We start from the raw sequence: 57,671 nt of genomic DNA, 5'->3' as shown, positions 1-57,671 counted from the left end.
CGCTTCCAAGTTTTGGATGAAAACATCGATAAATTAAGAGATTACTTGAAGCTGAAATCTATAAACGAATTGAAAGTAATGTTGCTGTTTAAGCAAACCGTTCCTGTTTCGTACGATAACGCTGACAGTGATATACCAGTTACAGTTAGCTTCTTTGACGAACTAAGTGTCTAATTCAACGATCAAAAAATTGAAATACCGTAGAGAGCGGATTAAAGGGCAATAAATGAGCTATTCCAACACGAGTGAAGAAAGTGAAACTCTATCCCAAATAAGTAATGGTGGTTTTCTGCTGTATTTAGTTCCACCATACATTTTTGTTTGTACTTTAGGAGCTATCTGGCTACTCATTGATGGGTGGGTATCTAACTTTTCCAGCATTTCAACCTTATGGGCTATCGACAAAGATCATGCTTTGCCAAGCGTAGCTGTTTCATTACTTTTTACACAAGTTGGAGCAGTCCTTGGAGGTGCTCTTTTAGCTATTGTGTCTTTCCACAGATATCAGGCAATCGAAAAAGCCTTTGATAAAGACCACCTTTGGGGATTTATGTTTTCTCCTCTACTAGCTTTGATAATAGGGACTCTAGCATTCGCCATTATTCAAAGTGGCTTAGTAGTGTTATCCGGGGGGCTTGATACAAAAGACCATTACACTGCCACTTTAGGGTATTTATCTATTGGTGGTATTGCTGGTTATAACTGGGATGTGTTCATTAAAAAGTTAAAAGATTTATCTAAAAATATAATTACGGAGGAAAAGCCAATTTAGTTAAAGAGGAGTACTGTAAGTCCTAATGATTCTAGGCGGCCTTAAAAAACTAAGGCTTCAAGATACTTTTTCTAATCCAATTTTGGCACGTTAGAATCTATATCCTAATGTGTTTTCGTCCAGAAATAAGCCAGTGACTCTTCTACTCAACTCAGTTACTAGAATATCCGAGCAAACAAAAAGGGGCTACGTGAGCCCCTTTCTTAATTGGATGAAAAGCCGTTAACCTAAGCTTTCCGTTACTACTGGTTTGGTATTGCGTTTGGCAATCCAGTAAGCAACGCCGCCCCAAAGTACTGTAAGCACCCAAAGAGCAGTCCAGTGTTTTGCGACTTGCTGCCACGTTGCGCCCATTTGGTTGAGTGATAAAAAGCCTTTGATTGCCCAAGTGCTTGGGCTCAAATCGGCAAACCAAAGTAGCGGGGCAGGGATCGACTCAACTGGCCAAATAAAGCCTGCCAAGAAGATTAATGGCATTGAGCTAACCAGTACGACCAATGTCACCAGCTCGCGTCTTGGTAGCAAGTATCCGAGCCACAAACCTAAACCACAACAACCAAGTAAGAATGGCAATAACAAGGTGAGTAGCTCACCTGCGTTGGCGACATGGTTGACGTTCAAGCGTTCAAAACTGAAGCCAAAGTAGTAGGCGCTAAGTAGGTAGTAGATAGCGACGAAGACTAATGTTCTGGCAAATAGTAGAGCGCCAGTTGGAACTTGTGACCAATAACCGCGACCATGACGTTGTGTACCCGTTTGCAAACCGACTGCCATGATCAATGTTTGTTGAAGGATCAGAACAAACACCGCTGGCACCACGTATTCAATGTAGCCCATCGTTGGGTTGAAGGTAGGCTTCATGTTCAGCTTAATCGCAGAGTAATCGTGGCTCGCCATGCTTAGTGGCACGCCATCGATCACCATCTTGCTTACTTTAACTTGAGCACCAAGCGTACCGCCTGCTGTTGCCAAGCCTTCTACCACGGTGCCGTAGACCAAGAAGTAAGAGGCATCAGCCGCATAAGCCAGAGTAGGGCTGCTGCCAAGCATCAAATCTTTGTAGAAGTGTTCTGGAATCACCAAGAAACCGGTGATTTCACGATTTAAGAACGCTTGTTTCGCGTCAGCAATGGTGTGTAGGCGTGTCACAACTTTAACTTGTGGCGTCGCATCGACCATACGCTCAAGCTTCAAGCTGGTTTGGCTTCCATCGAGATTCACGATCGCTATCGGCTGTTCTCTTGGCGTTTGTTGCGCGTACGGAAGTGGGTATAAGAACGAGTAAAACACTACGCCACCAAAGACAGTCAGTACCACGACAGGATTGGTCATCACTGAGCGTAACTCGGTTTTAATCAATTGCCATAAGTTCATATTGCCCCCTGCTTACCATCAGCACCAGTTGCGCTATTGAGTAAGGCGGTATTACGATGTTTTGCCATCAAAGCCGCCGTCATCAATAACGGAATAACGTACCCAGCCATCGGCCATAGGGAGCCGATAGATTGCGCTACACTAGCGCCGTAATTTGCTTGATCCACTTGTACTTCAATGTAATGAGTGATCGGTAGTAGACTTCGCCATGCTTGCGCCAATGTGTTCATGTCTGAAACTGGGAAGGTGATGCCCATGAATGCAAAGCTCGGTGCGGTAAATGCGCCAGCAAAGCTCATCGCGCGTGCTGGGTCCATGGATAGGAAGAAGAACAATGCCCCCATGATGATGCATGCAATGGTCGTTACGAATTGCGCGAATAACATTGCCAGATAACTGCCTTCCATCGGCCAATCTAGCACCACATAGAACCAAACTAAGAACAGCGCGCCTTGTGCCATAAATACAGGAATGTACTGGCTCAGAATTTTGCTTAGTCGAGTGAAAGGACGTTCGCCTAAGAACGCGAAGCTGTTATGGCCATTACCATATAAACGGAAATGCGCCGCGAGGATCAAAATGGTGCTGACCACGACACAGATTTGCCAGATAGCTGGAACAATCGCGGTTACCAAGAACTGAGCGTAGTTAGTGTTACGGTTAAACAGAGCAGTAATCTGGGTGGAAATCGGCACGGCTTGCCCAATGGCGGCTAACGTTGTGGTATTGCCTTTCGCTAGATTACCCATGGCTTCAAGCTGAGCATCAAAATACCCTTGAGATTGCGCGACCGCGGAGTTAATCAACTTCGCAACCAAAATGTATTGGCTGTTGAAAAAGACGGAGAGCTGCGGTTGTCGATGCAAAAGAATGTCTTGGTCAAATTGAGGGGGAATCACTGCATAGGCATAGATATCACCTTCAATCATCGCATTTTTGGCCTCTGTTGAACTGACGTAGTGGTAATCAACAGAAAGGGTGGATGAGGCATCAAGAGATTGAATCATCTTGCGTGACAACTGTGAGTGCTGTAAATCGACCACGCCAATAGGAAGATCTCTGGCAATGCCTGCAGAGAATACCCCCCAAATACTGATTGCCAATAAGATCGGCACCCAAGTAAGGCAAGACAGCAACCACTTATCGCGCCTTAGGACCTGTCGTTGTGAGATTTGAATCGTCATAGTACTAAACCAACGCGATTACAGGTCAACCACGACGCTCATGCCCATTCGAAGCTCAGGCTCTGGCTGGGTAGGGCGAGCTTCGACTTCAAATGTACGAAGATCAAAACCTTTTGATGCATCTGTGGCGCGCCATGTCGCGAAGTCACCCATAACGGCAACATGCGTTACTTTAAACTCAACGTCTTTATCAAGGGCAGGCAGATAAGCTTCGAACGTAGTACCTTTGGTAAAGTGTTTGAGCAAATCTTCACGTACGTTAAGGGTTGCCCATGAGTCTTGCGTATCGATAACCGTCACAACCGGGAAGCCTTGAGGAGACAGCTCACCACTTTGCAGTAGTACTTGAGAGACTTCACCATCAAACCAGCTGAAGATTTGTGTGTCTTTCGCGTAGGCTTCTACTTCGGCAACAGCACCAGCTGCCATACGAGCTTTTTCTGCTGCGGCGACTTTAGTTTCGCTACGCGCACCTTCTTTTGCCATGTTGTACATTTGGAACGCTGCGCTCTCGGTGTACTTAGAAGCTTGCCACTGAGTCAGCGCCTCATCGCGTTTTTGTTCTGCGACAACGCCATCTTTGTAGAGGTTATTTACGCGCTGGTAAGTTTTTTCCATCAAATTAGCAGCCGCTTGTGCTTTCAACCACTGGTCTTTTGCTGCTTGAATTTGTTGCTCACGCGCGCCTTTTTCTGCTTCTAACGCCAACGCGCCAGCGGCTTTTTCACCGGCTTTTGCTTGTTCTAGCTTTGCTTCGATTTCAGGGCTGTGAAGGGTAAAGATTAACTGACCTTTTGTTACGTCGTCGCCTTTGCGTACCATAACTTCATCAATACGTCCTGGCACTTTAGAAGAGATGCTGTATTGCTGCGCTTCAATCAACCCTTGTAAACGTGCTGGTTCCGGTTGATACGCTTGGTAGAACTGATAACCAACCCAAGAAGCGACACCCAAAGCGCAAATTGATAGTAGAGTGGGTTTTAGAGATTTTGCTGCCATGACTTATTTTGCCTCTTTGGATGTTGATGCTGGAACGTAAGCAGTATGTTGGTATTGAGCGAAGCTGTTCATTTCGCTACTTAGTGCTAATAGTTTGGTCAAAGAAATTAGATAGCGGAAACGCGCCGCAGATTGCTGTGTTTCTACGCTGGCGACATACAGTTGCGCGTCGACCACATCCAAAGATGACGATAAGCCCTGAGTGAAGGCTTTTTCGCGTAAGCGTAGGTTCTCGTCTGCAAGGGCGATACTGGATTCTAAACCTTGGACCTCATCAATGGCTTGCTGCGCCTCTAGGTAGGTTTTCTGTACCAGAAGCGACAAATCTTGCTTGGCTTGTGACTTTAGTGCATCCACTTGCGTGACCATACTTTGCGCTGCTTTTACTTTTTCGCTGCGACCAGTGGATTCGATAAGCGGAATATTCACTCCGACACCAACTAACCAATCGGGCTTAATTTGACTGGCAAGTGAGTCGTCTTCATACAGGTTGTAATCACCGTACAAATAGACTTCTGGATAGTATTTGCCTTTCTCGGCTTTTATCAGGCTCGATGCTTGTTTGTGTTTCGCATTTAATAAATCCAAGCCAGGGTAGGTCAATAGAGTTTGATCGACAAAAGCATTCAATGGAGGAAGGTTGTCATTGATGAAGAGTGATTCTGATGGTTCTACCGAATCATTCTGCGCCAAGATTTTGCCAAGAGCAGCTTGGGCAATACTTAAATCGCTGGCCGCTTTACGAGTTTCTACTTTCGCTTTGTCTAGTGATGCTTCTGCTTGAAGGCGTTCAACTCTTGCAATCTGGCCTTGCTCTTCCATCTTAATTGCAAAATCACGGTGTTTGGTTAAGCCTTTTTCGACGGCTTGGCGAGTCGCCAGCACTTCTTTCGCTAATACAACCGAGAAGTAGTATTTAGAGAGATCTTCAAAACGCGCCTGTTGCTCCATCGCGAGTTGGCTTTTTGCTTCGTCTGTTTTACCTTCTGCTGCTGATTGAGCAGCATTAATGCGACCACCGGTAAAGATTGGCCAGATAGCACGAATCGAAGAGGAGAAGATGTCACGCTCAGTGATCGTTGAAGTAGTATTCGCAAGTGCACTAAAGATAGGTTGAAAGACTGGTGGCACGCTGATTTGTTGCCCAGTACTGTCGAATAACTGCTGACCCGAGACCGTTACGTCAGTGTCTAAGCGCGTGTAATTCGCTCCGATGCTGACTTGTGGAAGATTAAGGTTGTCTGTCGCACTTTGTTGGTATTCGTAACTTTCAACGTTCGCACGCTGTGCTTTTAGTGAATAGTTGTTTTCTAACAACAATTTCCATGCGTCATCAAATGTGATGGGAGCCGATTGACAGGCAAGAGAAATTGAGCTGCTGAGAAGGCCCAAGATCCAGAACTTTCCGGTTTGTTTCATAGTAGCTGCTTTTCTTTAGAGTATTAGCTCTAATATAAAGTATTCATTCGAAAGTGTTAAGTGATTGGCGAAAAGAATTGTTGGAGAAATGTTGCGCTCAACTGAGTGTAGACCACTTGAGCGCAGCTGTGTTGTTTTTTATTTCATGGAAGGGCAGTGAAACTCTGCTCTCCACTCAAGTTGGCGAGAACCTCGCATTGTATTCAGCAGGTCTTTACCACTCATCTGTGGGAACGATAGCAGCACCTTAAGATCTGGGGAGCTGGCATCACTCTTTTCGTAAGCTCTGACGTGAGTAAACGTTGAATACATATTCTCTGACAGCATAGCCTTATTCAGGCAAATTCCAAATGTATCGCGTTCCATGTTTAGGTGTTCCTTCTAACTATAAAAGCGCCTCTGTTTATAGTTATTGCAGTGGCAGATGGTGTCTAAGTGATTGTCTTAACGTCAGTATTTGTATTTTTATCAATGTGTCTTCAAATTTTCTGACGCAAGTGTTGAGCGTTAAATAGACTTCCAGTTGGCTGCTTTCTTTTGCCGAAGCTCTCTCTGGCTTCTTGACTAAAAATTATACGATGGAAAGTCTCAAAACGCCTCAAAAACCGATAAATTTGATGTGATCGTGTTCAAGATTTAGATGGCAATTTATGTATGGTGTTGAATAAATAACAACATTATTTGGCTGGCGATTTTATTGCTTTTTTATATTTCGTTTCGCTTATCAATGATGGATCGCGTACGTGACATAAGCATGAACCTGATGATTTTAAAGCGTCAAATGTTGTCACTGTTGCAGCGTTGTTAACTCGTACTCCCTTTTGCCTTTATCTCTACTTATTTCGACTTAACTCTTTGCGAGAAAGGCATTCTGATTTTTATTAATGCAATAAAATCATGTTAAAAATGCAAACGATTCATTTTACTCATGCGCATAAATCAATAATATTTTTGAGGTTATTAGAGGATCTGACTGGTTCTCATATCAAAAATGCTTGTGATGAGTAAATCCTTTTTGCAGGTGCGTTTCATATGAGAATTAATCTGTTAAAGGAAACTATTTATGGCTCAGTTAGTCGATGAAATCGTATTTCAGTCAGGGGTCAAACTCAGCAATCGCATCGTGATGGCACCGATGACGATTCAGTCCGCTTTTTTTGATGGCGGGGTGACTCAAGAGATGATCAATTACTACGCCGCTCGCTCAGGTGATGCTGGCGCAATTATTGTTGAAAGTGCTTTCGTTGAGAATTACGGTCGTGCTTTCCCTGGTGCTCTGGGGATTGATACTGATAGCAAAATAGCAGGTTTGAAAAAGCTCGCCACCGCGATTAAAGCGAAAGGTTCCAAAGCCATTCTTCAAATCTACCATGCCGGTCGTATGGCTAACCCTGAATACAACGGTGGTCATCATCCTATTTCGGCAAGTCCTGTCGCTGCACTTCGTGATAATGCGGAAACACCTTTAGAAATGACAAAAGAGCAGGTCGAAGCCATGATTGAAAGCTTCGGTAATGCAGTCAATCGTGCCATCCTCGCTGGTTTTGACGGTGTTGAAATTCACGGCGCAAATACTTACCTGATCCAACAATTCTTCTCACCACATTCAAATCGTCGACGCGACAAATGGGGTGGTAACATTGAGAAGCGCACCAGATTCCCTCTTGCGATTTTAGATAAAACGAAACAAGTCGCGTCATCTCATGATAAGTCGGATTTTATTATCGGTTACCGATTCTCGCCAGAAGAGATCGAGCAACCGGGCATTCGCTTTGAAGACACAATGTTCCTATTGGATAAGTTGGCGAGTTCAGGCTTAGATTACTTCCATTTCTCGATGGGCAGTTGGGCACGTAACTCAATTGTTACTCCAGAAGATCAAGAGTTACTTATCGACAAGTATCGTCAACTTCAATCTGATGCCGTAGCAAAAGTGCCTGTCATTGGTGTTGGTGGTATCGCTCAACGTGCAGATGCGGACAGTGCATTGGCACAAGGTTATGACATGGTCAGTGTTGGTAAAGGCTATTTGGTCGAACCAACATGGGCAGGTAAGGTGCTGGATAACGAAACTTGCGCTGAGTTTGCTGATATTGCTCAGCAAGAAGCATTGCAGATCCCAACACCGCTTTGGGAAATCATGGATTACATGATTGTTGATAGTGCAGCCGAAGCGCTAAAACACCAACGTATTAAAGAGCTCCAAAACATTCCGATTAAATTCAATTCGGGCGAGTACACGGCATATGGGCGCGGTCACAATGGTGACTTACCAGTAACGGTTACCTTCTCTGAGGATAAAATATTAGAGATTTTTGTCGATTCATCTAAAGAGTCTGATGGTATTGCAAACCCTGCTTTTGAGCGTGTTCCGCAGCAGATCCTTGACGGACAAACACTGAATATCGATGTTATTTCAGGTGCGACAGTCAGCAGCCAAGCGGTTCTTGATGGCGTGTCAAATGCGGTTGATTTGGCTGGTGGCAACTCAGAAGCATTGCGTTGTAAAGCGAAGGAAGCGGTTGAATGGTCATCAAAAACCATCGAAGAAACCGTTGATATTGTGGTTGTTGGCGGCGGTGGTGCTGGTTTGAGTGCAACGCTGACAGCGCTTGATAAGGGTAAGTCAGTTATTTTGCTTGAGAAGTTCCCTGCGATTGGTGGTAACACTGTTCGAACGGGTGGTTGGGTTAATGCTGCAGAACCTGAATGGCAAAATGACTTTGCTGCGCTTCCGGGTGAGAAAGAGACGCTAATGTTGCTGGCGAAAACGCCAGAGTCAGAATTTGTGGATGAGTACCTTGCTGATTTCAAAGTGCTGAAATCACAACTCGATAACTACTTCACTGACCTAGAAAGTGGCAAACAGTACTTGTTTGATTCGGTAGAGTTACATCGCATCCAAACTTACCTTGGTGGTAAACGCACTGATTTAAATGGTGAGTCTATCCATGGTCAGTATGACTTGGTTGAAACGCTGACTTCTCGTTCTATGGAATCCATCGATTGGTTGAGTGAAAAGGGCATCGACTTTGACCGCCGTGTCGTGGAAATTCCAGTCGGGGCGTTGTGGCGTCGAGCACATAAACCAAAGCGTCCAAAGGGCGTTGAGTTTGTCGATAAACTGTCAAAACGTATTCAAGACCAAAACGGGCGCATTATTACTGATACGCGAGCTACCGATCTGATTGTAGAGGATGGCAAAGTCGTTGGTATCAAAGCGGTTCAAGCGAACGGCACTAAGCTTGTACTGCGCGTAAATCATGGTGTTGTTCTGGCCTCAGGTGGTTTTGGTGCAAACACTCAAATGATCAAAAAGTACAACTCCTACTGGAAAGAAATCGCGGACGATATCAAAACCACCAACTCACCAGCGCTTATCGGTGATGGTATTGAAATCGGTGAAAAGGCCGGTGCAGAACTTGTAGGCATGGGATTTGTGCAGTTAATGCCGATCGGTGACCCTAAGTCGGGTGCTTTGCTTACGGGGCTGATTGTTCCGCCCGAGAACTTTGTGTTTGTTAACCAACAAGGTAAGCGCTTTGTTGACGAGTGCGGAAGTCGCGACGTGCTTTCGGATGCCTTTTTCGACAATGGTGGCCTTATCTACATGATTGCCGACGAAAATATTCGTCAAACCGCGGCGAACACATCGGATGAAACCATTGAGCGAGAAATTAAAGAAGGCATTATTGTTCAAGCCGATACGCTAGAAGAGCTAGCTGAGAAGATTAATGTGCCAGTTGCTGAATTGACCAATACGATTGCACAGTACAATGCCTGTGTAGAGCAGGGGCATGATCCTGAATTTCATAAGAGTGCGTTTGGTTTGAAAGTGGCGCAAGCCCCGTTTTATGCCACACCTCGCCAACCATCGGTTCACCATACGATGGGCGGCTTGAAAATCGATACTAAAGCGCGCGTTATCGGTAAAGATGGCAACATCATCGAAGGCTTGTACGCTGCGGGAGAAGTTACGGGTGGCATCCATGCGGGTAACCGTCTGGGCGGGAATGCCTTGATCGACATCTTCACCTACGGCCGAATCGCAGGTGAAAGTGCATCTGACCTTGTTTAATCGTCATTAAGTTAAGAAGTACCAGTTAAGAGGGGAGCGATGCTTCCCTCTTTTTCACATTGGACATTCAGGATCTTCAGATGAGCATAAAGAAATACAGCGCACGATTTCCGATGATGGGCACATTCATCGACCTTGTCGTTTACCACGCCAATGGTGAAAAGCTGATAAAAGAAGCTTATTTTCAGCTAGAGCAATACGCTCAACGTTTTACGGTGAATCAACCAGATTCGGAACTGATGCGCGTTAATCAAAACGCAGGTATTGCGCCCGTTTGTGTTCAACCGGACCTTTTTGCCCTGATTAAACTGGCAAAATTGGTCAGTGAAGACCGACATCATCCTTTCAACATTGCGATTGGTCCTCTTGTGAAAGCGTGGCGAATTGGATTTAAAGATGCCAAGGTTCCGAGCCGTGAAGAGATTGAAACAAAGCTTAAATTGGTTGACCCTAGCCAAGTCATCCTTGATGAGCACCAATGCTCTGTTTATTTAAACCACGTCGGTATGGAGATAGATTTGGGTGCCATTGCTAAAGGATATTTCGCCGATCAGGTTAAACGAGAGTTAGTCTCTGCTGGCGTAGAAAATGGTTTTATTAGTTTGGGGGGGAACGTATTAACGATTGGTCAATCACCAACTAATACGAATCAAGCATGGAATGTTGGCATTCAGAATCCGTTAGGAGAACGTGGTGATGTGATTCGCGTTGTTCCACTTAAAGGGATGTCGATGGTCACTTCCGGGATCAACGAGCGCTTTTTTCAGAACAATGGGCAACGTTACCATCATTTGTTGGACGCAAAAACGGGAATGCCGATTGAGACTGATATCGCTGGGCTTACGATTCTATCGGAGCATTCGGTCGATGGTGAAATATGGAGCACAGCAGGGTTTTTACCATCAATGCAAGAATCTATGTCTTATTTGAATCAGCAAGCTGGCGTTGAAGCTGTGGCGGTTTCAAAGCTAGGTGAGGTTGTTGTTACCGAGGGATTAATCGATCGAAATGGCGGGATTTACCTACGCTGAGGTTTATCGAAGCGAGACACGAAACAGAGGCAGAAAGTATACATTCTCCCCCTTGTTATCTCATGATTTTATTGAAGTCAGGTGATTAGTCATCGGCTCCACACTTTACGCATTCTTCATAAGTGCGTTCTTCTTCACTGATCACCACATAGCCACTGACACACTTGTCACACAGCGCGAGTTTTGGGTAAGCCAGTTTTTGCTTTTTGGCGCTCGTGTCGCCTTCAACAATGTAATATTTTCTCATGTTATTTTTTCATTTTAGAGCGAACCGTGTACTTTAACATGCCGCTAGTTAAGGGGAGTAAACGCAAAATAAAGCCGCTGATTCTGCTTTATAAGAACTTAACTCGTTCATCAAGGCATTCATCCGATCCCATTTCGAACTCGCGACATATCCAAGGACGATTTTCATAAATAGTGCACATTAAACTGTCTCTATCTAACGCTGCGCACCAACCATCATCCAGTCGCATCATTGTCTCACCGCCATATTGATCGCGTTCGATAAATTCTTCTGGAACGCCAGTATCTGAGATAATCATAACTTCAAGACGACAGCAGCATGCTTGGCAGTTTGAGCAAGAAACATTGGAGGATAACGGGTTTTTAGTGGGTATGTTCATGGATAGCTACAACTAGATCAATTGTGCATGATACCGTAAATGCTAGTTCAAATGACCTTTATTTTTTAGCTGGGGGCGCCTGGCTGAACCCCTTGGGCAGCATTTGTTGGTCATTTCTACTACGTTATCGACTTCTTATGTAGGCAAGCTACTCCGCAAAGTCTCTGTCTTGTATAAATACCCAACAATTCGCTGCAAAAATCAGCTCAAAAGGTCAACAGACCCTAACTTTGTCAGCCAGAAAGTAACTTAAGTAGGAGAGTGGACGCTCATTTTCTCTTCCCTGACGCCTAAAAACTGAGCACCAGCCAGCGAGATTATTTCCCTCGTTCACATATTTGTCATTTAGCGGGTACGGCTTTGTTAACTCAGTGTTAACGTAGGAGCGTCGTCACAGTGATGTGGTAGTTCGAGAGTCGATAAAGGATATATCAATGAGTTGGAGAACGATCAGCTTTCGCAAGCGCATGCTCATTATTATGACGCTGTCGGGTTTGATTGAACTTCTTATCCTTGTGGCTGCGGGCTTTACTTACCTCAAATTCGATCAAGAACAAGAGATGGGTGAGAAAGCACTCAGTGTTGCGCGTTTCTTATCGACATCCCACATCGTCATCGAGATGATCGAATCTCAACAACCTGAGCCATACCAACAGCGATTTCGTGAAATGACCGATGCGTTAGGTGCAGCGTTTATTGTTATCGGCGATAAAAATGGCGTGCGTCTGATTCACCCCGTCGACGAACGTATTGGCAAGCCGATGAAAGGCGGTGATAACCAAAGAGCGTTGGTCGAAGGGCGGTCCTATATCTCAACGGCTCAAGGATCATTGGGCTATTCGGTGCGTGGTAAAGCGGCTATTTTTGACGCTCAGGGCAACATTATCGGTGTTGTCTCGGTGGGCTATCTGTTGGAGCGATTACAAGATCGTATTGAACCGTTTCTTGCCTTTCTGATTGTAATGGCATTAGTTGTGGTCGCAGCGAATGCGATTGTTTCTAACTATGCCTCTCGTAAATTCCAACGAGCGATCATGGGCTTTGAGCCGGAAGAGATTGGTCGCTTATACGGTGAATTGGATGTGACTATGAGCACTATAAAAGAAGGGGTGCTCAGTGTTGATGCGCAAGGTGTATTACGCTCGATCAACCGTAGCGCATGTCAAATTCTGGGTATTGAACGAGAAGCTGCACTCAACAAACCGTTGACCGATACGCTCCGAGATAGCGATTTGTATACGGTGTTAGAAACAGGACAAGAAGATCACGACATCGAGATCTTCCTCAATCACAAACGCTTAATCGCAAACCGTTCGCCGATCTTTGTGGATGGCAAAATTGTCGGTGCCGTATCGAGCTTCCGTTTACGTGATGAAATCAATGAACTCACCGAGCAACTTTCGCAAACCAAAGAGTATGCGGATTTGCTTCGCTCACAAACGCATGAACACCGAAACAAGCTCAACACCATTAGCGGCTTGGTTCAAATGGGTGAGCTAGAAGCGGTGCAGCAGCTTATTGGGCAAGAGACTGCGCATTACCAAGCGATGATTGAGTTCTTACGGGACACCATTAAAGATCCGCTTATCGCTGGCATGCTTTTAGGCAAAACAGAACGTGCTCGTGAGCTTGGTTTGCAGCTGGTGGTAGAAGAAGGCAGTCGCCTAGAGCCGCTACCAGAATGGCTAAACCCCGAAGATTTGGTGACCATTCTCGGCAACCTTGTCGATAACGCATTTGACGCGACTTTGTCTGCTATTCGTGCTGAATCTGCGTTTGCGTTAGAGCGTCGCAGTATTGATGTGTCGATCAGTGATTACGGAAACGAAGTGATTTTAGAGGTGGTCGACCAAGGTTGTGGGCTACCGGAAAACATTGAGCCACAAGAGCTCTTGAAAAAGGGCATTTCAACCAAGTCTCGCCAGAATCGAGGGGTAGGATTACACCTTGTGAATCAACTGGCGACGCGTTATCACGGCTATGTTGAAATGCTACCGAATACAGAACATGGGACGAGAATTACCGTGTATTTGCCTAAGGAAGAACAAGTATGAATACGGCAACGCGAGTCATGATCATCGAGGATGATATTGCCATTGCAGAGCTTCACCACAAGTATCTGAGCCAACTCTCCGGTTTGGAAGTGGTGGGCATTGCAACGACACGGATGGAAGCAGAAATGCAGTTAGAGATCCTTAAACCAGACCTGTTACTGATGGATGTTTATTTGCCAGATGGAACGGGTTTGGAGATTCTCAATACACTGCGCTCAAACAATCAAACTTGTGACGTGATTTTAATTACCGCGGCGAGAGATGTAGATACGCTTCAACAAGCGATGCGAGGTGGGGTCGTTGATTATTTGCTTAAGCCTGTCATGTTCCCTAGATTAGAAGCGGCATTGCAAAAGTACATTTCTCAACGCCAACAACTGAACGTTGCAGAAAGCTTGGATCAGAACCTAGTCGATAAGATGCTTCAATCGAGTACGAGCGCAGATAGCACGCCACAACGATTACCAAAAGGGATTGATGGCGTAACTTTAGACAAGATTCGTGCTTTGTTTGTTGGAGAAGGCATGTTTACGGCGGACGAAGCAGGCGAGCAGATTGGTGCCAGCCGAACAACTGCCAGACGTTATTTGGAATACTTGATTAGCTCAGGTGAGCTAGAAGCGGATTTGAACTACGGAAACGTAGGGCGACCAGAACGCAGTTATAAAAAAGTGATTCGATAGCTCGTACTGTTTACATGCAAGAGCGGCGGCACGATTTCCCGCCGCTTTCATTTTCCTAAGAATTTGCCACTCCAGATCGGGGAGGTCTCTGATAGAACACTCGAGTGTTGTTCCGTCAAAATCAAACGCAACAAAAGACGCGCGACATGACAAATGTAGCCTATTGCACATTACTTATGTAATGGATTGCAAGTCTGAACAATTATTCCTCAATTTAGAGTTTTTGCTTGAATTTTACCCAGTCAAAATGAGTTGGCTTTATTCCATTATATTCAATTGCTTATGTCGTATTGTGTAAATTATTTAAACGTTTGCACTACCAAGTGTTGATGTAAATCAAATAGTCGTAGACAATACGCCCCCGTGTCGGAAATCTCCTCCGTAGAGTGCAAGGTTGTACTCGAGAGACATAAGTGTCCTAAAAGACCGCCAGTTGTTGAATTTCAAACTATGGTTAAGGAGTTCAACCGTTGAGGTGGGTTTTAGGGCTATAGGCTTTACCTATCAACGTAATAGGTAAGACCAATTTTCTATTTTGGGGTGCCATTGATAGGGTTGGCTCAATCCTTTTAGCCGTATCCGGGCACACAATAAGTACCTCGTTTTTAAGGGAAAGATGATGGTAATACCAGAAAACAGCAGCATCGTTATTTTTGGTGCTTCAGGTGACCTTACATACCGTAAGTTAATTCCTGCTCTATACCACCTTTATGCGAACAAGCAGCTTCCAGAGAATTTTGCCATTCTAGGTGTAAGTCGTACTGAATACAGTGACGAGTCTTACCGCGAGAAGTTGAAAAAATCGCTTCAGGAAATGGAAAAGACAGAGCCAGAAACGCTTGATGCATTTATCAACCACCTGCATTACCAAGCAATCAATACTTCTGACACACAAGATTACAGCAAGTTGGCGGTTCGACTAGACCAACTCGCAGACGAATATCAATTCGAACAACGTAATACGCTTTTCTACCTTGCTACACCACCAAGCCTTTACAGCGTGATCCCTGCAAGCCTTGCAGCGCACGGTCTGAATAACGAGGATGATGGTTGGAAACGTCTGATCATTGAGAAACCTTTTGGTTACGATCTTGAATCAGCGCGTACGTTGGATAAAGAAATTCACGAGCACTTCCAAGAGCACCAAATCTACCGTATCGACCACTACCTAGGTAAAGAAACGGTTCAAAACCTTCTTGTACTTCGTTTCTCTAACGCTATGTTTGAGCCACTGTGGAACCGTAACTTCATTGATTACGTGGAAATCACAGGTGCAGAATTCCTAGGTGTAGAAGAGCGTGGCGGTTACTACGATGGTTCTGGTGCAGTACGCGACATGTTCCAAAACCACCTGCTACAAGTATTGGCAATGGTTGGTATGGAGCCACCTGCACAAATCAATGCTGACGCGATGCGTGATGAAGTCGTGAAAGTGCTTCAGTGTCTTAAACCACTGGATGAAGACGCACTTCGCAACGACCTAGTATTGGGTCAGTACACGGCGTCTGAAGTTCGTGGTCAACAACTTCCTGGTTACCGTGAAGAGAACGGCGTAGCAGACGATTCTCGTACTGAGACTTACATCGGCCTGAAAGCTTACATCAACAACTGGCGTTGGAATGGCGTGCCTTTCTACGTACGTACAGGTAAGCGTCTACCGACTCGTGTTACTGAGGTGGTTATCCACTTTAAACAGACACCACACCCAGTGTTTGGTCAAAACGCACCAGAGAACAAGCTGATTATTCGTATTCAGCCAGACGAAGGCATCCAAATGAGCTTTGGTCTGAAAGAGCCGGGTGCAGGCTTCAAAGCGAAGGAAGTGAAAATGAACTTCCACTACGCTGACCTGCAAGAAACCCAAATGTTGACTGCTTATGAGCGTCTATTACTTGATGCCCTAAACGGTGATGCAACGCTATTTGCTCGTAGCGATGCGGTTGAAGCGTGTTGGAAATACGTACAACCAATTCTAGATTTCAAGCAAGACCCACAAGCGCTATTCGGATACGCATGTGGTACATGGGGACCAAAAGAGGCGGACGACTTGCTACAGCGAGCTAACCGCGCATGGCGCTTCCCTTGTAAAAACCTAACAGATACGGACTACTGCGAACTATGATCAACCATAAGATCTACCAAACAGCAGAGCAGGTAGTAGAAAGCCTTGCTAACGACATGAAAGCGTTTAGCGAAATGGGCCGACCTGTTCACATCTCTCTTTCTGGCGGCAGCACACCTAAAATGCTGTTTAAGCTATTGGCAACAGAAGCTTACGCGACGTCAATTCAGTGGCAAAACCTACACTTCTGGTGGGGTGATGAGCGTTGCGTTGCTCCTGATGATGCAGAAAGCAACTACGGTGAAGCAAATACGCTACTATTTAGCCAAGTAAGCATTCCTGCTGAGAACATCCACCGCATTCGTGGTGAAGACGAGCCAGAAGTTGAAGCACAGCGCTTTGCGAAAGAGATGGCAGAAGTGATTCCAACTGAAAATGGCACTCCTGTGTTTGATTGGATCTTACTTGGTGTTGGCGCAGACGGTCATACCGCATCGCTGTTCCCAGGTCAGACAAACTACGATGATGAGAACCTATCAGTATTGGCTTCTCATCCTGAGTCTGGTCAGATTCGTGTATCGAAAACGGCACGCGTACTAGAAGCAGCGAAGCGCATCAGTTACTTGGTACTTGGCGCTGGTAAAGCAGACATTATCGAAGAGATTAATAGCTCACCAGCACGCGTACTTCCATATCCGGCAGCGAAGATCCAAGCGAAAGCGGGTCTGACGGAATGGTATTTAGATTTAGACGCAGCGGCAAAAATCGCTTAATGCGGCCGCTGGTCGAATAAAAGACAATTGGAGAGAAACAATGAAAGGTGATATCGGTGTAATCGGCCTTGCTGTAATGGGTCAAAACCTTATCCTAAACATGAACGACCACGGCTTTAAAGTTGTGGCTCACAACCGTACTGCTGCTAAAGTAGACGAGTTCCTGGAAGGTCCAGCGAAAGGCACAAACATCATCGGTGCATACTCTCTAGAAGAACTAGTAGAGAAGCTAGAAACACCACGTAAAGTGATGCTTATGGTTCGTGCAGGTGACGTTGTTGACACGTTCATTGACAACCTAATTCCGCTTCTAGACGAAGGCGACATCATCATCGACGGTGGTAACACTAACTACCCAGATACAAACCGTCGCGTAGCACATTGCCGTGAGAAAGGCATTCACTTCATCGGTACTGGTGTATCTGGTGGTGAAGAAGGTGCACGTTTTGGTCCTTCAATCATGCCTGGCGGCGCGGCTGAAGCTTGGGAAGCGGTTAAGCCAATCTTCCAAGGTATCTCTGCAAAAACTGACGCTGGTGAGCCATGTTGTGACTGGGTTGGTAACGACGGTGCTGGTCACTTCGTTAAGATGGTACACAACGGCATCGAATACGGCGACATGCAGCTTATCACTGAAGCTTACCAGTTCATGAAAGATGGTCTTGGTATGTCTGCAGACGAGATGCAAGCAGTATTCGCTGATTGGAACAAGACTGAACTAGACAGCTACCTTGTTGAAATCACGGCTGACATCCTTGGCTACAAAGATGAAGACGGTGAGCCTCTAGTTGAGAAGATCCTAGACACAGCAGGCCAAAAAGGTACTGGTAAATGGACTGGTATCAACGCACTAGACCTAGGTATTCCACTAACGCTTATCTCTGAGTCTGTATTCTCTCGTTGTCTATCTGCACTGAAAGACCAACGTGTTGAAGCTGAGTCTCTATTCGGTAAGACAATCACTCCAGTTGAAGGCGACAAGCAAGAGTGGGTTGATGCACTACGTCAAGCGCTACTAGCTTCTAAGATCATCTCTTACGCTCAAGGCTTCATGCTAATGCGCGAAGCTTCTAACGAGAACGGTTGGGACCTAAACTACGGTAACGTAGCTCTAATGTGGCGTGGTGGTTGTATCATCCGTTCTGCGTTCCTAGGCAACATCCGTGATGCGTACGAAGCGAACCCAGACATCGCGTTCCTAGGTTCTGATGAGTACTTCAAAAACATCCTACAAGGCAGCCTAGCAGCATGGCGCAAAGTAGCAGCGAAATCTCTAGAGTCTGGTATCCCAATGCCATGTACGATTTCAGCGCTATCTTTCCTAGACGGTTACACAACAGCTCGTCTACCAGCGAACCTGCTTCAAGCTCAACGTGACTACTTCGGTGCTCACACTTACGAGCGTATTGACCGTCCACGTGGTGAGTTCTTCCACACTAACTGGACTGGTACAGGCGGCGACACAGCGTCTACAACTTACGACGTTTAATCCGCAGTCAGTAAACGGATAAAAGCAAAAGGATGCCCAAGTGGCATCCTTTTTTAATGACTGTTGCAACCTGTTTTCCTTGGGTTCAAATCCAACGGAACGCTCAGGAGCCACACCTTGAAGTCACTTGGGAATATAGGCATATTTCGTCTTTGTATTCCCCTTTTAGGCATACCGAGCGTAGTAAGTTTATTCAATGCTTTGATCATCGTGTAAGTTTCACCAACTTGTGCGTTGTAATTTCTTAGGTCTAACCGTCCATCAAGCTGCTGTTTCACATGATACCCGCCAGAAAACAGCCAGCATCAGTCAAAAAATAATTTTACTTACTTCCAGGTCTTTGCAAAAAAGGGAGTATCTCTTTTGGGTAAAAAATTATGAGCAGTGATACTACAAATAATGGAATTATAACTAAAGTTTTATTTAAACCAGTAAAAACTATACCCGTTTTTTTACCACCAAAGACTAATTCAATTTCGTTTTTAAAAGCAAAGAAGATTGAAACGATAAGCATCGAAAACCCCAAAAACCTAGTTCCTTCAATCTCACCAAACATTCTATTGATTAACAACATCATTACTATAAAACACGTCGTTCCGATAACGCGAAGGCTTGCACTCATCTATCCACTCCACACTAAATATTTATTACAATAACGCTTAGTTGTTTTCACGCCACTAAGCTAAGGATACCTTCGGGCATGCCCGGGGTAATTACTGGTTACAATGCTAAAGCGTTGGCCAAATATACAAATAGCTAGCGCCGTAATTTTAGAATTGGTATTCATTCACGGATAACCCCGTGGTCTTCTATATCCACTGGGCTTTGTTGTGTAAAAGAATAACTCACTCCACATGATATTCCTCAAGCGGTGATAAACTAACTAGAACCTTATCGCTTGGTAGATAGCTTAAGTGGGCTAAGAGGCTTATTCTTAATTTAGGCACCAATTCTTGGCGAATTCACTATTCCGCAACAAAGCAGACTAGGAAAAGAAAGTCGTTTGTTAAGAACACAACGAAACAGCTTGTTCAGACTGCAATGTATAAGGGCGTGAATAGTAATAGCCTTGTACCAAGGATTGAGATTCATTAAGCATCTGATGGTGCAGGGGGGTTTCGACACCTTCAAAAATCAAACCGCGAGAACAAAATGGTGCTAAAAAGTACTCTAATGCTCGTATTGACTCTAGATCTGCGTGCTTGAGAAAGCTTTTATCGATTTTGATTCGATCCCAAAAGATAGTGCCGAGAGACATATTTGCGAGTTTGTTGTTGCTATGGTAATCGTCCAGCCAAATCTCGATGTTGTTTGCCTGTAACTGAGACAAGTTACGGTGTATTTCTTTCGATGTGGTGTAGCAATCAAGCTCACTGATTTCTAATGCGAATTTGGCGCCGTTAAAGTTCAAGAGCTTTTGCACAAAGTGCTCATCAGCCAAACACGAAAGCTTAATGTTAAAAGAGTGTCTCTGGAAAGGGTATTCTGTGAGAGAAAATTGAATTTGCTGCAAAGCGAGCGTTTGAATAAACGAATTATCTACAATTGAAAAGAAGATATCATTATTAATGTTATTTTTGTCAAAAATACAAATCTTCGATAACGTTTCGTAATATTGAATTTCTTGACTCTTAGGGCAAACGATAGGTTGTACTAATGTTTCTATATCAAAATCAGTAAATTTCAAGTTAGGCAGGTAAGGCTCATTCCTTTGCATATTATTCACTTTTTTATTTAATATTATGACGTTCTACTTACACTTAAACATTGTTTCGTATTTTATATCTAAAGTAATTACATCAGGAAATTAAGAATTATAATGGTGCTATAAATTATATTTAATGTTCATTAAGCACCATTAAGAAGCTGGTGCTTAATGAACGAGAGGAGCGATCTACTTCGCAACCACAGACAGTTCGACGTCGAACTCGTCACGACCACTGATGCTGAAATAGTATTGACCCGTTTTTATGGTGCCGTCTTCATTCTTCGGAATCGAAATGGACTCGTTGCTGCCATGAGTAAAGTTGGTCCACTCGTATTCAAAGTAGTGACAGACTTTGTCATAACAAGCATATAAATCGGCGTCACCGCTACCGGTAATCGATACTTCCAATTGATTGAAGCTCTGCGTCACGTCGACGAAGAAAAGTTTCTCTGCGAACTTTTTACCACTAACTTGAACACTGGTATTGAGCTCAATTTTCTTCGGTTTTTCTTTTGGCTTCGGCTTAGAAATGTCAGTGTCATCAATGTCTTTTGTTACTTCATCTAGCCATGAATGAAACTCTGTATTGTAGGCAGGGCCGAGTCGTTCAAGGAGCTTGACCCACTCTTTGTATTGTCCGCTACGTGAATATCCCAAAAGCTCGGTGACGTCTTCAGGGTGCTTTTCTAACATAAAGCGTACGGCTAGATAGCCCCAACGGTAAACACGATTCAAACCGTCGCTGTAGTTAGTACTAAACACTTCATCCAAAGTATGAGTTTTGTCTTTACCAAGTACTAATGCCGCGGTATAGCCATCTTTGTAGTGCATGTATTCAGCGAATCCTTCTAACCACCAAACGATGCTACCTTCGCGCATTGTCTCGTGGAAGTCACCGTATTGGTTAAATCGTCCGTCCAAATAGTGAATGTATTCATGCTCTAAGTTTAGAATCGAAAAGTCGTCATCCCATCCGTTTTGATAAGCGACGAATCGAGGTACATTTCCTTCCTTGGAAGGGTCTCGTTCGAGGAATTGTCCGCCGTTGTTGGTCGTGTTACCGAATAGGAAGCTAGAGTAGGTTGAGTAATCGTTTTTGGTTTTAAAAACAATAACGTCGACACTGTCGCTATGATCATCAGCGACAGGATGATATCCCGTGTTAACAATTTGGTGGAAGTCATCTTCTTTCAGATTTAATGTTTCGCAGCTTGCCACTGCTTGATCTTCAGTCATTTCCTGAGCGAGTATTTGCGCAGGTCCACGACAGTCGTAACTGAATGTCATGATTTTCTGTTTTAGAGCTTGCTTCGCATTACCAAGCCCAAGTTGTTCTAGGTAATCTGGCGCATAAGCATTGACCATTTCAGCAATACCAACCCATATTCTGTCCGACTTGCCACCGAGTGGGTAACGTGCCAACAAGGTACGCAAAGTATCGATGACGACTTGTTTTGTGCTCGCATCTTGGGTTTTGATCAGTCTAGCGAGCTCACGTGCGGCGTTGCCGAGCAATTGCTCAGAATCCGTTCCGATCGCCCATTCGTTGTTGGTAATAAAAGCGCTCAAACGATGAATATAACTTGGGTCAGACTCTATAAGAGCGTAAAACGCTTTGGTTTGGGAATGACCTGCCATAGCGATAAAAACATTGTTGATTGCTTTACGGTAATAGTAGCTCTCACTTTTGTCTTCAGAAAAGGTATCGAGAACAGCGAAAACATCGGGAGCGGCAATGGCAAGTTGTCTAATGCTATCAACAACAATCAACATCGATGCTAGTGCCTCTTGTTGTTCGCGTCCATCTGTTAATGCGTGTGGTGAGCGCAAAAACTGTTGAATTGTGTTAGCAATGCGCTCGCTCAATTCCGATGGAAAAGGTTGTAACTTCTTAGCAAACGTATCGTGGCGATTTTTGTAAGCTGCTTTAATAAATTCACCCAGATAGTAAATTTGTTTAGCTTGTTCTTTTGTACCTTTGTAAGCTTCAATTGCCTTTTTTAAACCTACATCAACGCGACTGAGGCTCATTGTGCTAAACACAGTGTCTGCCTGTTCAGAAGATGGAGAGAACCAAGTTCTCATGCATTCATAATCACTGTTGGCAACTCGTGATTCGATGTTGAGTCGATCTACGTTAAAATCTGTAACAGTACACTTTCCTTTGTGTGGAAAAAGCTCAGTTTCGTCATCTAAATCAGTATCGTCGTCAGTGGTTCCGTCGTCTTTAGTTGAGTCATCATCACCCGTAGTGTCATCATCTGAGTCTTTATCATCGTCTGATGTTGTATCATCATCGGTAACGGTGTCGTCATCGTTGACAGTGTCCGTATCGTCATCATCTTCTGTAGAATCTGAATCTGAATCTGCGTCAGTGGTGTCATCATTTTTATCACCGGAATCTACGTCAGCAACTGGAATAGTAGTGGCACCCCCAGATGAGTCATCTCCACCGCACCCAGTTAAAACACCAAGCATGGATAAAATAAGACATGCGGTTGTAATATTTTTCATAAAATTAGTATTGTATTTAAAATGGGATTTAAATATATATTTTTACTAATCCATAGTTAAATAATAGAATTTAATGATCAAATAAATATGTATTATAATCGACGCCAGATTTAAAGTGTGATACTAATCAGATAACCGTTTTTTATAAATTCAGTAAAATTGTTTATTGGGAAGGTAAATTTCATTTTGATATACATAACGTCACTTTTTAACCTTAGTCGACGAGTATATGAAAAAAATATATTTTCCGGTCATCAGTACACTGATGGCTTCTTTTTCCCATGCTAATACGTTACCTGCACCTACTTGGCATGAATTCCAATTAAATGACGGCTCTAGGAAAGAGCTAAAACTTTATGGCGACCAAGAATCTTTTTGGTATCAAGACCGGGAAGGCATTATCTATGTCTATGACGAAGATACAGGATGGTTTTATGGCCAACACGAAGTGGTTGATGGTCGCTTTGTTGCGACTTCAATTGGTGTGGAAGCCAACTTAGAAACACCACAATCAGTGAAAGCACTGTTAAAAGAAAAAGTCAGTCTGACGTCCTCTTTAGTACCTTCTAGTCGTATTGATCCGCTAAGCGATGCCTATTTTGAGCAAACGCCACTTCGAGCGGTTAACGCGACAGATGACCCAAAGCATCAGCCTTTGTTGGTTGTCCAAGTAAGCTTCAATGATGAAGCGTTTGTGAACGACTTTACCGACGTGATTTTTGGTGACAACCAACAAAGCGTCAAAGACTACTTCCACAAGAACAGTTACGGACGTTATATCGTTGAGCCGGCGAGAGAAACACAAGGCACAGCGAATGATGGTGTTATCGATATTACGCTGGATATTGCACATCCGAATTGCCATTCAAAAAATGATTCGACGTGTGATGGTAAGTTAAAAGCGGCGTTCAAGGCAGCTTACGATAAGTTAGATCGTTACGTAGATTTGTCGACTTACGACGATAACAACGATGACAAAATTAGCCCTGATGAGCTTTCGGTGATGTTTGTATTTGCAGGATACGATAAATCTGCGGGCTCAATTAACACACCATATATCTGGCCTCACCGCTTCAGTCACAATACAGTTGAGATCGATGGTAAGACGATCCGTGATTACTGCTTGTTTGCTGACTTCCAAGGCAATCATCAATCTACGATGGGTGTTATTGCTCATGAGCTTGGACATCTGATGCTTGGACTACCAGATTTGTATTCCTACAAGCATTCTGGTTCTGTGGGCCAATGGGGTCTTATGGGCGGAGGAAGCTGGGCAAGCAAACAAGGCGATAGCTACGCAGGGGAAACTCCGGTCAATATGCTGGCGTGGAGTAAGGAAGCTGCTGGTTTCATTAAACCTAAGGTCATTGATACTTCTGGTTCCGCGACCATCGAAACCGCACAAGGCGAGGGAGTAATGTATCTCGACCCTTATTTGAAGCAACAAGGACCAAGAGCATACTTCGAAAACCGTCGCAAAAACCAATATGACCGTGCGTTATCTGGTGAAGGGCTACTAATCACAGCAGTGAGCGTTGACAACCGCTTCAACGACAATGGTCCAATGCAAGTACAGGTTTTCCAAGCGGATGGGCTTGATGAATTACAAACGCGTGGTTGGTCTGATCAGGGGGACGTGTTCCCTGGTTCAAGCAATGTAATGACAGTTACGGACGATACATCGCCTTCGCTAAAAACAATCACTGGCGGGCGCGAAACCAATATCTCAATTAATGATATTGCGAGTACAGCACAAAATGGATCGCTACGAGCGTCAATTCCTTCTTCAAACAATAAATCGGCGTGGATCACCACACTGTCAAGAACTTACGTTTATGAAGACTCACGCAATAACACAATAGGGTTTGGGTTAGATAACAACGAAGGTTACAAGACATTGGTAGGTTTTTACTTGTATGCGAGACCAATTCAGCCAAATGCCGATATGCGCTACCGCATGTTTAAGTATGACTTAACGACTAACCGCTGGGGGAATGCATCTATCAACGTTGATACACAAGTTGAAGTGTCATCGGGTGCGATTCCTGATTCGGGCGGTCGAGTGATGTTTGCTGCACCATTTGAGATTGATGACGGCGAACAGCTGTTGGTGATTGAATTAGAAAACGCAAAGCCGGAATACAGCTACTCATTCTTAGATGCTTAGAAAAAAAAGCAGTTTTTCGGTACTACAAATACGTACAAGACGAATGGTTTAAGCGAAGGTCGTGGTCGTAACTATCCATTTGCTGCTTTGTTAGAAAAACCTCAAGCAAAACCGAGCATCACTGCCCAGAGAGACTCTGTGACGTTGATGAGTGGTGAAAGCGTTACGATTGATGTACTAGCGAACGATCGTTCTTCTGATGCAAATAACACCATTAAGTTGGACAAAATCACGACAAAACCAGCGATTGGCAGCGCAGAAATTGCTGGGCAGAAAATTCGTTACTCAGTACCTGTTTCAGATATTCCTGAGCAGAGAACAGTGATGAAGTATCAAGTGTCTGACGATTTTGGTACGACGGCTGAAGGTGAAGTTGTTATTACCGTCAATTCTCCAGTTGCCACAGCGAGCAACCTTCAATACAAAACCCAAGAAGACAAGCCTTTAGCACTTGAATTACGTCAGCAGCAAGGATTGGAGAAGGGTGACACCATCGTGATTAAAACCGGGCCTAAGCATGGTAAGTTAGATGGCGATACCTACCAAAGTGATGAAAACTATTTTGGTAACGACCAGTTTGAATTTGCAATTGTGAAAGAAAACGGGCGTGAATCTAACACTGCAACGGCTGTAATAACGATTGAAGCGGTCAATGATGAGCCAACGTTTGCGGTAAAAGTAAGCCGTAAAGAAGGCCGAGAAAACGACAAAGTTACATTATCAGCCCTAGATCTAAAAGATGTTGACTCAGCTGAGCACTCATTCAAATGGCGCCAAATTTCAGGAACCACAGCTAAGTTTGCCAACACAGATTCACCAAGCGTGGAAGTGAATTTACCGAAGGTAACCAAAACCAGTGAAAAGCTAACGTTTGAAGTGTCGGTAAACGACAAAGATGGTGCGATCATTACCAAGAGTGTTGAAGTGGTCGTCAAGCAAGCTGTTGTGTCGGAAACCGATCCTGGTAATAGCGAAGAGGGTGGTTCGATGGGATTGTGGGTTACTGCGCTTATGATGCTAATTATTCTAAGAACAAAGAGTAATAATTTGTATAGGTTTGTAATAAGGAATGATATTCTGTAGAAAATCGTTATAATTCATTGCGTTATGTTCATGGGATGAATGCAAATTGAAGGAAACGAATAAAAAAAACCTCCGTGTTGTCGCTCTCGCTACCACAGGGAGGTATTTTGCATCAATTATAAGCTCACTAGAGATCTTAGAAACGGCAGCAGAGTTCGCGGAACATCCAAGTTTCATGAGTCATGTTGTTACACCAAACAATCAGCCACTAGTAGGGCGAGCAGGGTTAAGTGTTCAGCCGACGTCACAATGGCAATCATTTGATTTTGCAAACATATTAATTATTGGCTCGATAGGAGATCCTTTAGAATCACTTGATAAGTTTGATCCTGAATTGTTTCTTTGGATCAAAGATTTACATAAAAAAGGGACCAAAGTAATTGCCATTGACACCGGTATTTTTGTTGTTGCAAAAGCAGGGCTGTTACAACAAAAAAAAGCGGTAATGCATTCGTATTTCGCCCACCTTTTTGAAGAATTATTCCCAGAGATAACGCTTATAGATGAACAAAAAGCGCTCGTTGACGGGAACATCTACTTATCGTCTGGACCATACTCTCATTCAAATGTCATGCTTGAAATTGTAGAAGAGCACTTTGGTAAGCATACAAGACAGCTTGGTAACCAGTTTTTGAACACAATAGAGAGCTCTACAAATTCTCATTCATATTGTGATGTGTTTCGTTACATGCAACATAGAGATGAGCTGATTCTCAAAATTCAAAAATGGATTCTTACTATTGATTCAGACATTGTCACCATTAATGATTTAGCAAGTGAAGCATGCCTATCAGAAAGGCAGTTAAAGCGCCGTTTTAAAGAAGCAACTTCAATTAGTCCACTAAAGTTTATTCAGTTGGGACGTTTATCTTTCGCTAAAGAACTATTGCGAACGACGAAGTTATCTATTGATGACGTTGCGAGTCGCTCTGGCTACGTAGATACACGATTTTTCAGGCAGATTTTCAAAAGAGAAAATGACTGCTCTCCGCTTGAATATCGTAAAAGAAATCAAATTAAAGCTTGATAAAAATGGGCCAATATCAAATAACCATTCTTTAAATTATGTTATTTTATGGATTGATTTTCTATAGGTATTTATAACCAATAGTATGTTTATAACAAAAATAGCAAACGTTTGCTATTTTTGTTTGAATATAATTCATTCCATTTACACCTCCCTTTAATAACGACTGCTTATACTAATATATACATATGCTTATAGTTTACTTAATTTCTATTAATAATATTGTCGTTTGCTTAATGTATATTGTTTGTTATAAGTTAAAACTATATACAGATTACTAGGTAAATAGTCGAAATTAAAGGGGGGGGTTCGACCTAATAAGGGGGGTGATTAAGACACAATATGATAAAGTTATATTTTTTTGATTAATTATTTCGCTGTGTGAAATAATATTAAAAACAGTAGCTTAGTGCGTTATTTGTATTGTTGTTGGTGTTTTAAATATGCCGCGTATACAACTTATTGCTTATACAACTGTTGAATACTTAGACGTAAAATAAGACGCAAAGTTATAACGGGCAGTTAATTATTAATTTTCTTTGTTTGTAACTTTATGGATGTATAAAAACTATAACGATCGGAAAATTATTGGGTCTTGGTGTTAATTAAATGAAAGCTAGTAAACGAACCATTGATGTAAAGTACTTAAGAACTTTTTCACATGTTGCAAGACACAGAAGTTTTACTGCAGCGGCAGAGAGTTTATATTTAACCCAACCAGCTGTATCACAGCATATTAAAAAACTTGAATGTACTATAGGCGCAGAAGTTTTTGATCGAAAGGATGGATTTAATTTGACTAAACATGGGCAAATATTGCTTGATTATACAGACCAAACGATGTCTTTATATGATCAGTTATTTGATGAGTTGGCTCAGGTTGATATGTTTGATCGATATTCTATTGCAATCTCTGATTCATTTGCTCCTGAGTTAGTCGCAAAAGTGATCAGTTCTTTTAGAGTGTATAATGACGTCGAGTTGGCTGTGACAAGTTATAGCAATATTAACTGTGTTGATAAAGAAAACCACGATTTAGTTTTTGCTATTGGTGATACCACATCGGTGGATGGTCGAGTATTTCCCCTCAATAGAGAGCAATACATGCTAGCTTGTGACTGCGCTGTTGAACCGGAAGAATGTTATCCGGAACGCATTGTCTTTTGTAACTCTCTATCTAGGCGAGACGCAGAAGTTCTACTGGATTCTTTTGGAGTAGATATTTCTAAAGTAAAGCATTGGCTTACAACATCATCATCAAGATTGATGATCAATGAATTACAAGCAGCAAATACGTTTGTCGTTTGCCCAAGTTGGACCTTAGGAGATTACAAATGTAGCCAATATTTGTTGCCAAAATACATTGAAATGTATGTTTGGTGCAATGATGCAGCAGCTAAGAAAATTGACCAAGAACGTTTAAGGAGTTTGATTACTGAAACCTTTCGACTAACAGCGAAAGGTGTAGTGAGTCGAAAAACTGAAAATTTGTTACTAGCAAGTTGTTAGGCATCTAATACGTAGAATCAACAATAATGGAGATAGTTTTGAACTGGTATTTAACAGCAATTAAAAATTATATTAATTTTGGTGGTCGAGCTCGTAGAAAAGAATACTGGTATTTTTTCTTGTTTAACATTTTAATTAGTTTAGTACTTTGTTTTATTGACACCACGACGGGAAACTATGAACCTGAAACTGGCTATGGATTATTAAGCAGTATTTATGCTTTAGCAGTCTTCATTCCAGGAGTTTCCGTTGGTGTTCGTAGACTTCACGATACGGGTCGAACTGGTTGGTGGTCACTTATTGCATTTATTCCCCTAATTGGAGTGCTAGTTCTTTTGTATTTCTGTGCATCTAAAGGTGATACAGGTAGAAATCAATATGGTTCTGATCCAAAAGAGTTCGATTTTTAATTAAGTTGTTAAAGACTAACTTCTCAAATTCAACCTTTCAATTCGAGGAGTAGATCGGTTTAGTGTCACGGTCGAACTACTCTCTCCTTTACAAGACGTTCAGCGCCAATGTAAGTGAAGCAGACATTCAAAGTATATAAACTTAACGAGATAGTTTAAGTGATTTATACAGTATTACTAGGTCACTACAGCTGATACTACAAAGTATTTAGATCAAACTAAATGGGCCACTGAATGCCACGTTAATGTGGTGAAGTTACTCAATTAAATCTCGAAATTCAACAACCGACAATACCTGATTAACTTAACTAAAAAGGAAGGCTTCTATGAACTTAGAAAAAATTTTAATGTCTACAACTAACTCAATTATTGATGGTTTTTATATAGCTGAGAACAAGGGAATTGTAACCTCATCGGTTGTAAGTGGTACGAACATTTTTAGGGATGTGTTTGCTGGGTTCCGAGATGTAATTGGTGGGAAATCGCAATCTTACACTAATAAAATCGAAGAGATAAAGCTCGAGGCGTTAGAGGGATTGAAAACCCAAGCAATTGACAAATCATGTAATGCTATTCTTGGGGTTTCTATTGATGTTGATGAAATTTCTGGTGGTGGAAAATCCATGTTAATGGTTACAGCTGTTGGCACTGCGGTTGTCGCTAAATCACGTTCGTAACCAAAGAATTAGAAGTTATATCGTTTTTCCTTAATCTGCTACTAGCGCACAATTTGTGAATTAGAGCGCTACGTCTATTATAAATAGACATGGCGCTTTTGATTCTTAAGAGGTAAGGGATAGGTAAAAGAAAAAAAGTCCACTTATACCGATCGGTATTGTGTAAGGAACTCCATTTTTAAAAAGAGAACTTTGACGAACTATACCCATCATCCACATCAAAAGAATTTGAATTCCACCTAATAATCCGATAGCAATTATTGCTAATAACATATATTCACTATGTACACCCAAAAATAGTGCACCGATTAATTTTACATCTCCACCTCCAACGACATTCATCATCCAAAGCAAAAAAAACGTAGTAAAAACGCATGTACTCACCAAGATTTGACTAAAAGGGCTTGGAGAGTAATACAAGCTAAGCAGTGATGTGATGCTGATAATAAAAATAAATCGATGTTTCACCATTCTATAGCGAATGTCGCCATAAAAAATCCACATCACGCTGATAAGGCAGATTAGCCAGAAGATTAGTTTTATATAATTCATTTTTCTATTTTAATTGAGAGCCGTGGGAATTCAATTAGTTCTTAATAACAAATTGTTATGTAACGGATTATATGCCTATATAACAACTTTTTATAAATGAATAAAAAAGCTTAATTGGTGTGATTGCTTCTATTGAGGTAGATTTTTCATGTTCACTAAATGAGTGATTAATTCAAGGAAATAGAGGTAAACATGCTTTTAAATATCAATTCTAAACTTCGTAAAATCCGTCAAAAATTTAAATTGGATAAACGAGGTGTAACCGCTGTTGAATACGCAATTATCGCTGTTGCAATGTCATCAATTATTCTGCTCGTATTCAAACAAGGTTCTTTGCAAAACACGTTAACTGGAGCAATGACTAAAATCTCTGCATCAATGGATAGTGCTAACGAAAGTGGTAAGAAGGCTCCTGAGGGCGAAAAAGAAAACGGCTAAGGATAAGTTAACCAATTATAAATTTAGAGAGGGGGAACCCTCTCTTCAAGGGTTTTTATTCTATGAGTAGAGCATTAGTTTTTGTATTTGTTGCCATCACTATGTTTTTGGCTTTTTTTTACGTCAGTGATTTCTTTGATCAACCTGAACCAGTGGCAGTGGTTGAAAATGAAGTGTTAGTAGAGGTCGCATTCGTTAATCGAGCGGTACACAAAGCCGATCCGGTTAACGCCAATGCAATAGATATTCGTGAGTTTCCCGAGTCGGAAGCAAAACAGCATTCATACGTTCCTTACGCCAGTATCAAGATTGATTCAGGCGCGCTATGGGCAAAAGATGTCAACGAAGGTATGCAATTAACAACAAACTTGGTTTCTAATCCTGGTGAAAAAGATTACATGTATCTTTCACTTAAAAAAGACCAAGTGCCTTATTACTACTTGTCGCAAGGCAGTAGCATTGTAGAAGCGCTACCAATTCAACCTGGTGATCGCGTCAGTTTTGTTGCCACAACTTCATCACAATCCAACTTATTAGAAAGTGGTTACTCCGATATCAACAACTTAACGAGCAACGTTATTATTGATGGTGCTTTGGTTTTGCAAGCCATGAATGTTTCTGAGGATGATGACTCATCAAATGAAGAGTACGGCTTGATTATCGCGCTGACCGTTAAGCAGGTACTTAAGCTAGAAATGGCGCAGAAGATTGGGGCAATTACTTTGGTTCCAGCAAAGATGGTTCATAAATACTTATCTGTAAAAAGCAGTGATTTGATTGAACATCGATTTGGCGTTCGACAGCTGAGAGGGAATTAAGGGTGTTCAATAAAAATATATTAACCGTCACGCTTGGATTAGTTCTTCTTCTTCCGCTCTCAGTATCGGCGGGTGAACTATTAAGTCTTGATAAGGGTGCCGCAAAGACAATTAACGTAAAACGCAATATTGACACTGTGTTTGTCGCAGATACACAAATTGCGGATTACAAGGTTATCGCAAACGGAAAATTAGTAATTTATGGTATCGGTCGTGGTGCCACTTCCATTATTGCTTACGACCGAGCCGGAAATGAAATCTACAACGCAGAAGTGGTAGTAAATAAAAGCTTAAGGCTTTTAAAGCAAACACTTATCGCAAGATATCCGGATGAAGACATTAAGTTGACTAATATTGGTGAGCAGATTGTCATTGATGGAGTTGTGAGCAGTGAAGAAATTAAAAACAAGGTGTATCGCCACGTTGGTGAAATGCTGAAAAAGAGCAAACAAAGGAATACTTTTGAGCTCACTAATGCAAGCGGAGAATCTGGCGATGCTCTCGACTACACCGCGACCTATGTGTTTGAAGATATCATCAATAACTTGAAAGTTCTCACCACAGATCAAATCAATGTGAAATTGACGGTTGCTGAGGTCTCAAGTTCATTCCTCACTGAGCTGGGAGTCTCATATGCTGAACAAAACGGTAAATCTATTGGTGATGCCGGTAAGTTCGTCAATAAGATTTTAGACTTTTCTGCACAAGATATCGTTGCGGTTATTTCAGCAAGTGGCAATGACAGCATCGGACAGGTGCTTGCTGAGCCAAATCTATCCGTGATCTCTGGAGAGTCGGCAAGCTTTCTTGTCGGTGGCGAAATTCCTATTACGGTTCGTGATAACGACGGTGTCTCTGTTACCTACAAGGAATACGGTGTAAAGCTGTCGATGGTTGCCAAAGTAACAGACTCTGAAAATATTCGCTTATCGTTGGTACCAGAGGTGAGCTCCATCGATAAAGCGAATGGTGTGAACTCAGGTCTTATCAGTGTGCCTTCTTTGAGGACTCGAAAAGCCCAAACAACCGTACAATTGAAAGATGGTCAAAGCTTTGTTCTAGCGGGTCTTTTGACATCAGAAGAGCAGGAATCATTAGCCAAAATCCCTTATCTGGGTGATATCCCAATTTTGGGTGCGCTGTTTAGTAAAACCAATACCGAAAGAAGAAAAACTGAGCTGATTATCGTAGCGACAGTTAACCTCGTCGATCCTGTTAAAGAAACCGATATTAAACTGCCAAAGTTCGAACGTACAAGCGATCTAGAACGTTTGTTGAAGCTTGATCTTTCTGATGTTGATGACGAAGAGCTGGAAAATACCATAAAGGCGGGAGGCTTTAATTAATGAAGGCAAACTTATTGTTGGTGGTTTCAGTTTTACTATCGGGTTGCTCAGTATCGGTAACACCAAACAGAACTACTGTAGACACCATTGTGGAAACCTTCGAGTTTCGAGTCACTAACAAAGAAGTCGCGATGGATAAGTCGGTTAACTTCGTTAACCAAATCAATCTTCAGTATCCAAAGTCGACATTTGCAATTAATTATGACGCTAAAGAAAGTCAGTTTGTTGATGGTTTTGTGAAAGAAATCAAAGCTAAAGGCGTGAACAAGTTACGTTACAGCCTCAACGCAAACAGCGAAAGTAAAGGCGTAAAAATCGTGGCGAAGTACCACAAGATGCAAGAGCAAACCTGTGACGCTGTTTCAATCAATACCCTTAAAAATCATCCGTTTGGGTGTAGCTTGGAATACAACAGACGTTTGAGTATGACAAATCCTGTGGCGGAGTAAAAGATGGATTTAGATAACCTATTCAAAACGACTTCATCGAGTAAAGACAAAAAGAACAGTACGATTGATTTGGTTGTTTCAGATGACTTGGCTTTTCTTCAAGCAATCGATGAGCTCTATGCAATTGAAGGCTTTGCCTCACCTTTAAAAGTCGATGATATAGATGATGAGAGTTGGCACAAAACTAACGCTGAAATAAAACATGTCATTCTTGATTTGAGAGCATGTAGTGAGTTGATTTCAGAAGTTGCTGAAATCTCTTCAAGATTAGATGTAAGTATCTCTCTGATTGTATTGAGCAATATGGACTCCATACTGATGCGAGATAAAGTCTTGTCATTGGGCGCTAACTACATTCTTTGGGATCCTGAGTTGGATGGCTTGTTAGGGGCGCTCAAAGAGTCGAGTGCTGACAGTTATACTCCCGCGGTTAAGAAGAAATCGCGCATCGCCAAAAGAGTTTTGATGTTGGGTAGTAAGGGCGGGGTGGGCGTGTCGACGATCAGTGCCTTTCTTTCACACAGTTTGAGTCAGCAAGCGAATCTAAAAACCTTGCTCGTTGAACATGACACTATCGCACTCAACTCAGACATTTTTTTGGGTTTGAAAGGGTTAAAAGCGCAGCAGAACAGCATTGATTTGAACCAGTCTGAACTTGATGCCGCGATTGCAGGAAGCTACGTAAAACCCGTCAAAGATAAGCTCGATTTCCTTACGTTGGAAAAAAACGTTGCTTGCTTAAGCGATCATGTGGATTCGTTGTTTCGCATTTCTAATGAATTGGTTGATCAATACAACTTCATCATTGACTCAATGCCGCTCAGTGCGATTGATGAACTGACGGGAGAAGACGTCAGTGACAGATACAACCGTATTTTTATTGTTTGTGAACCGTCCGTGGCGTCACTAAGAGCGTATCACTCTATTAAAAAGAAGCTTGGTAAGTCTGAGCATCGAGTAATTTTCTCTATGACACGGTCTCAGAAAGACTACATGATGCCGCTTCAAGGGGCGAAAGAGAAAATCAAAGCTAAAGACGCGATTGATTTTGCTTATGAAGCCAATCTAGAGAAGCTCATTATTCAACAAGGCATTCAAAATACGGCAAAGCTTAAGTTTGCAGCTGCCATCGCTAATATTGTGAATTCGTTGACAGGTAAAAAAGTCAAAGCACAGAAAAAATTCGCGTGGTTTAAGAAATGAATCACTTGAAAGAAGTTTATATCGAGATCCGGGACGAAATTTTTGACGCCTTAGATGCTGCTTCCTTAGTTGACGTTGAACCGTTAGAGCTTGAGAGCCAATTAAAAGACTCCGTTAATATTCTTATCGAGAAGAAGCAACTTCAAATCAGTAGCTTAAAGCGTTTAGAGCTGGTTAAAGCACTGCTTGATGAGTTGAAAGGTCTTGGTCCCCTTCAAGCTTTGGTTGATAACGATGAAATCTCGGACATCATGATCAATGGTCCTTCGGACATCTTTATCGAATTGAACGGCAAGTTAGAAAAATCACCAATTCAGTTCGTTAACGAGAAACAGCTCAACACCATTGCTAAGCGTATTGCATCAAATGTGGGGCGTCGAATTGATGAATCAAAACCGCTTTGTGATGCTCGTTTGGAAGATGGCAGCCGTGTAAACATCGTTATACCGCCTCTTGCAATTGATGGAACATCCATTTCGATTCGTAAGTTCAAAGAACAAAAAATCAAGCTGGAAAACTTGGTTCAGTTTGGTGCGCTATCGGTTGAAATGGCAAAGTTGCTTTCGATTGCGAGCCATTGTAAATGCAACGTCCTTATCTCTGGGGGTACGGGTTCCGGTAAAACAACCCTTTTGAATGCATTGTCGGGTTTCATTGGTAGTGGTGAGCGTATTGTTACCATTGAAGATGCAGCCGAGCTTCAGTTACAGCAGCCTCACATCGTTCGATTAGAAACACGCCAAGCAAGCGTTGAGGGAACTGGCGAAATCACTGCACGAGACTTGGTGATCAATGCCCTACGTATGCGCCCAGATAGAATCATCGTTGGTGAGTGTCGTGGTGGTGAAGCGTTTGAAATGCTTCAAGCAATGAACACCGGTCACGATGGCTCAATGTCAACGCTCCACGCGAACACTCCTCGTGATGCGATTGCTCGTGTGGAGAGTATGGTAATGATGGCGACAGCCAGTCTACCGCTCGAGGCGATTCGTCGCACCATTGTGAGCGCGGTTGACCTGATTGTCCAAGTACGTCGACTCCATGATGGGAGCCGTAAAATCTTGTTTATCAGTGAGATTGTCGGGCTCGAAGGTGACAACGTTGTTATGGAAGATATCTTCCGGTTTGAGAACAATGGAATGAGTGATGAAGGCAAAATCTCGGGTGAATTCCGAACGCCAGGTCTTTCTAAACGTTCTGTTATTTATGAGCGGGCGAAGTTCTTTGGCTTGGATGGGCCGCTACAGGAGCTGTTTTCATGATGCTGATCGTCATTTCGCTGTGGATTGTAATTGCGTTGTTCCTGTTTATTGGTCATTCGAGGAAGCAGAAAGAAATCACATCGATCATTGAGCAATCCAATACGTTCGAGGGTGTTTCTGGCTCTCGAGCGGTTATCGATTCAGAAAGTTTTGATATCAGCTACCGGAAGAAGATTAAGGATAAAATTAAGCAGTTAAAAAAGCTGTTGAGTCCCAATCCAGGAATCAAGTTGTTCGGTTTTTTTGCGGCATCTTCATTAGCAGTTTACGTAGTTAACGATTGGTTCTTCATGTTTGAGTATTGGAAAGCGCTGCTTGCTTTGGAGCCAATATTGTTTGTGATGTTTATTCTCAAACTTAGTGGCATACAAGCGCAGCGATTCAAGGATAACTTCCCTGATGCGCTGAACATTCTTTCTGGTGCGCTTTCTTCGGGTCAAAGTATTGTCCATGCGTTCGAATACGTAGGCACTCAACTTGATAATGAAGTAGGTGAAGAATTCAAAAAGATGTCAGAGCGCCTCCTTATCGGTGAAGACCCTGATGATGTATTGGCACGAAGTGCTTCGTCTTTCCCTTATGTTGAGTACTTTTTCTTTGCGGCGACGATTCGAATCAACCTAAGTCGAGGTGGTCAGCTAAAAGACGTCATTAACCGGATAAACCGAATCATGTTTGAAGCAAGGGCGATCGAGAAGAAGAAAAACGCACTGACGTCAGAGGCACGAGCTTCGGCAAAAATTATCGCGGCTCTGCCAGTTATCTTTATCATGATTTTGAAGTTTACAAGTCCAGATAACTATAACTTCGTGATGTTCGAAGAAGGTGGGAAGCCCATCTTTTACTATGTGCTGATCAGTGAAGCTATCGGATTCTTCTTTATCTACATGATATTAAGAGGAGTAAAATAGTGGTCGACATTAAATTAATCTTCTTAGTTTTTGGTTTGTTCATTTCACTATCTGTCGCTTATTACTCGTTAAAAGTGTTTGATAAAACAAAAGCAAATATTTCGACAAAGAAGATCATCGATTCAACCCAAGAAAAAACACCTTTTACGGATAAGCTAACAGTACAACTTTCTCGGTTGTCATTTAATAAAGAAGAAACCAAAAATAACTTAGTTCGAGCTGGAATTCACAGTGATTTTATCGCACAAGCTTATTACTTGTTAAAGATCATACCTCTGGTATTTTGTTTGGCATTTATTGGTTATTTTTATCTGCAAGGATACTTGGAGTTTTTATCCGCGTTTGTTGCATTCTTGATTTCTTTGCTGGTGTGCTTGATTGTGCCGGATATGTACATTTCATCGAAAGGGAATGCGAATATTCGTCATGTTAGTAGTCGACTGCCTTTCTTACTCGACTTGATGAACGTGTGTGTACATACAGGTATGACGCTTGAAGCTAGCTTGGATTATTTGTCGAATGAACTAAAAACAGTTGATGAAAACCTGGCTTATGTTGTTAAAAAAACATCAGAACGAGCGAAAATTGTGGGTTTGGATCGAGCGCTTGCTGAATTCTATGATCTGGTTCCAACCACCGAAGCGCAAAGCTTTGTTATGACTCTTACTCAAAGTTTGAAGTACGGCTCATCGGTAGGGGCGGTATTAGCCTCCCTCGCTTCTGACATTCGAGAAATAAACATGCTCAATTTGGAAGAAAAAATAGGAAAGATGGGGGCAAAAATGTCCATACCAATGATCGCTTTTATCATGGTTCCTATTGTTGTTCTAATCGCAGCACCAGGGATAATGAGGATGCTAGGATAATGAATGTAAAAAACTATATTTCCCTTTTTATTTTACTGTTTTTAAGTGGTTGTTCCAGTATAAATCCAGAATTAGTAACCAAAGAAAAACTGCTGACTAATTCTGGACAAACCGAACAGTTGATCGAGTTTTATAAGGCGAATTTGGTTGAAGTACCAAGCTATAAGATAAAGTTAATCAATTTATATCTAGATAATAAAGACCAAAAATCTGCCGAATTATATATTAATACTCTAGGAGATAAAGATCTCGAAGACCCAGATATTATTTATATATTGGCTAAGTTGGAATATTTGAAGCGTAATTATGACGCAAGTGAGCGCTATTTAGATGACTATTTAGAAAATGATGGACCGGAAGGGAATTATTATCTTTTAAAAGGCAAAATTTTAGCGCGTAAGAAAGATTACAACGGTGCAATTGCCAACTTTAACGACAGCAAGAAAAACGGTGCGTCGGACCGAGAAGCGAACAACAACATTGCGGTTGTGATGATGCTGCAAGGTCGCCCAGAGCCAGCGATGGAACTACTCTACAGCTTGTTTGCTGCCAACCCGAACGATGAAAAAGTGCGTTCAAATCTACTATTGGCTTCGACTCGATCAAACCGACCTGATGTGGCATTGGAAGTGTTAAAGCACGACAGCAATGAACAAGAAGCGCGAGTCAAACTGAAAAAACTCATGCAGAGCGTTAAACCGCTTCCTAAAAAAGTAATGAAAAAAGCTCAACCAAAGCAGGTCGCTAAAGTAAAGGAAAAGAAAAATATGGAAATGGAAACGAAATCGGTCGATTTGAAACCAAAGTACGTAGCGCGTTCAGTCCTAGACCCAAAAAACTTACGTCCTAAAGCGCCGTCAATTTACCGAATTCAAGTTTTGGCGACCTATAAAGTAATTCCTTCGGATTACTTAAACTACCTGAAAGGCAATTATGGGAGTGTGTATTCATACACGCACGGCTTATGGAAGCGTTACTGCATTGGCGAGTTTAGTGACATAAATGACGCAAAGAAATTCCTCGAAAACATGGACATCAAAGGTGCCTTTGTCGTTGATTATACGAAGAAAAGGTACGTCGAGTTATGATCAAGTTTCAAAAAGGCAGTTTGACGGTCGAGACCGCAATGGGTTTGCCTGTTTTACTAATGGTGCTGTTTACCTGGTTTGATTTATCGGTTCTAACGTATTCAATGGGCGTTACGGACCATGCGTTAACCGCCGCAGTGATGAGCAGTAAAAAACAAGGCAGCTCTCATAGCACTGAAAAAGTCGACTATCAAGACGTAATAAAAACCAAGCTTGAATCGAGTGGTGGTGCGCTATGGTCAAAAGTTGTTGATCACTCAACGGTTTCGGCATCGGTTTATTACTTTAAAAACCTCACTGACTTTGTCCATTGTAATCGCAGTGGAAAAGCGTTGAAAGAATGCCCAAACATCAAGAAAGGCGACGCTGCTGCAAACTCAGTTAACATGCCCATTGCGATATACCAACTGAGCTTCACCTATCAGCCTCTGTTCAACTTCGTTTTGCCGAGTATGACTATCAATCGAGAAATGGTTGCAGCTCAAGAATACGAACGCTGTACGTTCAAGCTAGGAGAGGAGATCAGTTGTGGTAGCTAAGTCGAAGCAAACAGGGGCTTTTATTGTTGAACTTGCATTGGTGTTACTTTTTTTTGGTTCCATTATTGCCATGCATATCAACTACACCATTGCAGTTAATAAAAAAGGGCAGCTAGATAGAGTTGTGTACTCAATCGTGAGCGTCATCAGCGAGCGCCGTCAACTGTTCGCAAACGATCTTGATATTTGCAGCTCTGGTAGTAAGCCGTGTGACACGCAAATGAATAATTCGTTTGATATGGCGAAAGGCATGCTGAAACGTACGCTACCAGATTTTGATGAAAATGAACTGGGGATGCGAATCACTGAGTTATCTCTGGTCGACAAAGATAAGAAACTCTACAGAACTACGGTCTCAAAAGGCATGACAGCTGGTTGTAACTTTCCGGATCTAAAACGAATTACTGCTGAAAAGGCGACAAAACTACTGCCTTTGACCACGCAGAATCGTCGTCTTCCTCTTTATCATGTGTCTCTTTGCTACAAAACGCCGTTTAACATTATCGGTCTTATGAGCGGTGAGCCGATCAAAGTCGTGACCAGTTCTTATTCATTCGCAAGGATTTAATATGAAGCGCTTCAATAAGCAAAAAGGGGTAGCTGGGATCATATTTCTTTCGTTTCTCCCTATATTAATCATCACTTTCTCGTTTTCTGTAGGCTATACGCAACGCTTACTTGCGCACTCGAAAATTGAAGAGGCAGCTGAAGTGGCGAGTCTTGCCTTGATTGCAAGTCCGGGCAAAGATAATAAAGAAGACAAAGCCTATGCGCAGAGAATTGTTGACTTATACATTACCGACAATATCAGCGATATTGAGATCAACGTATCAACCAAGAAATGTGAATACAAAGACGGCTGTGTTCAGAAAGCCAATGAGCTGTCTCCATTTGCAGACTTCACGGTAGCCGCAACCTCTGAGCATGATTCGTGGATTTCACACGATGAAATCGGCGTAGAGCCAAAATTCAAAGTCTCTGGTGATTCGATCACTCGAAAATATCTCCCTCAACCGGTGGATATCTACTTCATATTAGATACCAGCCAATCGATGAGTTACTTGTGGTATGGGCAAAACAACAAAACTCAGATGCAGGTGGTGAAAGAAACGATCATCAAGGTTGTAGAAGACTTGAAGGATTTTAAAACTGGTTCGGATAAGAAGAGTCGCGTTGCCTTGTTGACTTACAATGCCTACAACGCCAAATACGATAAAAACGAACACAGAGTGAAACTATACGATTACGCTAGCGATTTTTCTCACACTGAAGAATCGTTTCAAAGCATTGTCGATAAAATGTTTGATCAAACTTTTGACGAGAAAACCCCACACTATGCGAGTGATTACAATAGATCACAAGATATCCCGTTAACAGATAAGTATGATGAGTTTATCAAAATCTTGAACTCGTACAAAGTGACTCCAGCAGAAGGTGGGGGGACTGAGTCTTGGTTAGGTTTGATTGCTGCTGCAAAAGAGGCGGACAAAGTTAAGAAAAAAGACCGGAACCCGGAACAGGTATTCATTTTCCTTTCTGATGGTGCAGATACAGATGTGCAATTCCCTAAAGGACTTCACAAAAATAGCACATATAAAAACAAGTACCACGTAGTCACAAGAACTTCTAAGGACAGTTATGGGCGAACTTATTCTTATGAAGTCTACGATAAATTCTTTAAGTCATTAGTGAGTGACCACAACCTTTGTGAGCGACTCAAGAAGAGAATATCTAGCAAAGAAAACAAGTTTCAAAGTGAACACGCGAAGCTAGAAGGTGAAAAAACAAAAGTCACTATGGGTATTATAGGTGTTAACTACAACGTACAGAAAGATGATGGATTCGGTGATTGTGTTGGCGAGAAAAATATTTATCACGCAAAAAATGGTAAAGATGTCTACAAATACATATTAAATCTGATCAACGAAGAGACAGGACGATTAAAAGATTAAAATGAAAAAATTATTATCAATCGCGATTATTTTTACCTCAAATGTCGCACTCGCTAATTGTATTAATCATAACGAAAACTACGTAAGCTCTAAAATTCTTAAAAGTTCCGAAACCAAAGTCACTCAGGTTGTTGGTAAGTTAGCAGTGACGTTAAATGAAGAACGCTCTATTGTAAAAGATAAGAGAGTAGTTAAGGTTGAAGGGTTGAATGCGACCGACAGCTGCACCTTTGATAAAAACTCGATGTCGTTGATCCTCAACTATGATACTGATAAATACCGTTTAACAAACACTCACAAACAAGCGATTTCACAATACTTGGAACTGGTTGACGAGGGTACTCGTGTTCTTGTTGAAGGGCATACTGATGAAGTCGGTTCTCAAGCTTATAACAAAGGTTTGTCTGCTCGTCGCGCGAATGCCGCAAAAAAATACCTGAAACAAGGGCTGGGTCTAGGAAACAGGATTGTTGAAAAGGCATTCGGTGAGTCTGCGCCGATTTGTAAGGTAAATGAAAACAAAGTATCTGGCTGTAACCGTCGAGTTGTATTAACGATAGACTAATGTGTAATCCACTATTTGCTGTTGTCATCATAATTTTTATGTGCTCACTATTAAGTGGGGTTGTTTAGTAAAAGAGCTTGGTACTTACCAAGCTCTTTTATTACTGATATTTATTAGGGAATAATAAATGTCTATTTCATTTTTAAATCATTAATAGATAGCATTTAATTTTATTTTTATACAACGATAATTAAAATGTCTATTTCTCGATGCTTTATCGCTTCTACCTTTTTTCTATTCATTAACCACTCAGTATTTTCAGCGGAACTCGTTATTGGACCAAGTATGAGTTCGCAGCTAGAAAGGATGATATCAAACCCTTCTATTAAGAAGGACGTATCCGATTCATTGTTAGGGGTCGACGAGAATCATAATCACATCCGTGACGACGTGGAAGCTGTGTTTAAAGCACTCAAAATCAGTGAAATTAATCACGATTTTCTTTTGCGTTACGTTCAATATTCTTCAAGCATTTTGCAACACGACTTTTCGAGTAACGATGCTGATAATCAGCTCTTGGCATACGAGATCTACAAAGACTACCGTTATGTCCGACATTGCTTTAAAGAAGCTGGGGTTGATGGTAAAGATCTTTATGATGCGATACATGCGGTAAATCGATTGATGTTCAATACCGATGCTCGAATTGTCGCGTACCTGAACTACGAAAAGTACATCGACATAAGTATCATGTATGAAGGCATAGCGTATGATTGTAAAAATAGATAAAGGAACTAAAAATTGAATAATAAAATATAATCAGCCAATAAACTTTAATTACAACAAATTAAAGTTATGATTGTGTTCATGTGGGTTGTCTACGATTATAAGTATCATTTAATTGAAAGTTGTCATGTATGAATTCATCAGGTTTTATAATTATTTTTGATGTGAGATGTTCTTCACATGGTACTTGGCTGTTTCCGCAAAGCGAGCGTTTATGATAGCCGTACTTCTTTTCCTATGCTCATTTAGTATCTGCCCACAATCAGCATTAACTGAGTGTGTAAGTGTATCATCTGCATGAACAGGGGCGAATTAGTTAACATTCAACAACGGTTTCTGATGAATTTAATTCTGAGAGTTGTCGTTGAGGCCTGAAGGAGTTCGCTTAACCTTTATCTAACTATGACTACTAGAGCGTTGAGCTTCTTTCGTTTAGCTGGCTCTTTGGGCGCATCGTATGATAATGATTTGTATAAATGAGTACTACTAGTCTTAAGTTTATCGTTATCACGGGTAACTGCTCCCAGAGTTAAGCAATTAGCGCATTCTGCTTGTGGAAATTTAAGATCACAAACAGCGGAGGTGAGAATTTAGATTTGTTCTTTTTCATGTCTCAAGTAAGTACAGTGGCTAGAAACACTTACTCAATGAGCGTTGAAGGAGAAACCCTAGAGCCGAGTATCGTATTTTCTGTCAATTAGTGACTGGTGGCAGGTTATTATTGGAGCTTTTATATCTCAACACTCCCGTTGCATCAAAGGTCTAGTTTGATTGCTAGACCTTTGTCAACATTCCGAGAGCGCCTAAGCGCTCTTTTCTTTTACATTGCCTTTTGGGTGATGGCCGAATTTGTCATTCAAGTAGAGAAGAGCACTGACGAAGAGAGCCACAACGGAAACCGTAAAGAGGGCATACATACTTAATACCCAAGCGAATGTGGCTGTCAGAAAGGCAATGAAGGAAAACATTCTGCTGAATGACATTACATGACCTAATTTTTTACTTTTCATAACGCCTCCCAGAGCTGAGTGGGTAGAGCCAGAGTGCTTTCACTCCGCATTTGCATTGTCTCTTTTTTGCTCAGAAGATACCCAAAAAGTAGGCTAAATATTTCTCAAAAAAGATTAAATATTGACCTGGTAGACAGTTTTCAATCGCCAATTGTTGTGAGTTTCATTGCATAATGCTTAGGACAGCATTTTTGATTCTGTTGAGCGTCAAAAATGATTTTTATCTTTGACTAAAGTAAATGCATCCCAACTGAAAACGCAGGAAACTCTTATGTTAAAGACTCAACTTAAACGTGTCGCATTGATTACCAGCCTATTGGTTTCATCATCAGTGATGGCAAGCTCTGGCGCTTACAACACTGACATTCCATCAAGCATCATGACACCTGATAAGGTTGAAACCAGCATTGGTGCTCTGAATTTCAAGGATGGCGTGCCAAGCCAACAAACCATGGATACGCTGTACAACAATCTCGATACCATGCGTGCGACAGAAGTGTTTATGAACGCGATTCCTATGGCCTCTATGGAAGCGTTGAGAGTCGGGCATGAGAAGATGGGGCTAACCAATTCAAATCAGGTGATGCTGTTTGATGATCTGATGGATTCAAACCCTCTATTTTTAACGGGTAACACGGATACGGTTTACGCATCGGCGTTTCTTGATTTAGAACGTGATGGTCCAACGGTTGTGGAAATCCCGCCGGGCATGGGACCAACCACAGTGAATGATGCCTTCTTCCGTTTTGTGACCGATATGGGCGTTGTAGGTCCAGATAAAGGTCAGGGCGGTAAATACCTCATCTTGCCACCAAACTATGAGGGGCCAGTACCTGAGGGTTATCATGTTTCGCAATCGACAAGTTATACCAACTGGTTTATTGCGCGTGGCTTCCTGAAAGATGGTAAGACGGATGCAGCGGTTAACTCATACCACACAGGTTTGAAGATTTACCCACTGGCGAAGAAAGGTGAACCACCGAAGATGGAATTCATCTCAGGTAGTGGTAAGTCCTTCAATACTATCCATGCGAACGACGACCATTTCTATGATGAAATCAAAACGGTGATCGACAAAGAGCCGATTGAGTTCATCGACCCTGAAATGCGTGGTTTGATTGCGACTATCGGTATTCTGAAGGGCAAACCATTTGCACCAGATGCTCGCATGCAAAAGATCCTTGAAGATGGTGCTGCGATTGGTAATGCAACGGCACGTGCACTGATGTTTAACCCACGCACCGAGAATGCATATATCTGGAACGACCGTAACTGGAAGACCGCATTTATTGGCAACGATTACCAATGGCTAATTGAAGAAGGCAACGGTGGGCGAAACCTAGATGCACGTACCTATTTCTTCTACATGGCAACGGTTAACACGCCTGCAATGGCATTGAAGATGGTAGGTAAAGGATCGAAATACGCGATTGTCGATAAGTCTGCACAGGGTGAGTACTTTGATGGCGGCAAGAATTACAAACTGACGATTCCTGCTAATGTGCCAGCGAAGAACTTCTGGTCTGTGGTGGCTTACGATACGCAAACACGTTCGGAGCTACAAACGAGCCAACCGTTCCCAAGCAAGAACGACAAACGTGATGAGATGATTGAGAACTCAGATGGCTCGATTGATTTGTACTTTGGTCCGAAAGCTCCAAAAGGCAAAGAAGCAAACTGGATTCAAACCGTACCTAACAAAGGCTGGTTCACCATCTTGCGAGTATATGGTCCACTAGAACCTTGGTACGACGGTACTTGGAAACCAAGTGATATCACCGAGGTTAAATAAGATAAGAGCTTAAGTCCTAGAAGCGGAAGAAGTAAGCCGACCTGTTTATTGGTCGGCTTTTTTGTATTCGTTAACGATGTGGCAATTGAATTTAGTGGCTTAGCTAAGCGCTCGTTTAATAAAGGCTTCTACTTGAGCAATGATTGGATGTTGGTAGAAGGCACGATGGTACTGAATACCAACGTCAAACATCATAGGTTTACTTTCTAACTTCAAAGGCAATCGACGAATGCCTGGGGGCAACTCTTGGTCTTCGATGTACATACCGACAAATACATACGGACTGACTTTGACGCAATCTAGCGCAGCACTCATGGAGGAGACAGTCAGTTTTTGTTCTAGATTCACGCCAGTTAACTTACGCATTCGCTCGTAATAAGCGCTCACATCGAGTGAGCCCATTGAGACGCGCACAGTATCCAGGTTCTCCATATCGCTCAGCTCAATTTCTTGTTGTTGACTGAGTGGGTGTTGATCATTGACGTAAGCGAAAATCGGCACTGAGCTGACTTTGCGTTCTACCATCCTTTCATTGAGTTCATTTGGAAAACCACCAATACCAATCGCGACAGCACCACGTTTGGGTGTTTCTATGCTTTCAATCGACCAATCAATAAAGGCGATCTTAGGCTTTTGTTCTTCTGTTGTGAGGGCGGTGACCAAAGGAATCGTCAACATAGCAGAAAGAGGATTGATAATACTGAATAGGTATTCGTTAGCATGCTGATTCGCATTGTAGCTTTGTGCCAGTTGCGGTATCTGCTCAAGTTGTTCTAACGGCTCGCTTATGGCTTCACATAGCTGTTGGCAAAGGAGAGTGGGGGTGTAGAACCCTTTCTCTGCATTGAACAGTTCGTTATCAAATCGCTGGCGACATTCGGCGAGTTGTCGAGTAAAAGTCGCTTTGCTGATGTCGAGGGTGTGGCACACTTTTGCCTGCGTTTTCTGCTGGCTGAGCAGATAAAGAAAGCGATACAAATTTAAATCAATGGTATTTTTCACGAAGTAAGCGCCTCAAAACATTGAGCTTTAAGTATCAACGCCTTTCATCCTCTGTTCCAATAAAATCTGAATCATTTTTTTCTTTTGTGACATAGAGTTAGCTCGTAAGGGTATGGTGTATCAATACTGATATCGAAACTAAGATTACGTAAAAGATGAAAAACAGTGTTAGGTAAGCCTTTGATCTCCTCCTATAATTAGCTTGCATATGGAGGATGTTTAGTAGACAAACATCCTCTATTTTTTGAAACCTACAACAAGGAACCGGCATAAGTCGTTTTTGCTGGTGTTGTTTACATTTACCAAGAAGGTGATTTAACACTATTAATTGAGGTTCTTACGATGACTCTTAACAAGTACTTTGTTTTCATTCCGGCAGATATGGATCAGGAAACGCACAAGGAACAGAAAGTGAACTCTGAAACGGAAACTCAACGTCAGGCATTAGTAAAACAGGCGCAGCAAGAAGGCGGACTGTAAGGCTAGGTTTCAAAATAAGAAGAGCACCCCAAGAGGTGCTCTTTTTTATCTCTCACACTTCATCATTTCAACATACCAAGGCTCTTGAGCTTGCGATAAATGGTATTGCGGCTCAAACCCAACATGCGTGAGGTTTTGATGTTGCCTTGGTTTGCTTGGTAGGTTTTCACCAACTTATCTTCCACAGTCGTACGCATGTCTCTGGTTTTTGACGTATCCACTTGTTCGATAACGTTTGTTCGGCTTAGCTTTTTGGCAAGGTGGTTCGGTACGTGGCTAAGCTCGAGTTGCGCTTCTCCTTGTGCCATCAAGGCTGATACTTTTATTAAGCTGTCGAGCTCACGAAGATTCCCCGGCCAACCATAGCCCAACATTAATGACAGTAGGTGAGGGCAAATGCTTTGTTCAGACTCGGCGTGACGACGATGAATGTTCTCAATCAGTGCTTGTTTGTCGCTACGCTCTTGGAAACGAGGCAATTCGACGATGAGTCCGTTTAGGCGGTAATAAAGATCCTGACGAAATGCACCTTGTTCAACCAATCGCTCTAAGTCTTTGTGTGTTGCGGCGATGATCTGTGTATTAACTTGGATGGTTTGGTTAGAGCCGACAGGCAACACGGTTTTGTCTTGGAGCACATGCAGCAGTCGACTTTGCGCTTCTAATGGTAAGTCTGCGATTTCATCTAAGAACAAGATGCCTTTGTGTGCTTGACGAATTTTGCCTTGGTAGCCTTTGTTGTTTGCTCCGGTGAAGGCTCCTGCAACATAACCAAACAGTTCGGATTCGACCAAGTCTTTCGGTAGCGCGCCGCAGTTCACCGAAACCAAGGGGCCGTTCTTTCTCTGGCTGTTTTTGTGCAGAGCTTTAACAAACTCATTTTTACCTACGCCTGTTTCGCCAAGGATCAACAAGCTAATGTCTTTGTCGATTACGCGATTGGCTTGTTGCCAGCAGTGCTCGACGGTGGTGTCACCGTAATGCAGGTCATTCGAGGCAGAAATAGCACGAGATGATGTTTTTCGCTCCGATAGTGGCTGAGTTTTGAAGACTAAAGATTGGTTACTGGCAGAGTCGTCAAGTATGGAGGCGAGTTGTTGTCCAACAACATTGGTTTGATCCAGCAGTTGTGAGGCAACTTGGTTATGAGCCAGAATCTGACCCTCCTCATTGGCAATGATGATGCCTTGCCAACCGCTATCCAGTAGACCTTGCTCACAAGCTAAATCAACTCGAATGTGCCCTTGAGGGATTTGGTTGAGCAGTTGGTTCTCCACTTGCTGAACCATGTTTTGCACTAAAACCTGTGTTGAAAAGTCATGCTTCTTTTGTTCACTGGTGATGTCCAGAACCCCAATCAAGTTACCTAAATGCTCAAAGATAGGGCTTGCCGAACAACTGATGAAACGATGATGTTGTATGAAGTGTTGGTCACCAATCACAGAGACAGGCTTTGCTTCCACTAATGCTGTGCCAATGGCATTCGTACCTTTTAGCTTTTCTTGCCAGCATGCTCCAGAACTGAGTGCAATCTCAGTCAACTTTTCACGGAATTTGGGCTGTCCCCAGCTTCCAATGATCACGCCTTCCGCATCGGTCAATATTAGGCGACTGTCGCTGTGAGCGAATAGCTGGTTAAACAAGGGAAGAGCGAATTGTTTGACCGCATCGATCAAGAAATTGAGTTGGTGGCGTCTGTCTTCAAGAAACGCGGAAGTCACGCGAATATCGTCTGGTCGACGTCGCTGTTTTAAACCGGCTTGCTCACTTCTGTCCCATGAAGTGGAAAGCCAATTGCTGTTGGTAATGTGTTGAAGTTCCATGACTGTACCATTTTGTCACAGTGAGGGTGTGCCATTTTGGAACACTTGAACACTGGTGTTCACACCATACATCCGCTCAAACGTCACTCACTTGGTTTGTTATCGCTTGGTAATCATAGTTTTACATTTAATTAACAACAAGACGCGCGTTGTTGGCATGTGACTTGAGTAATGAAGTGAACAACATAACTGAGTTGAACACTCGGTTGTTTAAAACAAAAAACTGAACGAGAACAAAAGGAAGAGTTATGATTTATGCACAGCCAGGTAGTGAAAATGCCATCGTTAATTTCAAATTGCATTACGACAACTACATCGGTGGCGAATGGGTAAAACCAACGGGTGGTGAATACTTCGACAATACATCGCCAATCAATGGTCAAGTGTATTGTAAGGTAGCTCGTTCCGGAGAAGCAGACATCAATCTTGCACTTGATGCTGCACATGGCGTAAGAGCGCAATGGGCGAAAACCAGTGTGACTGAACGTTCGAACATCCTACTTAAGATTGCAGATCGCGTTGAGCAACACCTTGAAGAGTTGGCTGTGGCAGAAACATGGGAAAACGGCAAACCCGTCCGTGAAACATTAGCCGCAGACTTGCCTTTGGTCGTCGACCATTTCCGTTACTTCGCAGGTTGTATCCTCGCTCAAGAAGGCAGTGCGGCCGAGCTAGATGAGCATACCGCAAGTTATCATTTCCCGGAGCCGATTGGGGTAGTTGGGCAGATCATCCCTTGGAACTTCCCAATGTTGATGGCGGCTTGGAAGTTGGCTCCAGCGTTGGCTGCGGGCTGTTGTGTTGTGCTAAAACCTGCCGAACAAACGCCGACTTCGATTCTCGTTCTGATGGAGAAAATCGGTGATCTTCTGCCTGCTGGCGTAGTGAACGTAGTCAATGGCTTTGGCTCAGAAGCAGGGCAAGCACTAGCGACCAGTAACCGAATCGCTAAGTTGGCATTTACGGGTTCAACAGAAGTCGGTAACCATATTCTGAAATGTGCCGCAGAGAACCTTATTCCATCGACGGTTGAGCTTGGTGGTAAGTCTCCGAACATCTACTTCCCAGATGTGTTTGATCATGAAGACGAATATCTAGATAAGTGTATTGAAGGCACTTTGCTTGCGTTCTTCAACCAAGGCGAGGTGTGTACCTGTCCATCACGTGTGTTAGTGCATGAGTCTGTGTACGACAAGTTTATCGCTAAAGTTGCGGAGCGCGCGCAGACAATCAAGCAGGGTAACCCACTCGATACCGATACTCAGGTTGGCGCTCAAGCCTCGCAAGAGCAGTTCGATAAGATCCTGAGTTACCTAGAAATCGGTCGTCAAGAAGGCGCGAAAGTCGTGTTTGGTGGCGATGTAGCGAAACAAGAAAACGACTTGGAGCAGGGCTACTACATTCAACCGACTTTGTTACAAGGTCACAACAAGATGCGCGTATTCCAAGAAGAGATCTTTGGCCCAGTCATCGCAGTGACCACCTTTAAAGATGAAGCGGAAGCACTAGCGATTGCCAATGACACGGAATATGGCTTGGGTGCAGGTGTGTGGACGCGAGACCAAAACCTTGCTTATCGCATGGGACGAAACATCGAAGCAGGGCGTATTTGGATTAACTGCTATCACGCATACCCAGCACACGCTGCGTTTGGTGGTTACAAGAAATCAGGTATCGGCCGTGAAACCCATAAGATGATGCTCGATCACTACCAGAATACGAAAAATTTACTCATTAGCTACGACGTCAATCCGTTAGGCTTCTTCTAGAGCTAAAAATAGAAAGCACATTAATTACAAAGCCCTGTATCGTTCAGGGCTTTGCTCATATCTGCTCACCACAGTCATTAAGACTCACTTTTTTTCCACACCGCCACTGATAATTTATATATCAAGCATCAATGAATAAATGCGTTAACTGTTGGCTTTGCTTTTGGTTAATGCCTTATTAAACATCAATGACTTGTATGTTCAACTCAGTGGCTCCTTTCGGACAGAACAATTACACAAGTCATTTGGTTCATCGGAAATGAGATAACTAAATGAAAAAAAGAACCATATTAATACCCTTATTTCTCCTATCAAGTGCAGCTCATGCAGCGAGCGATTACGTTGTTGGTCAATTGATTCCTGAAAAAAGTGTCGTGGTAAAAAGTGAAGTCGTCGGCGTGGTGGACTCTTATCGCTACGATAACGGTGATGTTGTGACTCAAGGGCAGGAGCTATTGTCTCTGTCCTCAGAAGATTATGCATTGAGTTTGGATTTAGCCCGTAACGAGTTAGAGGTGAGTCGTGCCGAGTTGGATATTCAAGAGAAACAACTAAAACGTTATCAATCCCTACTGAGCAGCAATGGCGTCTCGGCAAGTGACGTGGACAACCAAATTCGTGTGACTAACATTGGTCGAGCTCAATTCAACGTAAGTAATACTCACTACAAAATCGCCGCACGAACGCTGGATAAAGCTTCTCCTGATGCGCCTTTTGATGGAGTCATCATCAATCGCTCTGTTGAGTTAGGCCAGTTCATTTCGGTGGGCGATGCGCTCTTTACCATCGCTGATATGAAGCGATTGAAAGTGCGTTTTCATCTGTTAGAGATTGATTTCAACAAGTTCAGCAAAGGCGAGAAGGTTAAGGTCGAAGTGCCTTCTGTTGAGCAAACACTAGATGGCACCATCACTTTGCTTTCTCCTGCTTTCCAAAACAGTGAACCGGGCTTCCTTGTCGAAGTGACGGTCGATAACGCCAACGGCGAGCTTAATCCGGGCATGGAATCGTACGTGTATTTCAATGATCAGGAGGCCATGTGAATTTCTTCTTAGATTTGCTCTCTCACCGAAAGTTTGCGTCTAAAATCCTGACTATTTTGATCATCAGCATTGGTGCCCTTACTGCCTACAATCTTCCCCTTGCTGAGAAGCCTCGATTTGACTTAGGAAAAGGCGATATCGTTACGGTTTACCCTGGTGCCAGTGCGAAAGACATTGAGAGCAACATCACCAGTAAAATTGAGAAAGAACTGCTGTCTATTTCTGGATTGAAAGAGTTCACCTCCACGTCGGAGACTGGTGTGTCAAACATCAGTGTGGTGTTGGACAGCAATGTCTCTGATCCGAATGCGATTTACCAAGACATTCGAGATGCTCTGGCAAGGGTTACGGATTTACCTGTTGGTGTGACCGAAGCACCAACCTTGTCGATCAAAAAGTCGTACAGTTTGGATTTCATGGTGGTCGGAATCTCCGGTGATGTTGGTTATAAAGCGCTGCGAGATAAAGCCAAAGACCTAGAATTAGCTCTGCGACGGGTCGAGGGGATTGGTGAAGTTTACACCGTCGATTTACGTGCGCCGGAGTTCTTAATTCAACTCGAACCTATCTCTTTAAGACGTTACGGCTTAACGCTCGATCAAGTGGCGGCATTGATTGTAGAGCGTAATACGCTGATCAGCGGTGGTCGTCTAGAAACCTTAAAGAACAATCCAGAACTGATGACCTCTGCCGAGCTGGATAGTATTGAAGAGCTGCGTGAAATGTTCATCTCATTCAGCCCAAATATTCAGCTTAAAGACGTTGCAGGTCTCATTGAGGATGGGTTTGAAAAAGGTGAGGTTTATGGCTCAATCAATGGTAATAAGAGCATTCTTTTTGACTTAAGAACCAATGAAAGCGCGGACGTTATTAGCACCTCTAACGCGGTGAAAGCTCTGATTGCAAATCAGCAAAAACTGCTCGGTGACAAATACACTATCGCCATCGGTTCTGATTTGTCTGAAGACATCCAAGAGAAAGCGCGCATCGTGCAGGACAACGGCTTGGTTGGACTTGGTTTGGTGCTGATTACGTTGGCACTTTTCCTTGATAGACGCATTGCATTTTGGGTCGCGGTTTCTATTCCCGTATGTATCTTCGGCACGCTGGCTTTGCTGCCTCCTTTCGATCAGATACTCGACGTGTTCACCATGTCCGCCTTAATTTTGATCGTCGGAATTATTGTCGATGATGCCGTGGTGGTGAGCGATAAAATCGTCGCATTAGTTGAAGAGGGTTATCCGGTTGATAAGGCCGTCACACAAGGGGTGAAGAGTGTATTCCCAGCGGTGTTGGCAAGCATTTTATCGACCATTATTGCCTTTATACCTTTGCTCTTCTTGCCGGGAAACTGCGGCAAATTGGTGTATGTGATTCCGCTTACGGTCATCATTGCGTTGTGCTTTTCGTTTATCGACGCGCTGTTCTTTATTCCTGCTCATTTAAAAGGCATTTTGAGTAAGAAGAGTCAGATAAAGAAAAAGCCATTTTTAGATTTAAGCGCACTGAATCGTTTGATTGAATTTGTCATTCGAAACAGCAAGGTCGCGTTGCCATGCATTACAGTAGTGATTCTGACTTTAGGAGCGATTTCATATAAGAGCTTAAGCTTTTTATTCTTCCCAACAGACGGCGCGTATTTGATAGAAATTAGTGCTGAATCAAATCCAGAGTTAGATTTGGATGATGTCTGGAAAGAAACACAGCAGCTCGAAGCGCTGATCAAAAGCACTGAAGAGGTGAATTATTGGTATGGCGAAGTGAGCTCACCAAATAGCTATTGGGTGATTTCATTGACGCCACCAAACAGCCGAACAAGAACCGCAGAACAAATCGTCGAAGAGTGGGAAGAGAAAGCCACGCAAATTACTGGGTTGGCTCAAATTGAGTTCGATATTGATGGCGGCGGTCCTCCGGTAGGGCGTCCGGTGGATTTGCGTGTTGTTGGTGGTACGGATGAAGGGCGCGAAAAGCTTGCTAATGACCTGACAGCGTACATTGAATCATTAGAAGGGACGAGCCGAGTACGACGTGATTTAAATGCACCAGCACCACAGATTCAAGCTGAGCTGCAGCATCATTGGCTCAAGTACTACGGCATCAGTGCCAACAAGGTCGGGGATATCATAAAGTTTGCGATTGACGGTCAACGCGTGACGCGGATCTTTAATGGTGAAGAAGAAGTGTACTTCCGAGTCGCGCTAGAAGAAGACGACAAATCCTTAAAAGAACTGGATAACATTCTAGTTCGTGCCAGCAATAACAAGCTGGTGCCATTAAGTGAGCTGGTTCGCTGGAAAAATGCCGATGCAGAAGCGCAAATCAAACACTTTAATGGTGAGCGAGTGATTCGTGTGTCGTCAGGTGTCGATTCGACCGTGACCGATCCAGTTGCCGTTTTTGCTGCGGTTCAAGAAGCTTTTGCCAATAAAGAATACGGCGGTGCTTCTATTATTGCGACCGGGCAGATCTTAGAAACACAAGAAGCGCAACAAGGTTTTATGATCGCGATTAGCGTGGCGTTTATTGGTATTGCGTTGCTTCTGATTCTTCTGTTTGACCGAATGCGTGAAACCTTAATTGTGTTGACGGTGATTCCATTTGGCATCGCAGGCGCGCTGTTCATTCTGTTCTTACATAATCAGGTGCTGAGCTTTTTCTCTATCATCGGGATGATTGCCTTGATTGGTATTATGGTGAACAACAGCTTGGTGCTGATTTGGCATTTCAAAGAACACGAAGCGGAATGTGACGACGCTAACTTGTTGGAGTTTGTCATTCGTGGAACGCAAAGCCGCGTAAGGCCAATTACCTTAACTACAATCACAACCGTTGCAGGGCTTATTCCGCTTGCGTATGGCTTGGGTGGTTACGATAACTACATGTCACCGATGGCGCTGGTGGTCGGTTGGGGCTGTGTGATCTCAATGATTGTCACACTTACCGTGATTCCATCCATTTATCTATGGACACACAGGAAAGGGAATCAAAGTGTATCCGCAGTCAATGACAACAGCGAGGAGAGAACCTTAGCGACCGACTAAGTACGCTGGAAACACCGGACAGCCCGTAGGCAAACTCTGCGGGCTTGTTACTTTGGACTAAAACTAAAGTCGTACGCGGTTCATAATTGCTTACCGATCAATGCCTTTTGCGACGTGGTGATAATTCTCAGGATGTGATCTCGAACGTTATCAACTTGTTAACGGTTGCTATACTTATCTGGCCATAAACAAAGGAAAAAATAAGGACGTTCAATGTTAAAGCTCAAGCAAATTGCTGTCGCGGCTTCTCTGGCTGCACTAAGTGCAAGTTTTTCAGTTTCTGCTAAAGATACGTTCGTAACCATTGGTACGGGCGGTGTAACTGGCGTGTACTACCCAACAGGTGGTGCTATTTGTCGTTTGGTGAACAAATCACGTGCTGACCATGGCATCCGTTGTTCAGTAGAAAGTACCGGTGGTTCTATCTACAACATCAATACCATTCGTGCAGGTGAGTTGGATTTAGGTATCGCTCAGTCAGACTGGCAGTACCATGCTTATAACGGTACGAGCAAGTTTGAAGATAAAGGACCTTTCAAAGAGCTTCGTGCTGTGTTCTCTGTACACCCAGAACCGTTCACCGTTGTGGCTCGTAAAGACGCGAACATTCAATCGTTTGATGATTTGAAAGGTAAACGCGTTAACATCGGTAACCCTGGCTCTGGTCAGCGCGGCACGATGGAAGTGCTGATGAAAGAGTACGGCTGGACGAATGACGATTTCAAACTGGTGTCTGAGTTAAAAGCATCAGAGCAGTCTAAAGCACTGTGTGACAACAAGATCGACGCGATGATCTACACAGTAGGTCACCCAAGTGGTGCGATTAAAGAGGCGACTACCTCGTGTGACAGTAACATCGTAACGGTAGCTGGCCCACAAGTTGAGAAGTTGGTTTCTGATAACAGCTTCTACCGTATCGCAAACGTACCGGGTGGTATGTACCGCGGTTCAGAAAGCGATGTACAAACCTTTGGTGTAGGTGCAACGTTTGTTTCTTCAACGGCAGTGCCAGACGAAGTGGTTTACAACGTAGTGAAAGCGGTATTCGAAAACTTTGATGATTTCCGCCGTCTACACCCAGCATTCGCCAACTTGAAGAAAGAAGAAATGGTGAAAGATGGTCTATCTGCGCCGCTTCATCCAGGTGCTGAGAAGTACTACAGAGAAGTGGGTTTGATTAAGTAATTTCACTTAGAACTAATAAAAACGCCATCGTAATTTGCGATGGCGTTTTTGTTTGTATGCTATCTGAACTTGTTGTTATTGAAGTATAAAGTAGAGGCTAATATTCAATACCTTTAGAGGTGGGTTCTCGAACGCTATTTAGAATGCGTAAATGATCGTCATTCCGCTAAGCGTGTCGTCTCTTTTTCCTGCTCCTAATCCATCTTCTTCTGTTGCTCTTACTTCCCCTGACATGATGAATTGTGGTGTCGCGTGGTAGCTGATGCCGAATGAGTAGACATTGCGATTGCCGTTTACCTGTAGCGTTGAGTCATCGAAATCTACGTTAGATAGGTAAATGTAAGGACGAATACCCATTGCGAAGTAGTAGTGTACGTATACGTCATAGGCATTTGCATCAGCGTAAAGGTTGGGTTTACCTGTTGGCGTTGTACCATCAAATCCGTAACCAAACAAATCGGTTTCGTGTGCATTTTCCCCGATCGTATAGGCTGCGGATATTTGGAAGCCTCGGTTTACGTACTTTGCGGCAAGAGTCGTTAGTTCTTGCGAATCACCATCATTTAAACCACCAGAGCTACCTTCCACTTTGTTGCGCATATAGGTAGTTCCAAGGCTCAAACCAGAGTCAAAATCGTAGCTTAGCGCGAGTGCTAGGTTGCTATCCCTAGTCAGCCCACCCATTTGATTGCTCACGTTATTGAAGCCGTATTGAGCTGATAGGTTCAATGCATCAAAGCTATTACGATAAACGACAAGGTTATCACCGCGTGCCGTCGCTAAAAAACCACCGTCTTTTCCATCACTGAATAGTGGTGTTGCGTCCGGATCAAAAACAATGAGGTTATCCATGTATCCCGCTACGTCGTAATAAGCAGAATATTGCTTACCAATTCGTAAGCTACCCAACTCAGTGTGGTTGACGGATATGTAACCCAAACGACTACGGAATTTATCTCCATTTTTATTTCCAAATTCATTCGATGGTGGATTCAGAATTGTGTCCCATTCGAACTTAACGTCCGTAGACCACTTGTCATTGAGGGTACGTGCTACACCAATGTTCAATGTACTGCGACTTGTGTTAAAGAAGTGGTCAAGAAAATGAACAGGTTGGAAGTAGTCCATGAGAAATGCACCACCAATATCGACTTTGTTTACTTCGTCTTCATAAACAGTTACCGAATAAGCATTGTTAGAAAGTAGAACCGTAGAAGCGACAATAAGTAACTTAGTTTTCATCTTAAACTCCATTTCAAAATCTCTGTTTATTGGTTAATAAGGGTGGGTAGGAGATCCATCATCGACATGAAGTGGAAGGTGGCAGTAAGCAAACCAAACAGAAGCACCATGACGATCATTGTGTTGCCAAACGGGGTTTTAAATCCTTCTTGTCCACCTTCGAGTTGACGAGTTTTATAAACAAGTAAAGCCGGGATAAAACAAGTCCATATGGTTGCGGCAGCGCCTGCGTATCCAATTGCTAGGACAAAACCAAATGGGAATAGTAGGGATAAGAAGAGTGGGGGAAGGAAGGTTACGAGACACGTTTTGGTTCGGTCTTGCCGCGTATCTGAAAACTTGAAAAAGTCAGCAAGGTAATCAAATAGCCCTAGTCCCACACCGATGAAAGAAGAAAGAATCGCAGCCATTGAAAAGGCGTTAATCGCGTTGGACACCTTATCTGAGTCAATGACGGAATCTAACGCGGCAAGTAGTGTTTCGACGTTTCCGCCTTGCTCGATTACGGGAATAAACTCAGAACGAGGTAAGTTGCCATTAATACTCACTAGCCAAAGCACGTAGAGTGTGAATGCGATGCTGGTACCGCCGAGAATCGCCAACTTGGCGTGGTACTCACATTTGTAATAAGCGCGCATAGTCGCTACCGAGTGATGGTAACCGAAGGAGGTTAACGCTACGGGTAGCATCGCTAAAGCAAAAGGCGCGTAATTTGTTTCTTTACTGATATGGTCAAACAATATGTTGGTATCAATATTTATCGCTAAACCTGATACACCAAATATAAAACTCAATATCATGAAGATAATCAGAATGACTGAAATTCTGTCTACCGCTCGTGTTGAATGGCTTTGTTGCGTAATTCCTTTTCGAGCCGAGCAGCCCTACTTAGATTGATATTTAGCCAATACGGCAAGTTTTAGGCAT

48 protein-coding genes and 3 pseudogenes (1 of these 51 running past the window's edge) are annotated in these 57,671 nt (G+C 42.9%); 34 read left to right on the top strand and 17 right to left on the bottom strand.

Annotation, left to right across the window (positions count from 1 at the left end):
- Nucleotides 1-174, top strand: the 3' portion of a protein-coding gene (locus tag BCT11_RS20315; protein WP_102389123.1) for a hypothetical protein. It extends 3,603 nt beyond the left edge of the window; the window shows 174 of its 3,777 coding nt (coding positions 3,604-3,777); its start codon lies off the left edge, out of view; its stop codon occupies nt 172-174.
- Between the two features lie 52 nt (nt 175-226).
- Nucleotides 227-772 carry a hypothetical protein gene (locus BCT11_RS20310; RefSeq protein WP_101960515.1) on the top strand — a complete coding sequence of 182 codons (546 nt, stop codon included), beginning with the start codon at nt 227-229 and terminating at the stop codon, nt 770-772.
- A 222-nt stretch (nt 773-994) separates the two neighbouring features.
- Here BCT11_RS20310 and BCT11_RS20305 read toward each other — a convergent pair whose 3' ends face one another.
- The 5 genes from BCT11_RS20305 to BCT11_RS20285 form a co-directional block, all read right to left on the bottom strand.
- Nucleotides 995-2,146, bottom strand: a complete 1,152-nt coding sequence (locus BCT11_RS20305; RefSeq protein ID WP_102389122.1) for an ABC transporter permease — start codon at nt 2,144-2,146, stop codon at nt 995-997.
- Nucleotides 2,143-3,330 (bottom strand): ABC transporter permease, encoded by a 1,188-nt coding sequence (locus tag BCT11_RS20300; RefSeq protein ID WP_038867505.1) that lies wholly within the window; start codon nt 3,328-3,330, stop codon nt 2,143-2,145. Before BCT11_RS20300 ends, BCT11_RS20305 begins: the two co-directional genes overlap by 4 nt.
- An 18-nt stretch (nt 3,331-3,348) precedes the next feature.
- Nucleotides 3,349-4,329, bottom strand: a complete 981-nt coding sequence (locus BCT11_RS20295; protein ID WP_102389121.1) for an efflux RND transporter periplasmic adaptor subunit — start codon at nt 4,327-4,329, stop codon at nt 3,349-3,351.
- Nucleotides 4,330-4,332: 3 nt separating this feature from the next.
- Nucleotides 4,333-5,748 carry a TolC family protein gene (locus BCT11_RS20290; RefSeq protein ID WP_038867508.1) on the bottom strand — a complete coding sequence of 472 codons (1,416 nt, stop codon included), beginning with the start codon at nt 5,746-5,748 and terminating at the stop codon, nt 4,333-4,335.
- A 138-nt stretch (nt 5,749-5,886) separates the two neighbouring features.
- Nucleotides 5,887-6,114, bottom strand: a complete 228-nt coding sequence (locus tag BCT11_RS20285) for a hypothetical protein (protein WP_038867509.1) — start codon at nt 6,112-6,114, stop codon at nt 5,887-5,889.
- Nucleotides 6,115-6,811: 697 nt separating this feature from the next.
- Between BCT11_RS20285 and BCT11_RS20280 the strand changes: the two genes are divergently transcribed.
- Complete coding sequence (locus BCT11_RS20280) at nt 6,812-9,826, top strand: NADH-dependent flavin oxidoreductase (protein WP_102389120.1); 3,015 nt, start codon at nt 6,812-6,814, stop codon at nt 9,824-9,826.
- Between the two features lie 80 nt (nt 9,827-9,906).
- On the top strand, nt 9,907-10,857 hold the full coding sequence (locus BCT11_RS20275; protein ID WP_102389119.1) for an FAD:protein FMN transferase: 951 nt from the start codon (nt 9,907-9,909) through the stop codon (nt 10,855-10,857).
- Between the two features lie 85 nt (nt 10,858-10,942).
- Here BCT11_RS20275 and BCT11_RS28165 read toward each other — a convergent pair whose 3' ends face one another.
- Both BCT11_RS28165 and BCT11_RS20270 read right to left on the bottom strand, forming a co-directional pair.
- Nucleotides 10,943-11,104 (bottom strand): hypothetical protein, encoded by a 162-nt coding sequence (locus tag BCT11_RS28165; RefSeq protein WP_038867515.1) that lies wholly within the window; start codon nt 11,102-11,104, stop codon nt 10,943-10,945.
- An 88-nt stretch (nt 11,105-11,192) separates the two neighbouring features.
- Nucleotides 11,193-11,483 carry a YkgJ family cysteine cluster protein gene (locus BCT11_RS20270; protein ID WP_039974426.1) on the bottom strand — a complete coding sequence of 97 codons (291 nt, stop codon included), beginning with the start codon at nt 11,481-11,483 and terminating at the stop codon, nt 11,193-11,195.
- Between the two features lie 434 nt (nt 11,484-11,917).
- On the opposite strand from BCT11_RS20270, the gene BCT11_RS20265 reads away from it, so the two are divergent.
- The 5 genes from BCT11_RS20265 to gnd all read left to right on the top strand — a co-directional run bounded on the left by BCT11_RS20265 (nt 11,918) and on the right by gnd (nt 18,544).
- A complete protein-coding gene (locus tag BCT11_RS20265) occupies nt 11,918-13,537 on the top strand; it encodes a sensor histidine kinase (RefSeq protein WP_102389118.1) in 1,620 nt (539 codons plus the stop codon).
- The gene (locus tag BCT11_RS20260; protein ID WP_102389117.1) at nt 13,534-14,220 is read left to right on the top strand and encodes a response regulator; all 687 of its coding nucleotides are present in this window, start codon (nt 13,534-13,536) and stop codon (nt 14,218-14,220) included. The genes BCT11_RS20265 and BCT11_RS20260 overlap by 4 nt, the downstream gene beginning before the upstream one ends.
- A 619-nt stretch (nt 14,221-14,839) precedes the next feature.
- Nucleotides 14,840-16,342 carry a glucose-6-phosphate dehydrogenase gene (gene zwf, locus BCT11_RS20255; protein ID WP_045498725.1) on the top strand — a complete coding sequence of 501 codons (1,503 nt, stop codon included), beginning with the start codon at nt 14,840-14,842 and terminating at the stop codon, nt 16,340-16,342.
- Nucleotides 16,339-17,055 (top strand): 6-phosphogluconolactonase, encoded by a 717-nt coding sequence (gene pgl / locus BCT11_RS20250; RefSeq protein ID WP_020197501.1) that lies wholly within the window; start codon nt 16,339-16,341, stop codon nt 17,053-17,055. The genes zwf and pgl overlap by 4 nt, the downstream gene beginning before the upstream one ends.
- Before the next feature lie 40 nt (nt 17,056-17,095).
- Nucleotides 17,096-18,544: a decarboxylating NADP(+)-dependent phosphogluconate dehydrogenase gene (gene gnd / locus BCT11_RS20245; protein WP_005442184.1), complete on the top strand. Its 1,449-nt coding sequence runs from the start codon at nt 17,096-17,098 to the stop codon at nt 18,542-18,544.
- A gap of 164 nt (nt 18,545-18,708) precedes the next feature.
- Here gnd and BCT11_RS20240 read toward each other — a convergent pair.
- The 4 genes and pseudogenes from BCT11_RS20240 to BCT11_RS20225 form a co-directional block, all read right to left on the bottom strand.
- Nucleotides 18,709-18,828 (bottom strand): annotated as a pseudogene (locus BCT11_RS20240) (IS5/IS1182 family transposase); the annotation flags it as partial.
- 38 nt (nt 18,829-18,866) lie between these two features.
- Nucleotides 18,867-19,166: a hypothetical protein gene (locus tag BCT11_RS20235; protein ID WP_102389116.1), complete on the bottom strand. Its 300-nt coding sequence runs from the start codon at nt 19,164-19,166 to the stop codon at nt 18,867-18,869.
- 384 nt (nt 19,167-19,550) lie between these two features.
- A complete protein-coding gene (locus BCT11_RS20230; RefSeq protein WP_181136583.1) occupies nt 19,551-20,261 on the bottom strand; it encodes an EAL domain-containing protein in 711 nt (236 codons plus the stop codon).
- A 177-nt stretch (nt 20,262-20,438) separates the two neighbouring features.
- Nucleotides 20,439-22,730 carry a M9 family metallopeptidase gene (locus tag BCT11_RS20225; protein WP_102389114.1) on the bottom strand — a complete coding sequence of 764 codons (2,292 nt, stop codon included), beginning with the start codon at nt 22,728-22,730 and terminating at the stop codon, nt 20,439-20,441.
- 301 nt (nt 22,731-23,031) lie between these two features.
- Between BCT11_RS20225 and BCT11_RS28605 the strand changes: the two are divergent.
- The 5 genes and pseudogenes from BCT11_RS28605 (at nt 23,032) to BCT11_RS20200 (ending at nt 29,639) form a co-directional block, all read left to right on the top strand.
- Nucleotides 23,032-26,016 (top strand): annotated as a pseudogene (locus tag BCT11_RS28605) (M6 family metalloprotease domain-containing protein).
- A gap of 46 nt (nt 26,017-26,062) precedes the next feature.
- Nucleotides 26,063-27,043 carry a helix-turn-helix domain-containing protein gene (locus tag BCT11_RS20215; RefSeq protein WP_102389113.1) on the top strand — a complete coding sequence of 327 codons (981 nt, stop codon included), beginning with the start codon at nt 26,063-26,065 and terminating at the stop codon, nt 27,041-27,043.
- A 609-nt stretch (nt 27,044-27,652) separates the two neighbouring features.
- Complete coding sequence (locus BCT11_RS20210; RefSeq protein WP_102389112.1) at nt 27,653-28,552, top strand: LysR family transcriptional regulator; 900 nt, start codon at nt 27,653-27,655, stop codon at nt 28,550-28,552.
- Between the two features lie 38 nt (nt 28,553-28,590).
- Complete coding sequence (locus tag BCT11_RS20205) at nt 28,591-28,962, top strand: DUF805 domain-containing protein (RefSeq protein ID WP_102389128.1); 372 nt, start codon at nt 28,591-28,593, stop codon at nt 28,960-28,962.
- 326 nt (nt 28,963-29,288) lie between these two features.
- Nucleotides 29,289-29,639, top strand: coding sequence for a YbjQ family protein (locus BCT11_RS20200; protein ID WP_198593977.1), 351 nt, complete (start codon nt 29,289-29,291; stop codon nt 29,637-29,639).
- A 105-nt stretch (nt 29,640-29,744) separates the two neighbouring features.
- On the opposite strand, the gene BCT11_RS20195 is transcribed toward BCT11_RS20200, so the two are convergent.
- Nucleotides 29,745-30,191, bottom strand: a complete 447-nt coding sequence (locus tag BCT11_RS20195) for an A24 family peptidase (protein WP_102389111.1) — start codon at nt 30,189-30,191, stop codon at nt 29,745-29,747.
- Nucleotides 30,192-30,383: 192 nt separating this feature from the next.
- On the opposite strand from BCT11_RS20195, the gene BCT11_RS20190 reads away from it, so the two are divergent.
- From BCT11_RS20190 to BCT11_RS20125, 14 genes are all read left to right on the top strand, one after another.
- Complete coding sequence (locus BCT11_RS20190) at nt 30,384-30,629, top strand: Flp family type IVb pilin (protein ID WP_069687149.1); 246 nt, start codon at nt 30,384-30,386, stop codon at nt 30,627-30,629.
- Nucleotides 30,630-30,691: 62 nt separating this feature from the next.
- Entirely contained in the window at nt 30,692-31,447 is a 756-nt protein-coding gene (locus BCT11_RS20185; RefSeq protein WP_102389110.1) for a pilus assembly protein CpaB, read from the top strand.
- Nucleotides 31,448-31,449: 2 nt separating this feature from the next.
- Entirely contained in the window at nt 31,450-32,793 is a 1,344-nt protein-coding gene (locus BCT11_RS20180; protein ID WP_102389109.1) for a pilus assembly protein N-terminal domain-containing protein, read from the top strand.
- Nucleotides 32,793-33,242: a hypothetical protein gene (locus BCT11_RS20175; protein WP_050924365.1), complete on the top strand. Its 450-nt coding sequence runs from the start codon at nt 32,793-32,795 to the stop codon at nt 33,240-33,242. The genes BCT11_RS20180 and BCT11_RS20175 overlap by 1 nt, the downstream gene beginning before the upstream one ends.
- A 3-nt stretch (nt 33,243-33,245) precedes the next feature.
- Nucleotides 33,246-34,445: an AAA family ATPase gene (locus BCT11_RS20170; protein ID WP_102389108.1), complete on the top strand. Its 1,200-nt coding sequence runs from the start codon at nt 33,246-33,248 to the stop codon at nt 34,443-34,445.
- Nucleotides 34,442-35,707, top strand: coding sequence for a CpaF family protein (locus BCT11_RS20165; protein ID WP_102389107.1), 1,266 nt, complete (start codon nt 34,442-34,444; stop codon nt 35,705-35,707). The genes BCT11_RS20170 and BCT11_RS20165 overlap by 4 nt, the downstream gene beginning before the upstream one ends.
- Nucleotides 35,704-36,618, top strand: coding sequence for a type II secretion system F family protein (locus tag BCT11_RS20160; RefSeq protein WP_181136631.1), 915 nt, complete (start codon nt 35,704-35,706; stop codon nt 36,616-36,618). The genes BCT11_RS20165 and BCT11_RS20160 overlap by 4 nt, the downstream gene beginning before the upstream one ends.
- On the top strand, nt 36,618-37,484 hold the full coding sequence (locus tag BCT11_RS20155; protein ID WP_102389106.1) for a type II secretion system F family protein: 867 nt from the start codon (nt 36,618-36,620) through the stop codon (nt 37,482-37,484). The genes BCT11_RS20160 and BCT11_RS20155 overlap by 1 nt, the downstream gene beginning before the upstream one ends.
- Nucleotides 37,484-38,572 carry a pilus assembly protein TadD gene (locus BCT11_RS20150; protein ID WP_102389105.1) on the top strand — a complete coding sequence of 363 codons (1,089 nt, stop codon included), beginning with the start codon at nt 37,484-37,486 and terminating at the stop codon, nt 38,570-38,572. The genes BCT11_RS20155 and BCT11_RS20150 overlap by 1 nt, the downstream gene beginning before the upstream one ends.
- The gene (locus BCT11_RS20145; RefSeq protein ID WP_102389104.1) at nt 38,569-39,111 is read left to right on the top strand and encodes a TadE family protein; all 543 of its coding nucleotides are present in this window, start codon (nt 38,569-38,571) and stop codon (nt 39,109-39,111) included. The genes BCT11_RS20150 and BCT11_RS20145 overlap by 4 nt, the downstream gene beginning before the upstream one ends.
- On the top strand, nt 39,101-39,679 hold the full coding sequence (gene tadF / locus BCT11_RS20140) for a tight adherence pilus pseudopilin TadF (protein ID WP_102389103.1): 579 nt from the start codon (nt 39,101-39,103) through the stop codon (nt 39,677-39,679). Before BCT11_RS20145 ends, tadF begins: the two co-directional genes overlap by 11 nt.
- Before the next feature lies 1 nt (nt 39,680).
- On the top strand, nt 39,681-41,063 hold the full coding sequence (locus tag BCT11_RS20135; RefSeq protein WP_102389102.1) for a VWA domain-containing protein: 1,383 nt from the start codon (nt 39,681-39,683) through the stop codon (nt 41,061-41,063).
- A gap of 1 nt (nt 41,064) precedes the next feature.
- On the top strand, nt 41,065-41,628 hold the full coding sequence (locus BCT11_RS20130; RefSeq protein WP_102389101.1) for an OmpA family protein: 564 nt from the start codon (nt 41,065-41,067) through the stop codon (nt 41,626-41,628).
- Between the two features lie 195 nt (nt 41,629-41,823).
- Entirely contained in the window at nt 41,824-42,357 is a 534-nt protein-coding gene (locus tag BCT11_RS20125; RefSeq protein ID WP_241909039.1) for a chromosome segregation ATPase, read from the top strand.
- An 800-nt stretch (nt 42,358-43,157) separates the two neighbouring features.
- On the opposite strand, the gene BCT11_RS20120 is transcribed toward BCT11_RS20125, so the two are convergent.
- Nucleotides 43,158-43,364, bottom strand: a complete 207-nt coding sequence (locus BCT11_RS20120; protein WP_038867526.1) for a hypothetical protein — start codon at nt 43,362-43,364, stop codon at nt 43,158-43,160.
- Nucleotides 43,365-43,635: 271 nt separating this feature from the next.
- Between BCT11_RS20120 and BCT11_RS20115 the strand changes: the two genes are divergently transcribed.
- Nucleotides 43,636-45,156 (top strand): DUF1254 domain-containing protein, encoded by a 1,521-nt coding sequence (locus BCT11_RS20115; protein WP_102389099.1) that lies wholly within the window; start codon nt 43,636-43,638, stop codon nt 45,154-45,156.
- Nucleotides 45,157-45,255: 99 nt separating this feature from the next.
- Here BCT11_RS20115 and BCT11_RS20110 read toward each other — a convergent pair whose 3' ends face one another.
- A complete protein-coding gene (locus tag BCT11_RS20110; protein WP_102389098.1) occupies nt 45,256-46,158 on the bottom strand; it encodes a LysR family transcriptional regulator in 903 nt (300 codons plus the stop codon).
- 342 nt (nt 46,159-46,500) lie between these two features.
- On the opposite strand from BCT11_RS20110, the gene BCT11_RS28160 reads away from it, so the two are divergent.
- Nucleotides 46,501-46,638 carry a hypothetical protein gene (locus BCT11_RS28160; protein ID WP_009704374.1) on the top strand — a complete coding sequence of 46 codons (138 nt, stop codon included), beginning with the start codon at nt 46,501-46,503 and terminating at the stop codon, nt 46,636-46,638.
- Between the two features lie 62 nt (nt 46,639-46,700).
- Here the strand turns inward: BCT11_RS28160 and BCT11_RS20105 are convergent, their stop codons facing one another.
- Nucleotides 46,701-48,461 carry a sigma-54-dependent Fis family transcriptional regulator gene (locus tag BCT11_RS20105; protein ID WP_102389097.1) on the bottom strand — a complete coding sequence of 587 codons (1,761 nt, stop codon included), beginning with the start codon at nt 48,459-48,461 and terminating at the stop codon, nt 46,701-46,703.
- A gap of 248 nt (nt 48,462-48,709) precedes the next feature.
- On the opposite strand from BCT11_RS20105, the gene BCT11_RS20100 reads away from it, so the two are divergent.
- From BCT11_RS20100 to BCT11_RS20085, 4 genes are all read left to right on the top strand, one after another.
- Complete coding sequence (locus BCT11_RS20100) at nt 48,710-50,230, top strand: aldehyde dehydrogenase family protein (RefSeq protein ID WP_102389096.1); 1,521 nt, start codon at nt 48,710-48,712, stop codon at nt 50,228-50,230.
- A gap of 272 nt (nt 50,231-50,502) precedes the next feature.
- On the top strand, nt 50,503-51,273 hold the full coding sequence (locus tag BCT11_RS20095; RefSeq protein WP_102389095.1) for an efflux RND transporter periplasmic adaptor subunit: 771 nt from the start codon (nt 50,503-50,505) through the stop codon (nt 51,271-51,273).
- Complete coding sequence (locus tag BCT11_RS20090; RefSeq protein WP_102389094.1) at nt 51,270-54,317, top strand: efflux RND transporter permease subunit; 3,048 nt, start codon at nt 51,270-51,272, stop codon at nt 54,315-54,317. Before BCT11_RS20095 ends, BCT11_RS20090 begins: the two co-directional genes overlap by 4 nt.
- A 213-nt stretch (nt 54,318-54,530) precedes the next feature.
- On the top strand, nt 54,531-55,502 hold the full coding sequence (locus tag BCT11_RS20085; RefSeq protein ID WP_102389093.1) for a TAXI family TRAP transporter solute-binding subunit: 972 nt from the start codon (nt 54,531-54,533) through the stop codon (nt 55,500-55,502).
- 138 nt (nt 55,503-55,640) lie between these two features.
- On the opposite strand, the gene BCT11_RS20080 is transcribed toward BCT11_RS20085, so the two are convergent.
- Complete coding sequence (locus BCT11_RS20080) at nt 55,641-56,744, bottom strand: porin (protein WP_157939364.1); 1,104 nt, start codon at nt 56,742-56,744, stop codon at nt 55,641-55,643.
- Between the two features lie 26 nt (nt 56,745-56,770).
- Nucleotides 56,771-57,592, bottom strand: a pseudogene (locus BCT11_RS20075) (aromatic amino acid transport family protein); the annotation flags it as partial.
- Nucleotides 57,593-57,671 lie beyond the last annotated feature (79 nt).

This window comes from Vibrio sp. 10N.222.52.B12 (assembly GCF_002875385.1).
Taxonomy (GTDB): Bacteria; Pseudomonadota; Gammaproteobacteria; order Enterobacterales; family Vibrionaceae; genus Vibrio; species Vibrio jasicida.
This window is presented reverse-complemented; position numbering and strand designations above follow the sequence as displayed.

Bases quoted from the DNA above. Each gene is read 5' to 3' on its own strand.
- BCT11_RS20195 (WP_102389111.1), bottom strand. From the start codon at position 30,191: ATGAATTATATAAAACTAATCTTCTGGCTAATCTGCCTTATCAGCGTG.
- BCT11_RS20230 (WP_181136583.1), bottom strand. From the start codon at position 20,261: ATGCAAAGGAATGAGCCTTACCTGCCTAACTTGAAATTTACTGATTTT.
- BCT11_RS20185 (WP_102389110.1), top strand. From the start codon at position 30,692: ATGAGTAGAGCATTAGTTTTTGTATTTGTTGCCATCACTATGTTTTTG.
- BCT11_RS20270 (WP_039974426.1), bottom strand. From the start codon at position 11,483: ATGAACATACCCACTAAAAACCCGTTATCCTCCAATGTTTCTTGCTCA.
- BCT11_RS20300 (WP_038867505.1), bottom strand. From the start codon at position 3,330: ATGACGATTCAAATCTCACAACGACAGGTCCTAAGGCGCGATAAGTGG.
- BCT11_RS20130 (WP_102389101.1), top strand. From the start codon at position 41,065: ATGAAAAAATTATTATCAATCGCGATTATTTTTACCTCAAATGTCGCA.
- BCT11_RS20080 (WP_157939364.1), bottom strand. From the start codon at position 56,744: ATGAAAACTAAGTTACTTATTGTCGCTTCTACGGTTCTACTTTCTAAC.
- BCT11_RS20260 (WP_102389117.1), top strand. From the start codon at position 13,534: ATGAATACGGCAACGCGAGTCATGATCATCGAGGATGATATTGCCATT.
- BCT11_RS20115 (WP_102389099.1), top strand. From the start codon at position 43,636: ATGTTAAAGACTCAACTTAAACGTGTCGCATTGATTACCAGCCTATTG.
- BCT11_RS20310 (WP_101960515.1), top strand. From the start codon at position 227: ATGAGCTATTCCAACACGAGTGAAGAAAGTGAAACTCTATCCCAAATA.
- BCT11_RS20210 (WP_102389112.1), top strand. From the start codon at position 27,653: ATGAAAGCTAGTAAACGAACCATTGATGTAAAGTACTTAAGAACTTTT.
- BCT11_RS20280 (WP_102389120.1), top strand. From the start codon at position 6,812: ATGGCTCAGTTAGTCGATGAAATCGTATTTCAGTCAGGGGTCAAACTC.
- BCT11_RS20170 (WP_102389108.1), top strand. From the start codon at position 33,246: ATGGATTTAGATAACCTATTCAAAACGACTTCATCGAGTAAAGACAAA.
- BCT11_RS20105 (WP_102389097.1), bottom strand. From the start codon at position 48,461: ATGGAACTTCAACACATTACCAACAGCAATTGGCTTTCCACTTCATGG.
- BCT11_RS20135 (WP_102389102.1), top strand. From the start codon at position 39,681: ATGAAGCGCTTCAATAAGCAAAAAGGGGTAGCTGGGATCATATTTCTT.
- BCT11_RS20285 (WP_038867509.1), bottom strand. From the start codon at position 6,114: ATGGAACGCGATACATTTGGAATTTGCCTGAATAAGGCTATGCTGTCA.
- gnd (WP_005442184.1), top strand. From the start codon at position 17,096: ATGAAAGGTGATATCGGTGTAATCGGCCTTGCTGTAATGGGTCAAAAC.
- BCT11_RS20120 (WP_038867526.1), bottom strand. From the start codon at position 43,364: ATGAAAAGTAAAAAATTAGGTCATGTAATGTCATTCAGCAGAATGTTT.
- BCT11_RS20190 (WP_069687149.1), top strand. From the start codon at position 30,384: ATGCTTTTAAATATCAATTCTAAACTTCGTAAAATCCGTCAAAAATTT.
- BCT11_RS20145 (WP_102389104.1), top strand. From the start codon at position 38,569: ATGATCAAGTTTCAAAAAGGCAGTTTGACGGTCGAGACCGCAATGGGT.
- BCT11_RS20290 (WP_038867508.1), bottom strand. From the start codon at position 5,748: ATGAAACAAACCGGAAAGTTCTGGATCTTGGGCCTTCTCAGCAGCTCA.
- BCT11_RS20225 (WP_102389114.1), bottom strand. From the start codon at position 22,730: ATGCTTGGTGTTTTAACTGGGTGCGGTGGAGATGACTCATCTGGGGGT.
- BCT11_RS20235 (WP_102389116.1), bottom strand. From the start codon at position 19,166: ATGAGTGCAAGCCTTCGCGTTATCGGAACGACGTGTTTTATAGTAATG.
- zwf (WP_045498725.1), top strand. From the start codon at position 14,840: ATGGTAATACCAGAAAACAGCAGCATCGTTATTTTTGGTGCTTCAGGT.
- BCT11_RS28165 (WP_038867515.1), bottom strand. From the start codon at position 11,104: ATGAGAAAATATTACATTGTTGAAGGCGACACGAGCGCCAAAAAGCAA.
- BCT11_RS20305 (WP_102389122.1), bottom strand. From the start codon at position 2,146: ATGAACTTATGGCAATTGATTAAAACCGAGTTACGCTCAGTGATGACC.
- BCT11_RS20160 (WP_181136631.1), top strand. From the start codon at position 35,704: ATGATGCTGATCGTCATTTCGCTGTGGATTGTAATTGCGTTGTTCCTG.
- BCT11_RS20100 (WP_102389096.1), top strand. From the start codon at position 48,710: ATGATTTATGCACAGCCAGGTAGTGAAAATGCCATCGTTAATTTCAAA.
- pgl (WP_020197501.1), top strand. From the start codon at position 16,339: ATGATCAACCATAAGATCTACCAAACAGCAGAGCAGGTAGTAGAAAGC.
- BCT11_RS20295 (WP_102389121.1), bottom strand. From the start codon at position 4,329: ATGGCAGCAAAATCTCTAAAACCCACTCTACTATCAATTTGCGCTTTG.
- BCT11_RS28160 (WP_009704374.1), top strand. From the start codon at position 46,501: ATGACTCTTAACAAGTACTTTGTTTTCATTCCGGCAGATATGGATCAG.
- BCT11_RS20275 (WP_102389119.1), top strand. From the start codon at position 9,907: ATGAGCATAAAGAAATACAGCGCACGATTTCCGATGATGGGCACATTC.
- BCT11_RS20125 (WP_241909039.1), top strand. From the start codon at position 41,824: ATGTCTATTTCTCGATGCTTTATCGCTTCTACCTTTTTTCTATTCATT.
- BCT11_RS20150 (WP_102389105.1), top strand. From the start codon at position 37,484: ATGAATGTAAAAAACTATATTTCCCTTTTTATTTTACTGTTTTTAAGT.
- BCT11_RS20095 (WP_102389095.1), top strand. From the start codon at position 50,503: ATGAAAAAAAGAACCATATTAATACCCTTATTTCTCCTATCAAGTGCA.
- BCT11_RS20085 (WP_102389093.1), top strand. From the start codon at position 54,531: ATGTTAAAGCTCAAGCAAATTGCTGTCGCGGCTTCTCTGGCTGCACTA.
- BCT11_RS20265 (WP_102389118.1), top strand. From the start codon at position 11,918: ATGAGTTGGAGAACGATCAGCTTTCGCAAGCGCATGCTCATTATTATG.
- BCT11_RS20165 (WP_102389107.1), top strand. From the start codon at position 34,442: ATGAATCACTTGAAAGAAGTTTATATCGAGATCCGGGACGAAATTTTT.
- BCT11_RS20175 (WP_050924365.1), top strand. From the start codon at position 32,793: ATGAAGGCAAACTTATTGTTGGTGGTTTCAGTTTTACTATCGGGTTGC.
- BCT11_RS20200 (WP_198593977.1), top strand. From the start codon at position 29,289: ATGAACTTAGAAAAAATTTTAATGTCTACAACTAACTCAATTATTGAT.